The organism is Cellulomonas hominis (genome assembly GCF_014201095.1).
GTDB classification, from domain to species: Bacteria; Actinomycetota; Actinomycetes; order Actinomycetales; family Cellulomonadaceae; genus Cellulomonas; species Cellulomonas hominis.
In genome coordinates this window covers 910319-967989 of sequence record NZ_JACHDN010000001.1, presented here as the reverse complement: position 1 = coordinate 967989, position 57671 = coordinate 910319, and the positions used below count along the sequence as shown (strand labels likewise).

The 57671-nt window shown below is 73.6% G+C and carries 43 protein-coding genes, 1 tRNA gene and 1 pseudogene (2 of these 45 running past the window's edge); 28 read left to right on the top strand and 17 right to left on the bottom strand.

Annotated features, from left to right (window positions below):
- From HNR08_RS04445 to HNR08_RS04420, 6 genes are all read left to right on the top strand, one after another.
- Positions 1-1113, top strand: partial view of an ROK family transcriptional regulator gene (locus HNR08_RS04445; protein ID WP_221286312.1) — the 3' portion only. Its footprint begins 81 nt before the window's first position; only the last 1113 of its 1194 coding nucleotides appear in the window; its start codon lies beyond the left edge, outside the window; its stop codon occupies positions 1111-1113.
- A complete protein-coding gene (locus HNR08_RS21500; RefSeq protein WP_221286311.1) occupies positions 1110-2102 on the top strand; it encodes a carbohydrate ABC transporter permease in 993 nt (330 codons plus the stop codon). The genes HNR08_RS04445 and HNR08_RS21500 overlap by 4 nt, the downstream gene beginning before the upstream one ends.
- On the top strand, positions 2095-2943 hold the full coding sequence (locus HNR08_RS04435; RefSeq protein WP_146837529.1) for a carbohydrate ABC transporter permease: 849 nt from the start codon (positions 2095-2097) through the stop codon (positions 2941-2943). The genes HNR08_RS21500 and HNR08_RS04435 overlap by 8 nt, the downstream gene beginning before the upstream one ends.
- Positions 2944-2978: 35 nt before the next feature.
- Complete coding sequence (locus HNR08_RS04430) at positions 2979-4247, top strand: ABC transporter substrate-binding protein (protein WP_146837531.1); 1269 nt, start codon at positions 2979-2981, stop codon at positions 4245-4247.
- 71 nt (positions 4248-4318) lie between these two features.
- On the top strand, positions 4319-5494 hold the full coding sequence (locus HNR08_RS04425) for a glycoside hydrolase family 15 protein (protein ID WP_146837533.1): 1176 nt from the start codon (positions 4319-4321) through the stop codon (positions 5492-5494).
- A complete protein-coding gene (locus tag HNR08_RS04420; RefSeq protein WP_146837536.1) occupies positions 5491-7782 on the top strand; it encodes a glycoside hydrolase family 31 protein in 2292 nt (763 codons plus the stop codon). The genes HNR08_RS04425 and HNR08_RS04420 overlap by 4 nt, the downstream gene beginning before the upstream one ends.
- 10 nt (positions 7783-7792) lie before the next feature.
- Here the strand turns inward: HNR08_RS04420 and HNR08_RS04415 are convergent.
- From HNR08_RS04415 to HNR08_RS04400, 4 genes and pseudogenes are all read right to left on the bottom strand, one after another.
- Positions 7793-8758, bottom strand: a pseudogene (locus HNR08_RS04415) (RNA polymerase sigma factor); the annotation flags it as partial.
- 507 nt (positions 8759-9265) lie between these two features.
- Complete coding sequence (locus tag HNR08_RS04410) at positions 9266-10138, bottom strand: SHOCT domain-containing protein (RefSeq protein WP_146837542.1); 873 nt, start codon at positions 10136-10138, stop codon at positions 9266-9268.
- 185 nt (positions 10139-10323) lie between these two features.
- Positions 10324-12000, bottom strand: a complete 1677-nt coding sequence (locus tag HNR08_RS04405; protein ID WP_146837545.1) for an alpha/beta hydrolase — start codon at positions 11998-12000, stop codon at positions 10324-10326.
- 28 nt (positions 12001-12028) lie between these two features.
- Positions 12029-12424, bottom strand: coding sequence for a pyridoxamine 5'-phosphate oxidase family protein (locus HNR08_RS04400; protein WP_146837547.1), 396 nt, complete (start codon positions 12422-12424; stop codon positions 12029-12031).
- 156 nt (positions 12425-12580) lie between these two features.
- On the opposite strand from HNR08_RS04400, the gene HNR08_RS04395 reads away from it, so the two are divergent.
- Entirely contained in the window at positions 12581-15646 is a 3066-nt protein-coding gene (locus tag HNR08_RS04395) for an Ig-like domain-containing protein (RefSeq protein WP_146837550.1), read from the top strand.
- A gap of 79 nt (positions 15647-15725) precedes the next feature.
- On the opposite strand, the gene HNR08_RS04390 is transcribed toward HNR08_RS04395, so the two are convergent.
- Together HNR08_RS04390 and HNR08_RS04385 are read right to left on the bottom strand one after the other, a co-directional pair.
- Positions 15726-16793, bottom strand: coding sequence for a phosphotransferase family protein (locus HNR08_RS04390; protein ID WP_146837553.1), 1068 nt, complete (start codon positions 16791-16793; stop codon positions 15726-15728).
- On the bottom strand, positions 16777-18402 hold the full coding sequence (locus HNR08_RS04385) for a methyl-accepting chemotaxis protein (RefSeq protein ID WP_183834801.1): 1626 nt from the start codon (positions 18400-18402) through the stop codon (positions 16777-16779). The genes HNR08_RS04390 and HNR08_RS04385 overlap by 17 nt, the downstream gene beginning before the upstream one ends.
- Positions 18403-18556: 154 nt before the next feature.
- Between HNR08_RS04385 and HNR08_RS04380 the strand changes: the two genes are divergently transcribed.
- A complete protein-coding gene (locus tag HNR08_RS04380; RefSeq protein ID WP_338075772.1) occupies positions 18557-18859 on the top strand; it encodes a helix-turn-helix domain-containing protein in 303 nt (100 codons plus the stop codon).
- A gap of 17 nt (positions 18860-18876) precedes the next feature.
- Complete coding sequence (locus tag HNR08_RS04375) at positions 18877-19164, top strand: IS3 family transposase (RefSeq protein WP_146837555.1); 288 nt, start codon at positions 18877-18879, stop codon at positions 19162-19164.
- On the opposite strand, the gene HNR08_RS21495 is transcribed toward HNR08_RS04375, so the two are convergent.
- The 5 genes from HNR08_RS21495 to HNR08_RS04350 all read right to left on the bottom strand — a co-directional run bounded on the left by HNR08_RS21495 (position 19121) and on the right by HNR08_RS04350 (position 24499).
- A complete protein-coding gene (locus HNR08_RS21495; RefSeq protein ID WP_246803059.1) occupies positions 19121-19429 on the bottom strand; it encodes a F0F1 ATP synthase subunit delta/epsilon in 309 nt (102 codons plus the stop codon). The genes HNR08_RS04375 and HNR08_RS21495 overlap by 44 nt on opposite strands.
- Before the next feature lie 122 nt (positions 19430-19551).
- Positions 19552-20472 (bottom strand): cation diffusion facilitator family transporter, encoded by a 921-nt coding sequence (locus HNR08_RS04365; RefSeq protein WP_146837561.1) that lies wholly within the window; start codon positions 20470-20472, stop codon positions 19552-19554.
- Positions 20469-20849, bottom strand: coding sequence for an ArsR/SmtB family transcription factor (locus HNR08_RS04360; protein ID WP_221286310.1), 381 nt, complete (start codon positions 20847-20849; stop codon positions 20469-20471). Before HNR08_RS04360 ends, HNR08_RS04365 begins: the two co-directional genes overlap by 4 nt.
- An 88-nt stretch (positions 20850-20937) precedes the next feature.
- Positions 20938-22203 (bottom strand): MFS transporter, encoded by a 1266-nt coding sequence (locus tag HNR08_RS04355; protein ID WP_146837564.1) that lies wholly within the window; start codon positions 22201-22203, stop codon positions 20938-20940.
- 100 nt (positions 22204-22303) lie between these two features.
- Complete coding sequence (locus tag HNR08_RS04350) at positions 22304-24499, bottom strand: beta-glucosidase family protein (RefSeq protein WP_146837567.1); 2196 nt, start codon at positions 24497-24499, stop codon at positions 22304-22306.
- 137 nt (positions 24500-24636) lie between these two features.
- Here HNR08_RS04350 and HNR08_RS04345 point away from each other — a divergent pair, with 137 nt between their 5' ends.
- From HNR08_RS04345 to HNR08_RS04335, 3 genes are all read left to right on the top strand, one after another.
- Positions 24637-25260, top strand: a complete 624-nt coding sequence (locus tag HNR08_RS04345; RefSeq protein ID WP_221286309.1) for a TetR/AcrR family transcriptional regulator — start codon at positions 24637-24639, stop codon at positions 25258-25260.
- 166 nt (positions 25261-25426) lie between these two features.
- Positions 25427-25499: transfer RNA gene (locus tag HNR08_RS04340), tRNA-Arg, on the top strand.
- A gap of 246 nt (positions 25500-25745) precedes the next feature.
- Positions 25746-27896 (top strand): DEAD/DEAH box helicase, encoded by a 2151-nt coding sequence (locus tag HNR08_RS04335; RefSeq protein ID WP_146837571.1) that lies wholly within the window; start codon positions 25746-25748, stop codon positions 27894-27896.
- Between the two features lie 84 nt (positions 27897-27980).
- On the opposite strand, the gene HNR08_RS22215 is transcribed toward HNR08_RS04335, so the two are convergent.
- Entirely contained in the window at positions 27981-28235 is a 255-nt protein-coding gene (locus HNR08_RS22215) for an ANTAR domain-containing protein (RefSeq protein ID WP_168429992.1), read from the bottom strand.
- Positions 28232-28567 carry an STAS domain-containing protein gene (locus tag HNR08_RS04325; protein ID WP_168429991.1) on the bottom strand — a complete coding sequence of 112 codons (336 nt, stop codon included), beginning with the start codon at positions 28565-28567 and terminating at the stop codon, positions 28232-28234. Before HNR08_RS04325 ends, HNR08_RS22215 begins: the two co-directional genes overlap by 4 nt.
- Positions 28568-28765: 198 nt before the next feature.
- Here HNR08_RS04325 and HNR08_RS04320 point away from each other — a divergent pair, with 198 nt between their 5' ends.
- Together HNR08_RS04320 and HNR08_RS04315 are read left to right on the top strand one after the other, a co-directional pair.
- Complete coding sequence (locus HNR08_RS04320) at positions 28766-29185, top strand: YkvA family protein (RefSeq protein ID WP_246803060.1); 420 nt, start codon at positions 28766-28768, stop codon at positions 29183-29185.
- Between the two features lie 78 nt (positions 29186-29263).
- Positions 29264-29860, top strand: a complete 597-nt coding sequence (locus HNR08_RS04315) for a hypothetical protein (protein WP_146837582.1) — start codon at positions 29264-29266, stop codon at positions 29858-29860.
- Positions 29861-29935: 75 nt separating this feature from the next.
- Here HNR08_RS04315 and HNR08_RS04310 read toward each other — a convergent pair whose 3' ends face one another.
- The 3 genes from HNR08_RS04310 to HNR08_RS04300 all read right to left on the bottom strand — a co-directional run bounded on the left by HNR08_RS04310 (position 29936) and on the right by HNR08_RS04300 (position 34200).
- Positions 29936-31054, bottom strand: coding sequence for a substrate-binding domain-containing protein (locus HNR08_RS04310; RefSeq protein WP_146837585.1), 1119 nt, complete (start codon positions 31052-31054; stop codon positions 29936-29938).
- Positions 31055-31144: 90 nt separating this feature from the next.
- Positions 31145-32308 carry a substrate-binding domain-containing protein gene (locus HNR08_RS04305; RefSeq protein WP_146837588.1) on the bottom strand — a complete coding sequence of 388 codons (1164 nt, stop codon included), beginning with the start codon at positions 32306-32308 and terminating at the stop codon, positions 31145-31147.
- A complete protein-coding gene (locus HNR08_RS04300; RefSeq protein WP_183834797.1) occupies positions 32305-34200 on the bottom strand; it encodes a heparinase II/III domain-containing protein in 1896 nt (631 codons plus the stop codon). The genes HNR08_RS04305 and HNR08_RS04300 overlap by 4 nt, the downstream gene beginning before the upstream one ends.
- A gap of 188 nt (positions 34201-34388) precedes the next feature.
- Here HNR08_RS04300 and HNR08_RS04295 point away from each other — a divergent pair, with 188 nt between their 5' ends.
- The 12 genes from HNR08_RS04295 (at position 34389) to HNR08_RS04240 (ending at position 47511) form a co-directional block, all read left to right on the top strand.
- A complete protein-coding gene (locus HNR08_RS04295) occupies positions 34389-36350 on the top strand; it encodes a DUF2264 domain-containing protein (protein ID WP_246803094.1) in 1962 nt (653 codons plus the stop codon).
- An 86-nt stretch (positions 36351-36436) separates the two neighbouring features.
- Positions 36437-37756, top strand: a complete 1320-nt coding sequence (locus HNR08_RS04290) for an ABC transporter substrate-binding protein (RefSeq protein WP_146838637.1) — start codon at positions 36437-36439, stop codon at positions 37754-37756.
- Positions 37757-37833: 77 nt separating this feature from the next.
- On the top strand, positions 37834-38748 hold the full coding sequence (locus HNR08_RS04285; protein ID WP_146838639.1) for a carbohydrate ABC transporter permease: 915 nt from the start codon (positions 37834-37836) through the stop codon (positions 38746-38748).
- On the top strand, positions 38748-39647 hold the full coding sequence (locus HNR08_RS04280; RefSeq protein ID WP_146838641.1) for a carbohydrate ABC transporter permease: 900 nt from the start codon (positions 38748-38750) through the stop codon (positions 39645-39647). Before HNR08_RS04285 ends, HNR08_RS04280 begins: the two co-directional genes overlap by 1 nt.
- Positions 39648-39652: 5 nt before the next feature.
- Positions 39653-40324, top strand: coding sequence for a YesL family protein (locus HNR08_RS04275; protein ID WP_146838643.1), 672 nt, complete (start codon positions 39653-39655; stop codon positions 40322-40324).
- Between the two features lie 70 nt (positions 40325-40394).
- Entirely contained in the window at positions 40395-41618 is a 1224-nt protein-coding gene (locus HNR08_RS04270) for a glycoside hydrolase family 88 protein (RefSeq protein ID WP_146838645.1), read from the top strand.
- A 13-nt stretch (positions 41619-41631) separates the two neighbouring features.
- On the top strand, positions 41632-42510 hold the full coding sequence (locus HNR08_RS04265; RefSeq protein WP_146838647.1) for a fumarylacetoacetate hydrolase family protein: 879 nt from the start codon (positions 41632-41634) through the stop codon (positions 42508-42510).
- Positions 42501-43322, top strand: coding sequence for a 5-dehydro-4-deoxy-D-glucuronate isomerase (kduI, locus tag HNR08_RS04260; protein WP_146838649.1), 822 nt, complete (start codon positions 42501-42503; stop codon positions 43320-43322). Before HNR08_RS04265 ends, kduI begins: the two co-directional genes overlap by 10 nt.
- A 53-nt stretch (positions 43323-43375) precedes the next feature.
- The gene (gene kduD, locus HNR08_RS04255; RefSeq protein ID WP_146838651.1) at positions 43376-44143 is read left to right on the top strand and encodes a 2-dehydro-3-deoxy-D-gluconate 5-dehydrogenase KduD; all 768 of its coding nucleotides are present in this window, start codon (positions 43376-43378) and stop codon (positions 44141-44143) included.
- Between the two features lie 70 nt (positions 44144-44213).
- Positions 44214-44492: a membrane protein insertion efficiency factor YidD gene (yidD, locus tag HNR08_RS04250; RefSeq protein WP_146838653.1), complete on the top strand. Its 279-nt coding sequence runs from the start codon at positions 44214-44216 to the stop codon at positions 44490-44492.
- A gap of 291 nt (positions 44493-44783) precedes the next feature.
- The gene (locus HNR08_RS04245) at positions 44784-45998 is read left to right on the top strand and encodes an aldose epimerase family protein (protein ID WP_146838655.1); all 1215 of its coding nucleotides are present in this window, start codon (positions 44784-44786) and stop codon (positions 45996-45998) included.
- Positions 45999-46353: 355 nt separating this feature from the next.
- Positions 46354-47511, top strand: a complete 1158-nt coding sequence (locus HNR08_RS04240; RefSeq protein WP_221286308.1) for a DNA cytosine methyltransferase — start codon at positions 46354-46356, stop codon at positions 47509-47511.
- Positions 47512-47554: 43 nt separating this feature from the next.
- Here the strand turns inward: HNR08_RS04240 and HNR08_RS04235 are convergent, their stop codons facing one another.
- Entirely contained in the window at positions 47555-49642 is a 2088-nt protein-coding gene (locus tag HNR08_RS04235) for an ATP-binding protein (RefSeq protein WP_146838657.1), read from the bottom strand.
- A gap of 1045 nt (positions 49643-50687) precedes the next feature.
- Here HNR08_RS04235 and HNR08_RS04230 point away from each other — a divergent pair.
- Positions 50688-53702, top strand: coding sequence for a hypothetical protein (locus tag HNR08_RS04230; protein ID WP_146838659.1), 3015 nt, complete (start codon positions 50688-50690; stop codon positions 53700-53702).
- Between the two features lie 5 nt (positions 53703-53707).
- On the top strand, positions 53708-57671 hold the 5' portion of the coding sequence (locus HNR08_RS04225) for a DEAD/DEAH box helicase (RefSeq protein WP_146838661.1). 1340 nt of this gene lie beyond the right edge of the window; the window shows 3964 of its 5304 coding nt (coding positions 1-3964); it begins with the start codon at positions 53708-53710; its stop codon lies off the right edge, out of view.

Sequence of the window (57671 nt, the reverse complement as noted above, 5' to 3'; positions counted from 1 at the left end):
GAGATCGCCCGGCTGCTCGGCGTGAGCGCGGCGACCATCACCCAGGTCACCCGGGAGCTCGTCGAGCGCGGCCTGGTCGTCGAGCTCGACACGGCCCCGAGCCAGGGCGGGCGCCCCGCGCGGCTGCTCGGCCTGAGCGGCGTGCAGGCCCGCGCGATCGGCGCGAAGGTCACGAACGACCACGTCGCCGTCGTGTCCGTCGGGTTCGACGGCGAGGTCCGCGGGCAGGCGACGTACCCGTTCGACCCGGCCCGCCCCGACGCGCTGGACGCCCTCGGCCACGTGCTGCGCGAGGTCGTCGCCGCCGAGGACGGCCCGGTGCTCGGCGTCGGGATCGGGCTGCCCGGCTCGGTGGACGCGCAGGACTCCGGCGTCGTGACCGCCCCGACGCTCGGCTGGACGGCCGTCCCCGTGGGCGCCGCGCTGCGGCGCGCGCTCGGCGTCCCGGTGCTGGTCGAGAACGACGTGAACACGCTCGCCGTCGCCGAGCGGCTGTACGGCACCGGCCGCGGGCACCGGACGTTCCTCGTGCTGACGATCGGGCGCGGCATCGGCTGCGGGCTCGTGGTCGACGGCTCCATCTGCCGCGGGGCCGCCGGGGGCGCGGGGGAGATCGGGCACGTCCCGGTCGCCGAGGACGGGCCGGTCTGCGAGTGCGGGAACCGCGCCTGCCTGGAGGCCGTCATCGGCGACGCCGCGCTCCGGACCCGGGCCGTCGAGCGCGGGGTGATCGGCCCGGACGACGCCGTCGCCGCGCTGGCCGCCGCCGCCGACGCCGGGGACGCCACCGCGCAGGAGATCTACCGGGAGGCCGGCGCGCTGCTGGCCCGGACCCTCGCCGGCGTGGTGCACGTGCTGGACCCCGAGGTCGTCGTGCTGCTCGGCGAGGGCATCGGGGCGTGGCCGCACTGGGAGCGCGGGTTCGAGCCGGTGTTCCGCGCGCACCTGCTGCCGTCGCGCCGGTCGCTGCCGTTCGTCGTCGAGCCGTGGGCCGAGGACAAGTGGGCGCTCGGCGCCGCGACCCTCGTCCTGTCCACGCCGTTCGACGTCAACGGCGCCTCGGGCGACCAGGGCCGGCTGGTGCTGGCGCGGCTGCAGGAGACGTCCTCGTGACCACGACCGCCGGGCCCGCCGCCGGCCCCGCCACGGCCCCCGCCGCGACCCGGCCCGTCCGCGCCTCCGACGGCCGGTCCGCCCGCACCCGCCGGTGGCGCAACCGCGCGTGGGTGCTGTTCTTCCTGCTGCCGAGCGCCGTGCCGCTCGCGGTGTTCACCCTGGCGCCGATGGTGTCGTCGCTGTGGGTCAGCCTGCACTCCTGGAACCTCATCTCCCCGATGGAGTGGGTCGGGCTCGGCAACTACACCGACCTGCTGACCTCCGCGACGACCTGGCGGGTGCTGGCCCACACGCTCGGGTACATCGCCGGGTACCTGCCGCTGGTGTACGCCGGCGGGCTCGGGCTCGCGGTGCTGCTCAACCGCGCGATGCGCGGCCGGGCGTTCTTCCGGGCGGCGTACTTCCTGCCGGTCGTCACCTCCTGGGTCGTCGTGGCCCTGGTGTGGCAGTGGCTGCTCAACCCGTCGAACGGCCTGGTGAACCAGCTGATCGCCCCCGTGCTCGACGCGGTCAACGGGGTGTTCGGCACCGAGCTCACCCCGCCGGGCTGGTGGACCGACCCGCAGTGGGCGATGCCGTCGGTGGTCCTCGCCTCGGCGTGGAAGGACCTCGGCTTCGTCATGGTCATCCTGCTCGCGGGGCTGCAGTCGATCCCCGGCGACGTGCTGGAGGCCGCCCGGGTCGACGGCGCGAGTGCCTGGCAGCGGTTCTGGCGGATCACGTTCCCGCTGCTGTCGCCGTCCACGTTCTTCGTCGTCGTGATCTCGCTGATCAACGGGTTCCAGGTGTTCGACCAGGTGTTCGTCATGACCGGCGGCGGGCCGTCCGGCGCGAGCCAGGTGGTCGTCGGGCAGATCTACGACCTGACGTTCCGGTACGGCCGGGCCGGGGAGGCCTCCGCGCTGTCCTGGATCCTCTTCGCCCTGATCCTGCTCGTCACCGCCGTGCAGATGCGCGGCCAGCGGAAGTGGGTGACCCATGCCTGACACGCCGACCCGCCGCCGCCGCGACCCCCGGCACGTCGCGGGGCGCGCCGGCCTCTACCTCGCGGTCGCTCTCGGTGCGGGGATCATGCTGTTCCCGTTCCTGTGGACCGTGGTCACCTCGATCACCCCGAGCGGCTCGCTGTCCGGCGGCCCGTCGTTGGTCGTCCAGGACCCCACGCTCGACGCCTACCGGACGCTCGCGGACTCGATGCCGATCTGGCGGATCATCGCGAACTCGTTCCTCGTCGCGATCGTGTCCACCGTCCTGCAGCTGGTCACCGCGTCGATGGCGGCCTACGCGTTCGGCCGGCTGGAGTTCAAGGCCAAGCCGGTCGTCTTCGCCGCGTACCTGGCGACGCTGATGATCCCGCTGCAGGTGCTGGTCGTGCCGCTGTTCATCCAGATGACCCGGCTGCAGCTGAACGACACCTACTTCGCGCTGCTCGCCCCGACCATCGCGTCGGCGTTCGGCATCTTCCTGCTCCGCCAGGCGGTCGAGGGCGTGCCGCGCGAGCTCGACGAGGCCGCGACGCTGGACGGCGCCGGGCACCTGCGGATCTTCGGGACCGTGATCATGCCGCTGGTCCGGCCGGCCCTCGCGACGCTCGCGGTGTTCGCGTTCATGGGCTCGTGGAACTCGTTCCTCTGGCCGCTGGTGGTCATCCGGTCGCCCGAGCTCATGACGCTGCCGCTCGGCCTGGCCACCCTCCAGGGCCAGTTCACCACCCAGTGGGACGTCGTCATGGCCGGGTCGGTCGTCTCGATCCTGCCGATCGCGCTCGTCTACCTCGTGGCCCAGCGCCACATCATCGCCGGCATGTCCCACACCGGCCTCAAGTAGCACCACCCCACCCCCACATGGAAGGAGAGGCTCCCATGGCCTCCAGCATCTCCGGGCGCAAGGTCGCGCTCGTCCCGCTCGCCCTCGCCGGGGCGGTGGTGATGGCCGGGTGCGCGCAGGGGTCCGCGACCTCCGGCGACGGCGGCGAGGACGGCAAGACCGTCGTCCGCTACATGAACTTCACCTCGAACGACGGGCACGAGGAGGACCTCGACGCCATCGTCGCGGCCTACGAGGAGGAGAACCCGGACATCGACGTCCAGGTGGAGACGCTGCCGTACGCGGACTACTTCACCAAGCTGCAGACCGCGTTCGCGGGGCAGACCGTCGCCGACGTCGTCGACCTCAACTACGAGAACTTCGTGTCGTACGCCGAGGCCGGCAGCCTGGCCCCGCTCGAGGACGTCGACACCGCGCCGTACCAGGGCAACCTGCTCGAGGCGTTCCAGCACGACGGCACCCAGTACGGCCTGCCGTCGTCGTACTCGAACGTCGTCCTCTACTACAACAAGGCCCTGTTCGACGCCGCCGGGGTCGAGTACCCGACGGCCGACTGGACCTGGGCCGAGGAGCAGGCCGCTGCGACCGCGCTGACCGACACGGCGGCCGGGGTCTGGGGCGACTACCAGCCGGTGTCGTTCCACGAGTTCTACAAGGCGCTCGCCCAGGCCGGGGGCGAGTTCTTCACCGAGGACGGCTCCGCGACGGCGTTCAACAGCCCCGAGGGCATCCGCGCCGCGCAGTGGCTGGTCTCCAAGCCGGGCGCGGTCATGCCGACCGAGGCCGACGGCGCCGGCACGCCCGACTTCGACACCGACCTGTTCAAGGCCGGGAAGCTCGCGATGTGGCACTCGGGCATCTGGATGTTCGGCGGCCTCGCCGAGGTCGACGGGCTGGACTGGGACATCGTCGTCGAGCCGGGCGACGCCCAGCCCGCGTCGGCGCTGTTCACCAACGGCGTCGCGGTCGCCGCGTCGTCGAAGGTGCCGGACGAGGCGCAGGCGTTCGCGCAGTTCCTCACCGCGTCCAGCACGGCCGTCGACACCCGCGTCGCCTCCTCGTGGGAGCTGCCGCCCGTCGACGACGCCGACGCCCTCGCGCCGTACCTGGAGCAGACCCCGCCGGCGAACCGGCAGGCCGTGCTCGACGCGCTGGACTCCGTCGCCCTGCCGCCGGTGATCGCCGCGCAGCAGGAGATGCAGGACGCCGTGAACGAGGAGCTGTCCGACGCCGCCGCCGGGCGCAAGACCGTCGAGCAGGCGCTCGCGGACGCCGCGTCCCGCGTGGACGCGCTGCTCGGCTGACCGACCCCGCCGGCGGGGCGCCCCACGACGGGCGCCCCGCCGGCACCCACCACCACCCCGGGACCTGATCGATGACCCTCACCGCCCCGCCGTCCAGCCCGTCGACCGAGCGCCTGCGCGCGCTGGTCCGGACCTCCGCCGAGGTGATCGCCCGGTACCAGGACGCCGGCGGCGCGTACCCCGCGTCGCCGACGTTCAGCGCCTACCGCGGGTACGCGTGGCTGCGCGACGGCTCGTTCACCGCCGAGGGCATGTCGCGGTACGGGGACGTCGCGGGCGTCGACCGGTTCCACGCCTGGGCCGCCGGGGTGCTCACCGCCCGGCGCGCGCAGGTCGACCGCATCGCCGCGCGCGCCGCCGCCGGGGAGGACGTCCCGCTGACCGACCTGCTGCCGACCCGGTTCCTGCTGGACGGATCCGACGGGCAGGACCCGTGGTGGGACTTCCAGACCGACGGCTACGGCATGTGGCTGTGGCAGCTCGTCACCCACGCGGACCGGCACGACCGCCCGCTCGAGCCGTACCGGGAGGCCGCCGCGGTGGCGGTCGACTACCTGTGCGCGACGTGGGACCGCCCCTGCTACGACTGGTGGGAGGAGCACGTCGAGCAGCGGCACCCCTCGACGCTCGGCGCCGTGCGCGCGGGCCTGCTGGCCGCCGCGTCGGCGGGGCTGCTCGACGAGGCGCGGGCGGACCGGGCGCGGTCGGTCGCCGAGGCCGCCGCCGCTTTGGTCGCCGCGTCCGGGGTCACCGTGGGCCGGGCGTCCGACCCGGCCGCGCCGCACCTCGCGAAGTGGTGCGGCTCGGACACCGTGGACGCCTCGCTGGCGGCGTGCGTCGTGCCGTTCGGGCTCGCGCCGGTCGGCTCGCCGCTCGCCGAGGCCACCCTCGACGCCGTCGCCCGGGACCTCGACGTCGACGGCGGCGTGCACCGGTTCCGCGCCGACGTGTTCTACGGCGGCGGCCAGTGGCTGCTGCTGTCCGCGCTGCTCGGCTGGAACCACGCCGTCGCCGGGCGGACCGACGAGGCGTGGACGCAGCTGCGCTGGGTCGCCGCGCACGCCGACCCCGCGACCGGCGAGATGCCCGAGCAGGTGCCCGACCACCTGCTGCACCCCGCGTCCCGCGCCGAGTGGCTGGACCGCTGGGGGACCGTCGCCCGGCCGCTGCTGTGGTCGCACGGCATGTACCTGATCCTCGCCGACGAGCTCGGCCTGCTCGACCCCGCCCCGGAGGACGTCCGATGACCACCCCGACCGCCCCGACCACCCTGACCCACCGCCCGGCCGGCATCGGCCACCCCTACGCCGCGTCCGCCGACCAGCGGCTGCCCGTGCACCCCGGCGTCGGCGAGCGGGTGTCGCTCGGCGTCGTCGCCGCGGACCTGCCCGACGGGGCGACGGTCCTGTGCGAGTGGGCGTCCGGCTCCGAGGTCGTGACGCTGCCGTGCGAGCCCGGGTCGGTGTCACCCGCCGACGCCGCCGCGCTGGCCGGGGGCGACGGGCACCTCGCCGCCGCGCAGGCCGGGCAGCTCGCGGCCGACGGCGCGTGGCACACGACCAGCCCGGTGCTCGCGGCGGGGGAGCGGTACCGGTACCGGTTCGTGACGTCCGCCGGGGCGGCGGGCGACTGGTTCGAGGTCGCGGCCGGCGCCTGGACGGCCGAGCCCCCCGCGGGCGGCGCCGTCACCGTCGGCGGCGTCCCCGCCGCCGAGCACCCCCGCGTCGTCGCCGGCTCGGTCCGCTGGTGGACCGACCTCGACGGCGCCCGGCGCGTGCGGTTCGCGTTCCGGCTCGCCCCTGCCGAGCACGTCGTCGGCTTCGGCGAGCGGTTCGACGCCGTCGACCAGCGCGGCCGCCGCCTCGACGCCGTCGTGTTCGAGCAGTACAAGTCGCAGGGCGCGACCGGCCGGACCTACCTCCCGATGCCGTTCGCGCACGTCGTCGGCGGCGACGGCTGGGGCTTCCACGTCCGCACGTCCCGCCGCACCTGGTACGACGTCGGCGCCTCCACCCCCGACGAGCTCGTGGTCGAGGCCCTGGTCGGCCCGGACGCCGCGCTCGACGTCGCCGTGTACGACGGCACGCCGGCCGACGTGCTGCGCGCGTTCGGCGACGAGGTCGGCCGCGCCGAGGAGCTCCCCGACTGGGTGCTGCGGCTCTGGGCGTCCGGGAACGAGTGGAACACCCAGGCGATCGTCATGGACCGCATGGACGCCCACCGCGACCTCGACATCCCCGTCGGCGTCGTCGTCATCGAGGCGTGGTCCGACGAGGAGGGCATCACCATCTTCCGGGACGCCCGGTACGCCGTGAACGCCGACGGCGCCCCGCACCGCGCCGCCGACTTCACGTACCCGGCCGACGGCGCGTGGCCGGACCCGGCCGCGATGATCGCGGAGCTGCACGCCCGGGGGATCAAGGTCGTCCTCTGGCAGATCCCCCTGCTCAAGACCTCCCACGACCTCGGCCCCGGCGTCCCGCAGGACGCGCAGGTGCTCGTCGACGGCCGGGCCATGATCGAGGCCGGGCACGCGATCCGGGAGGCCGACGGCAGCCCGTACCACAACCGCGGCTGGTGGTTCCCGCAGGCGCTCATGGCCGACCTGTCGACCCCCGAGGGCCGGGCCTGGTGGACCGAGCGCCGCCGCTACCTGGTCGAGGACTACGACGTCGACGGCTTCAAGACCGACGGCGGCGAGCACGCCTGGGGCGACGACCTGCGGTACGCCGACGGCCGGCGCGGCGACGAGGGCAACAACCTCAACCCCGTCCACTACGCGCACGCGTTCGGCGACCTGCTGCGATCGGCCGGCAAGGCGCCCGTGACGTTCTCCCGCGCCGGGTTCACCGGTTCGCAGGCGCACGGCCTGCACTGGGCCGGCGACGAGAACTCCACGTGGGAGGCGTTCCGCTGGTCGATGACCGCCGGGATCACTGCGTCCTCGTCGGGGATCGTCTACTGGGGCTGGGACCTCGCCGGGTTCTCCGGCCCCGTGCCCGACGCCGAGCTGTACGTCCGGGCCGTCGCCGCCGCGACCTTCTGCCCGGTCATGCAGTACCACTCGGAGTTCAACCACCACCAGCGGCCCCTGCGGGACCGGACCCCGTGGTTCGTCGCCGAGGTGAACGACGACCCGACCGTGGTCGACGCCTTCCGGCGGTACGCGCTGCTGCGCGAGCGGCTGGTGCCGTACCTCGCGGACGGGGCGCGCGCGGCCATCGCGACCGGGGCGCCGCTCATGCGCGGGCTGTTCGTCGACTGGCCGCACGACGCCGCGGTGTGGGACTGGGCCGGGGAGTTCCTGCTCGGGGACGACCTGCTGGTGCACCCCGTGACCTCGCCGGGGGCCGCGACCTGGGACACGTACCTGCCCGCGGGGGACTGGGTGGACGTGTGGACCGGGGAGAAGGCCGTGGGCCAGCCGCTCGGGGAGGGCGTCGTGGTCACGCGCGAGGTGCCGCGGGACGTGGTGCCGGTGTACGCCCGGGCCTCGGCGTGGGGCGGGCTGGCGGAGGTGTTCGCGGGGGAGTGAGCCGCGATGCTCAGTCCAGGTAGTCCCGGAGCACCTCGGTCCGGGACGGGTGCCGGAGCTTCGACATCGTCTTGGCCTCGATCTGCCGGATCCGCTCGCGCGTCACGCCGTAGACCCGGCCGATCTCGTCGAGGGTAGCCGGCCGTGCGCCGGTCAGGCCGAACCGCATCGCGATGACCGTGCTCTCGCGCTCCGGCAGGGTCGCGAGGATCGCGTGGATCTGCTGCTGCATGATGCCGAACGTGACCGCCTCGGCGGGCTCGACCGCGTCGGCGTCCTGCAGCAGGTCCCCGAGCCGGGCATCGCCGTCGGACCCGAGCGGCGTCTCCAGCGCGACCGGGTCCCGGCCGTAGGCCTGCACCTCGAGGACCCGCTCGGGCGTCAGGTCGAGCAGCGCGGCCACCTCCTCAGGCGTCGGGTCCCGGCCCTGCTCCTGGAAGAACGTCCGGTGCGCGCGCGTCACCTTGTTGATGGACTCGACCATGTGCGAGGGGACGCGGACGGTCCGCGCCTGGTCGGCCATGCCTCGCGTGACCGCCTGCCGGATCCACCACGTCGCGTACGTCGAGAACTTGAAGCCCTTCGCGTGGTCGAACTTCTCCACCGCGCGGATCAGTCCCGAGTTGCCCTCCTGGATCAGGTCCAGGAACAGCACGCCCCGGCCGGTGTACTTCTTCGCGATCGAGACCACCAGGCGCAGGTTCGCCTCGATCAGGTGCCGCTTCGCGCGGTCGCCGTCCTCCGCGACGAGCTCGAGCTCGCGCCGCGTCGCGTCCTTGTATCCCCGGCCGTGCCGCAGGAGGTGGGTCGCGAGCTGGCCGGCCTCGATCCGCCGGGCGACCGCGACCTCCTGCTCGGCGGTGAGCAGCGGGACCCGCCCGATGGAGCGCAGGTAGTCCTTGACCGGGTCGGCCGTGCCGCCCGCCGTGGTGATGACCGCGACCGGGGCGTCGTCCTCGTCGGCGGACAGGACGTAGGGGTCCTCGTGCGGTGTGGACGCGGGTGCGGCGGTGCGAAGGGACATGGGTCCGGGTGCTCCTCGTGTCGGGCGCGTTCGGTGCGGGCCGTGCCGCACGCGCCTGCCGTCCCGGTGACCGGTGACGACCCGAGGGGTGCCGAGAGGGATCTCGGACGCGGGGAGCGGGCCAAGCGGGCCCGGGTCGCGTTGCTGCCGCCATGGTAGTCCCCGGTCCCGGCGGGGGCGCGGGGGCGCCCTGGCAGCCGCCGGCGACCAACCCCGTCCCGTCCCTGCCTCGCCCCGCGCGGCGCCCGGTCACCTTGGACCAGCGGGTGGGCGCGGGGGTCGCGGGAGGGGCGCGCGGGGTCACCATGGCCGAGCGCCCGGGCGCCGGCGACCCGGGGGCCGCAGCAGACCGCGCCGGCGGAGGGAGCCCCCCCATGACCACCCGGCGCCTGCCCCGTCCCCGCGAGCTGTGACTCCGGAGCACGTCCGGCTGCCGTGAGGTGCGGCCGCGTCCGGAGGTCAGTGCTTCACGACCGCCTCGGTGAAGGCCTGGCTCCCGCAGGTGGGGCACTGCCGGGCGGCCTGAGCCCGGGCGGTCTGCGCCTCGATCCGGCCGAGCTGAGTGGACGCCGTCGCGCCGTCGCCGGTGAGCAGCCCGGTGGCGGCGAACTCCTGCATCTTCAGCCCGCCGGTGAGCATCCGGCTGGGCGGCCGGTACCGCGCGACGTCCAGGGGGACGAACCACACCGTGCCGTCGCCGCGGCAGGTCCGCTGCATCTCCTTGACGGCCCTGCCGCGGCGCGGTGCCGCGACGGGCACCGGCGCGGGCGGCGCGGGCGGCGCGGCCGCGGCGGAGACGTGACCGAGCGCCGCCCGCTTCGCCGCCTCGAACTCCGCGTCGGACAGCGCGCCCCCGGCGTGCAGCGTCGCGAGCTGGGTCAGCTCCGCGGCGATCGAGGACGCGGGGACGGGAGCCCGGGGCGGTGCGGCGTCCGCGGGACCGGAAGAGGGAGGGGCGACCTCGGGGTCCGGCTCGCGCCGGCGCAGGCGCGGGCACGCCGATTCGAGCGCGGCGAGCAGGTCGTCCCACTCGGACGCGTGGGCGAGCGCGCCGACGGCGGTGTGCGCCTCGGGCGTGGTGAGCGTGACCACGAGGTTCCGGGCGTTGAGCTCGGCCCGGGTCACCTCGGCGGCCGGCACCGTGACGCGGATCCCTCCGCCGGCGTCGAGGCCCAGCACCCGTCGGTCGGTGACGAGGAGCAGGAGCTGCATCCGACGGAAGTAGGTGCCGTTGGCGCCGAGCACCGGGGTCTCGCCGGGCTGGAGCAGCCGGGGGAGGGCGGCCTCGATGGCGGTGCGACCGCCGCGGGCGAGCTTCGGGGTGAACTGCACGGTGTCCTGCCTCCGGGTCGAGGGCCGAGGTCTCTGCCTCGGAGCGGATCGTACGGCCGGCGGCGGCCTCGGTGGCCGACCCGTCACACGAACACCCGCACCTCCAGCGCCGGTGCCGGCGTGAGCCGGCTACCGGAGTCCAGCACCCGGAGATCACGCAGCACGGCGGGTGGCGACGTGTCCGGTCAGCCCGCCGCCAGCGCCTCGTGCAGCCGGGCCGTCGCGGTCTCGTCCCACCCGTCCGGCGCGGCGACCTCGACCCATGCCTCGGCGAGCTGCGTGTCGTAGTTGTGCCCGTACCCGTCCGGGACCTCCTTGGCGTAGACGAGGTCGCACGTCACCTGCCAGAACGACACCACCGGGTACCAGGTCATCGTCGGCCCGTCCCCGGCAGGCGCGGGTTCCGCGAGCCAGTCCGGCTGGTCCACGAGCAGCCCGGGCGCCCACCAGACGATCGGGTCGGACCGGTGCTGGAGATACAGCACCCGCGGGTCCTCCCAGGGCGTGTCCGGCACCTCGACATCCGCCACCGCGTCCGCGAACCGCACCACCAGCCCGTCGGCGTACACCGGCGCGACCTGCGGCGTCCCGGGGTCCCGGCGGTCGACCAGGGCCCGCCACAGCGCGTTCGAGTTCGGCGGCCCGACCCACAGCACGCCGTCGGTCCTCGCCCGGATGTCCGCGAGCGAGCCGAACACCGTCTCGGACCCGTACGACCCGAGGCTCTCGCCGTAGACGAGCAGCCGCGGCCGGTCGTCCGCCGGGAGGGCGTCGATCCGCGCCTCGACCGCCGCGAACAGCGCCTGCGCCTCGTCGGCGGCGCGGCCGCGGTCCACGAGGAAGGACAGCCAGCTCGGCAGGTACGAGTACTGCGAGGCCACGGTCGCGGTGTCCCCGCCGTACATCAGCTCGACCGGCTCGACGGCGGCCTCGTTGACCCAGCCGCTCCCGGTCGTGGTGACGACGAGCAGCACCTCGCGGTCGAACGCCCCGGTGCGCTCCAGCTCGGCGACGGCGACGTCGGCGCGCGCCTCGGGGCCGTCGGCGTTGTCCAGGCCGGTGTAGACCCGGATCGGCTCGGTGTCTGCGCCGGCGGCGGCCAGCGCCTCGGGGGACGGGCCGCGGGTGACGAACCGGCGGCCCTCGCGGCCGAGCCCGTCCCAGTCGACCAGGGACTCCGCCGACCCCGAGCGGGCCGCGGACTCCGGCTGGTCCGCCCCGTCGTCCTCCGTGTTCGCGACCTTGAACACCTGGTCCACGGCCGACAGCGCCTGCGCGAGCAGGAAGTCGTTGACGACGACGAGCACGCCCAGGCCCACGAGCACCGCAGCGACGCCCGCGGCCACCAGGCGCGGCAGCCGCAGCCGCCGGCGCAGCACCCGGGCGACGGCCCGCGCCAGCGCCCGGACGACCCGTGCGAGCAGCACCAGCACGACCGCCAGGAGGATCAGCACGGGCGCGGCCCGCAGCCAGCCGGAGGCGGTCGTCGGGGCGGCGCCCATGCTCTCCGCGAGCTCGCGCTGCCACCGGGCGCCGACCGCCAGCATGAGCAGGACGGCCCCCACCCCGGCCACGCACAGCGCCGGGACGACCCAGGGCCGGGCCCGGTCGGGGGTCCGCGCGTCGACCGCCGCGGTCAGGCGCCGCCACCGGCCCCAGCGCCGCAGCGCCCAGGCCGCGGTCACGCCCACGGCGTACCCGATCGCCGCCGAGATGCCGGACACCACGCCCTGGAACAGCCAGCCCCGGGGGAGCAGCGACGGGGTCATCGCGAGCATCGCGAACGCGACGCCGACCACGAGGCCGCCCGCGTGCGGGGCGCGCAGGACGATCCGCCGGCGGGTGTCCGGGGCGTCGGGCATGCAGGCAACGTACTCGGCGGCCGACCACTCAGGGCGCGGCGCGCAGGCCCCGCGAGCACATGAGGCGGTCCGGGGTGAGCAGCAGCACGATCCGGTCGGGGTTCGCGGCCCGCGGGCGGTACCGCTCGGCGTACCGGCGGACGGCCTCCGCGACCTCCGCCGGGTCCTCGCGGACCTCCACCGTCCCCTCGAGCGTCAGCCACCGGCGGCCGTCCACCTGGCAGAGCGCGGCCCGCGAACCGCGGCGGGCGTTCGCGACCTTCACGCTGCGCCGGTTCGTCGTGATCCGCACCAGGCCGGCGTCGCCGTCCCAGGTGAAGCCGACCGGGACCACGTGCGGGGAGCCGTCGGCGCGCAGGGTGGTCAGGGTGGCGAGGCGCGGCTCGGCCACGAAGGCGGCCTGGTCGGCGGTGAGGTGCAGCACGCGGGGATCGTACGGAGCGCGGCGGCCGGACGTCGCCCGATCGGGCGGACTTCGGCGGCGACGGGCCTCCCGCGTGCGACGATGCCGTGCCGCCGGCCCCCGCCGGCGTCGCTCCCAGCCGCCTCCTCGCGAAGGTCACGGTGCCCCATGCTCGGAATGCCCTCTCCCGCGCCGGCGCGACCTCGGCGTCGCGCGTCCGCGCTGGTCGTCGCCCTCGTGCTGGCCCTGCTCGCGCCGGTGCTCGGCGCCGGGCCGGCGCTCGCGGCGGACCCGCCGTCGGTGCTGGGCATCGTCCGCGCCGACGGTGCCCCGCAGCTGACCAACGGCACCGCCGTCGCCTACGACGTGACGTTCAGCGAGCCCGTGGTCGGGGTCGACTTCGGCGACCTCGTCCTCACCTCCACGGGGACCGCCGCGGGCACGGTCGCCTCGCTCACCACCGCCGACAGCGTCGTCTTCCGGGTCGCCGTCGTGGCCGTCTCGGGTGACGGGACCCTCCGGCTGGACCTGCGGGCCGGGGGCGTGGCCGCGGCGACCGGCGGGCTGCTCGTGCCCGGCTACACCCAGGGGCAGACGTACACGTTCGACCACACCCCGCCGGAGCCGCCCACGGCCACCCTGGACCCGGCCGTCGACACGGGCGACAGCAGCACCGACGGCGTCACGAACGTCGCGACGCCGACGGTGACCGGCCGGGCGGAGGGGTCGAGCAGCGTCGACCTGCTCGAGGGCACCACCGTCCTCGGGTCGACCACGGCCGATGTCTCCGGGGCCTGGGTGATCACCGGCACGGCGCTCGCGGACGGCCCGCACACGCTCACCGCGCGGGCCCACGACGCGGCGGGCAACGTCTCGCCCCGCAGCGCGGGACTCCAGGTCGTCGTCGACACCCGGGCTCCCGACCGGCCGGTGATCACCTCCCCGGCGTCCACCACCTCCACCCTGCCGACGCTCACCGGCACGGCGGAGCCGGACAGCACGGTCACGGTCACGGCCGGCGGCGCCACGTACGTCACGCGCGCCACCGGCGGCGCGTGGCGCGTCGACCTGGCGAGCGAGGTCCCCGCCTCCGGCACGCTCGCGCTGGACCCGGCGGGCGGCAACGCCGTCACCGCGTCCGCGCGCGACCTCGCCGGCAACGTCTCGGCACCCGCCGCGCAGACGCTGGTCATCGACACCGCGGTCCCGGTCGTGACCTCCGTCGCCGTGCCCGCCGCCGCGACCTACGCCGCCGGGTCCGCGCTGGACTTCTCCGTGACCTTCAGCGGCACGGTGGTGGTCGACACCGCCGACGGCACCCCGTACCTCGGGCTCCAGGTCGGGCCGACCCCCGCCCGCGCCTCCTACGTGAGCGGCAGCGGGTCGTCGGCGCTGGTGTTCCGCGCCGTCGTGGCCGCCGGGTGGTCCGACGCGGACGGCATCGCGCTCGGCGCGGCCGTCGAGACGGGCGGGGGCGCGCTGCGCTCGACCTCGGGCACCCCGGTGCCGACCGCGCTGGCGGGCGTCGCGTCGACCGCGGGCGTCCTGGTCGACGGCATCGCCCCCGGCGCGCCGACGCTCGCCCTGGCCGACGACACCGGCGCCCGGCCCGACGACGGCGTCACCAGCCGCGGCGAGGTCCGCGTCGGCGGCCTCGAGCCGGGCGCCACCTGGTCCCGCTCGACCGACGCGGGGCGGACGTGGACGCCCGGCAGCGGCAGCGCGTTCGAGCTCGCCGAGGGCGCCTACGCCGCCGGGGACGTGCGGGTCCGCCAGCGGGACGCCGCGGGCAACACCGGCCCGGAGGGCCTGGCCGGGGCGCTCGTCGTCGACCGCACGGCCCCGGCCGACCTCGCCCTGAGCGGCACGCGGGTGCGCGAGACCGCGGGGGCCCGCGCCGTCGTGGGCGCGCTCGGGGCGACCGACGCCGTGGGCACCCCGTGGTTCTCCGTGGCGGGCGGCGCGGACGCCGCGCTGTTCGCGGTCGAGGACGGCCGGCTCGTGCTGCTGGACCCGGGCGCCGCGGGCGTCGGACCGCGCACCGTCCGCGTCGCCGCCGAGGACCTGGCGGGGAACGTCGCCGAGCGGGCCTTCACCGTCGAGGTCGTCGCGAACCACGCCCCGACCGTGGCGGGCGTGCCGGCCGCCGCGGCGCGCGTCACCGTCGGCGAGTCCGCCGCGCTCGCCGCCCCCGTGCTCGCCGATGCGGACGGCGACGCGCTGACCGTCGTGCTGACGCCGGCCGGCGGGCGGCTGTCCGGGCTGACCGCCGGGACCGCGGACGGCGTGACGGGCGCGGCCGCCGCCGGTGTCTGGACGCTCACGGGTCCGGCCGACCGCCTGGGCGCCGCCCTCGCCGGGTGGGCCTTCACGGCGGACGCCGCCGGGCCGGCCTCCGTCACCCTGACCGTCGACGACGGCCACGTCGCCGCGCCGGTGACCGCGGTGTACGCGCTGCTGGCCGCGCCGGCGCTGCGGATCACGGCCCAGCCGGCCGACCGCCTCGGCGTCGTCCCCGGCGGGACGGCGACGTTCGAGGTCCGGGTCGCCGACCGGGCCGCGGTCGCGTCGGTCGCCTGGCAGGTCGCGGCGACCGCGCCCGGCCCCGGCACCGCCTGGCGCGCCGCCGGCGACGGCTACGCCCTGACCGTCACGCCAGAGGCGGGTGCCTGGTACCGCGCGGTGCTGGTGGCCGCGGACGGCACCACGAGCGTGAGCGACACCGCGCGCCTGACGCTGTGGGACGTCGCGACCGAGGTGGGCGCCGGCCACGACGCCCTGGCCGCGCGGTTCCCGGGCGCGGCGGACCTGTCGACCGTCGTGCCCGGGCTGCGGCTCGCCGACCTGCCGGGGACCGTGACGCTCACGCTGCCCTGGGCGGGGGCCGACTCCGCGGTCACGGTGTACGCGTACTCGTCGCCGCGGTACCTCGGGACGTTCGCGGTGTCGGCCGGGAGCGCGACGCTCGCGGACCTGGCGCTGGAGGCGGGGGAGCACTACCTCGTCGTCGTGGGGGTCGACAGCCGGGAGGTGACCGTCCTGCGGTACGACACCGCGGTGGCGGCCGCGACCGGGACCCCGGTCGCGGCCCCGGTCGCGGTCCCGGGTCCGACCACGCTGCCGGTGACGGGCGCGGCGACGTCGGCCCTCGGCATCGCCGCGGGGCTCGCGCTGGCCGCGGGCGCGGCGCTGCTGGCCGCGACCGGCGTGCTGCGCCGGACCCTGGGCCGCCGGGTCGGCTGACGAGAGGGCAGCAGTCGGGCGTCGGGCGGCGTCCGGACCCCCGACTGCTGCTGCCCTCTCGTGCCCGGGGAGGGAGGGCTCAGCGACCGCGGTGACGCCGGGGCCGCGGACCCGGCCGCCGCGCGCGCCCCGCCCTGCGCGGCCGCGCTGCCCGCCCCGCCCGGCGCGCCGGCGCCGGGTCCAGCCGGTCGAGCGCCGCTGCCACCAGCGCCCGGACCACCCGCCGGTGCCCGGCGAGGTCCCCGCACCCGCACGCGTCGGCCTCGGTCGCCAGGACGAGCGAGCGGTACAGGCGGTAGAGCGCGAACCGGGTCGGCCCGGTGGCGGACGCCAGCTCGACCGCGAGGACCCCGCCGGCGGCGGTGTTGCCCCGGAGCAGCTCGCGGTCCACGTCCCACAGGCCGAACTGGTCCGCGCCGACCAGGTCGAGCAGCGGGTCGCCCCACACGGCCCGCCCGGCTCCGACGACGCCCCGGAGCGTCCCGTCGTCGTCGAGGAGCACGTTCGCGGGCCACAGGTCCTGGTGCACGACGGCGGGTGCCGCGACGGCGTCGAGCGCCGGTCCGTGCGCGGCGAGCACCGACCGGACCCGCCGCGCGGGCAGCTCGACGCCCCGGTCCGCGCCGTCCCGCAGGACGGCGTCGACCATGGCGGTGAACGCCGCGCGCCAGCGGGTCACCGGCTCCTCGCCCCCCGGCGCCCCGACGGCGGGGGAGCCGAACCCGGGGGCCCCGACGCCGTGCAGCCGCGCCATGAGCCCGCCGAGCTCCCGCCGGGCGCGCACGCTGCCGGCGGGGTCGAGGTCGAGCTCGCTCCACGGCACCCCGGGCACCTGCGTCGTGACCACGACGTCGGCGTCCACGACGGCGCGGCTGAAGTCCGCGAGCAGGACGGTCGGCACCGGCAGCCCGCGCCCGGCGAGGGAGGTGTACACCTCGGCGGCGGTCCGGACGGTCGCGCAGCCGTGCCGGTACGGCTCCGCCCCGGCGCGCGACGCCTTCACGACGAGCCGCGTGCCGTCGGTCAGCGTGACCCCGGAGGCGGCCGTCCCGCTCGTCACCGGCCGGACCGCCGCCGGCACCCCCAGGGGGCGCAGGACGGAGGCCAGCTCGAGGGCGGTCAGGCCCCGCTCAGTAGACGAAGGCACCGACGCGCTCCCGCAGGCCCACAGACATCCGGGCGAGGTCCGTGACGGACAGCTCCATCTGCTCGAGCACGTCGGTCGAGGTCCGCGCGGCGGTGGCGACGCCCACGATGCTGCCGGCGATCTCGCTCGACCCGGTGGCCGCCTCCGTCACCGACCGGGACATCTCCGTGGTGGTCGCCGTCTGCTCCTCGACCGCCGAGGCGATGGTCAGCTGGTAGTCGTTGATGCTCGCGATGATCGTCGCGATCTCGCCGATCGCCCCGACGGCGCCCGAGGTCTCCGCCTGGATCGCCTCGACCCGGCGGGCGATGTCCTCGGTGGCCTTGGCGGTCTCCTGGGCGAGCTCCTTGACCTCCCCCGCGACGACCGCGAAGCCCTTGCCCGCCTCGCCCGCGCGGGCCGCCTCGATGGTCGCGTTGAGCGCGAGCAGGTTCGTCTGCTCGGCGATGCTCGTGATGACCTTGACGACGTTCCCGATCTCCTGGGAGGACGCCCCCAGCCGGGCGACCTGCTCGTTCGTCGCCTCCGCCACCGCTGTGGCCTGGCCGGCGACCTTGGCCGCCTGCGACGAGTTCTGCGCGATCTCCCGGATGCTGGCGCCCATCTGCTCGGCCCCGGCCGCCACGGTCTGCACGTTCCGGGACACCTGCTCGGACGCCGCGGCGACGACCCCCGCCTGCGCGGACGTCTCCTCCGACCCGGCCGCCACCTGGCTGGTCGCGGCGGAGAGCTCCTCGGCGGCCGACGCGAGCGTGTTCGCGGACTCCACCACGTCGGACAGCGTCGAGCGGACCGCGGCCTGGCTGTCGATCAGGGCCGCGGCCATCTGCCCGATCTCGTCGCGCTGCCGCACGTCCGGGCGGCGCGTGAAGTCGCCCGCGGCCATCGCCTGCACCGCGCCCTGCACCGCGGTGACGGCGCGCTTGATCGAGCGGGACAGCACCAGCGCGAGCGCGCCCGCGACCAGCACCCCGATGCCGACCGCGACGGCGAGCAGCACCGCCGCGCGCCCGGCCGAGGCCACGGCCTCCGCGCCCGCCTCCTCCATCGTGTCGACGATCTCCTGCGTGAAGACGTCCAGGTCGGTCACGTAGGCGTCGATCAGCGGCTGGCTGACCTGGTCGAGGACCTCCCCGTACGCCTCCGGGTCGTCCCCGAGCGCGACGGGCAGGACCTCGGTGTCCCGCGCGTCGCGCCACTGCGCGAAGCCCTCGACGAACCCCGCCCACGCGTCCGAGGAGGCCGCGTAGTCCGTCGCCGACAGCGCGGCGATCTCCTCGTCGAGCACCGCGTCGTTCTCCGCCTGCTGCGCGACCCAGGCGTCCTGGGCCTCGCCAGAGACCGCCGCGATCTGCGCCACGATCAGGCGCGCCTTGAGCTGGTCGGCGTGCACCTGGCCGCGCACCGTGGCGACGTCGCGCTCCAGGTCCGCGAGCGCCTGGGTGCCCGCGGCCTCCTCTCGCAGCTGGAAAATGGCGAAGCCCGCGCTGCCCGCCGCGGCCAATGCCATGACCCCCACGGCGGCGAGGATCTTTGTCTGGACCGACAGGTCCGAGAAGCGCCTCCTGCGGGTCGCCTCCGCGCCGGTCGAGGCCGTGAGCAGGGACATCGGTCATCTCCTTCGAATGGGCGAACATCCCAGCCATCGGTCCGAAATAGGGTTGGCTGAGCGTTTCGTCGCCCTTGTTGAAACGCGTCAGGAAATGTGGCAGAGGTGTTGTGTCGTCCTGGAAGGAAGGGGTGCAGGCGTGGGAAGACCCCCGGTGATACCGGCGGAGAAGAAGCAGCGGGCCGTGCTGGCGGTGCTGGCGCGCGAGGCCACGATCGTCGAGGCGGCGCGCCGGGAGCAGGTCTCCGAGCAGTCCGTCGGACGCTGGAAGGCCGCGTTCCTGGAGGCCGGCGCGGCGGCCCTGGCCGACGGCGCCGCGACGGCGGCCGGGCGGGAGAAGCAGCTCGAGGCCGAGCTGGCCGAGCTCCGGCGGACCCTGCGGGAGGCGGAGGTCGAGATCGAGGTGTGGAAGCGGAGCGCGGGGGGCCGGCTGGGCCCTTCGACGACCTCGAGGTGATCCGGGAGTCGGCTGGGATGTCGACGTCGAGGTGGTGCGCCAAGTTCGGCATCCCAGAACGGACCTGGCGGCGCTGGCAGGCCAGGGCGCGCGCGGGCGCGAGCGCGAAGGGGCCGTGGCCCGCGCCGGTGCGCCGGGACGCCGAGGTGGTGGCCGCGGTGCAGGCGCTGGCGGCGGCGCACCCCGGCTGGGGTCACCGCCGCGTGCGGGCGCGGCTCCGGGAGCGCGGCGTCGAGGTGTCCGAGGCGAGCGTGCTGCGGATCATGCGGGAGCTGGGGGAGCGAGGGCGTCGACCAGCACGGTGACCTCGTCGTCGTCCGTCACGACGAACCCGCCGGTGATCGCGAGCTCGAGCACGTCGCCCGCGAGCGGCCGCACGCGGACGGGCCCGGCGACCAGCGCCGCCGCGACCGGCTCGTGCCGGGCCATGATCCCCAGCGACCCCGAGGCCGACGGGACCGAGACGATCGCGGCGTCGCCGGACCACAGCACCCCGTCGGGGGCGACGACGTGCACCGACAGCGCCGGGCCGTCGGGCGCGGGGGCGGGGTTCGGGCGGGCGGACGGCACGGCGGGGCTCCCGGGGGTGGAGGGGCGGAGGGGAACGTCCATCCTCCCGGCCCGCTGCGCGTGCGCTCAGACCTTCGTCCCTGGTGGGGCCGGTTCGGGACGCGGTTCGGCGGCCCGGCGGCTCACGCGTGCCCGAGGTGCTCGTGCGCGCGGTGCGACGCGGGCTCGATCTGGAACGTCGAGTGCTCGACCGAGATCGGGAAGTGCGTGGACAGGCAGTCCTGGAGCTGGTCGAGGATCCGGGCGGTGTGCCCGTCCGAGAAGCACTCGTCGTCCACCGTGATGTGCGCGGTGACCACGGGCAGCCCCGTGGCCACGAGGGTCGCGTGCAGGTCGTGCACGGCGCGCACGTGCTCCACGCCGAGCAGGTGCTCGCGGACGGCGTCCAGGTCGAGCCCCGGCGGGGTGGACTCCAGCAGCACGGCGCCGGTCTCCCGCAGCAGCGTGATGGCGCGCGGGACGATCAGGACCCCGATGAGCAGGCCGGCGACCGCGTCGGCCTGCTGCCAGCCGGTCGTGGCGATGACGACGGCCGCGACGATGACGCCCACGGAGCCGAGCGCGTCGTTCAGCACCTCCAGGAACGCCGCCCGCAGGTTGAGGTTCGCGTTCCGCCCGCCGGCGAGCACGGCGATGGCCGCCACGTTCGCGACCAGCCCGATGACGCCGAACACGATCAGCTCGGTCGACGGCACCTCGGGCGGCGCGAACAGCCGGCGCACCCCCTCGACCAGCACGTACCCGCCGACCGCCAGCAGCACCGCGGCCTGCGCCAGCGCACCCAGGACCTCGGCCCGGCGGTAGCCCCAGGTCCGGCGCGACGTCGCGGGCTTGAGGGACAGGTGCGCGGCGACGAGCGCCATCGCCAGACCGGCCGCGTCGGTCAGCATGTGCGCCGTGTCGACCAGCAGCGCGAGGGAACCGGTCAGCAGGGCGCCGACGGCCTGGGCGACCAGCACCGTCGAGGTCAGGCCGAACGCGACCGCGAGCCGGCGCCGGTGGTCGCCGCCGCCGGTCGGTGCGTGGTCGTGCCCGTGGCTCATCGCCCGTCCCCCGCGAGGTGCCCGCAGGCGGCGGGGTCCGACCCGCCGCGCAGCAGGTCCTCCGCCGCGCCGACGAGGGTCGCCAGCCGGCCGGGGTCGGCGATCGAGTAGATCGAGGACCGCCCCCGCTGCCGCACCGTGACCAGCCCGCAGTCCCGCAGGCACGCGAGGTGCGCGCTCACCGTGCTCTGCGCCAGGCCGAGGTGGTCGGTGAGCTCCCGCACCGCGTGCTCGCCGGTGAAGAGGTGCCGGAGCATCGTCAGCCGTCCCGGGTCGCCCAGCGCCCGGAAGAGCGCGGCGGTCGGCGCGGTGAGCGCGGCGTCGTCCGGGGAGCGGGCGTCGTCCTCGTGATCGACGTCCGGGGATATCATCGCCATACGGCGATGATAGGACGCCGGGGCGGCCTCCCGCCAGACCCCGGCTCGCCCGGCGGCCGGGCCGATCGGCCCGGCCGCCGGTCCCGGGTCACCGCACCCGGCGGATCGCGAGGATCAGGCCCGCCCCGACGAGCGCGAGGCCCGCGGCGAACGGGAACATCGCCTGGTAGCCCACGGCCGAGATCGCCGCCGCGGCGACGAGCGGGCCGACGATCTGGCCGCCGGTGTTGGCGAGGTTGAGCACGCCGAGGTCCTTGGCGGCGTTCTCCTGGCTGGGGAGCACCTCGACGTTCAGCGCCTGGTCGACGGCGTTGAACGCGCCCATGCCGATGCCGGCGACGACCGCGTACGCGAGCATCGTCCACGGGCTCGCGCTGAACGCCGGCACGAGCACGCCGACCGCCACGAGCACGCCCGCCACGACGACCGGCAGCTTGCGCCGGCCCAGCCGGTCGGAGACCGGCCCGGACACCGCGGACATGACGAGCGCGGTGAGCATGAGGATCGTGGCGATCGTCGAGATGTACCCGGCGGTCGAGCCCTCACCGAGGCGCATGTAGTCGGTGAGGATGTACAGCTGGTACCCGGAGATCGCGAACGTCGCCGAGATGATCGCGAACTTGCCGAACAGGGCGAGGTAGTAGTCGCGGCAGTCCTTGCGGGGCAGGCTGAACGAGTCGAGCAGCATGCCGCGGCTCAGCGACCGGCGGGGCAGGTCCCGGCTCGACGGCTCCCGCAGCAGGACGGCCGCGACCGGCCCGGACAGCAGCGTGAGGGCGGCCATGATGACGAAACCGGTCCAGAGGTCGCCGAGGAACTGGGCGCCGATGATCTGCCCGCCGTAGAGACCGGCGGAGTAGCCGAAGGCGTACACCGACGAGATCGTCCCGCGGTGCCGGGGCGCGATCCGGTCGGAGATGACCGCGATGAGCGGCGCGACGATCGCGTTGAGGAACACCTGGTACACGGCCCACAGGGCGAGCAGCTGGCCGACGCCGGAGGCCCGGCCGACCAGGAGCAGCATCGCGGCGGAGCCGACGGAGCCCACGAGCAGCCACGGGGTGCGGCGGCCCCAGCGGGAGCGGGTGAGGTCGGAGAACGCGCCGATCACGATGTTCGCGATCGTGGCGACGATCATCGCGACCGTCGCGAGCAGGGCGACGACCGACGTCTTGTCGTCCGGGGCGATCTCGGCGATGCGGGCGGGCAGCAGCACGGCGTTCACGCCGAGGTACGGGCCGAGCCAGAGGAAGCAGCCGAGCGCGAGGGCGACGCCGATGCGCAGGGGCACGCGCGGCTGCTGGTCGTCGGTGGGGGAGGCGGCGGGTTCGGCCACCTGGAGGGGTGCGGACATGGGTCTCTCTCGTCGTTGAGCGTGATGGGGTGGGGCCCGCGCGGGGCCGGGACGCAGGAGCGTCCCGGCCCCGCGCGGGGTCAGGCGGGCGGGGCCGCCGTCAGAGCGCGATCTTCTCGACGGCCGCGTCGGGGTCGCCCCAGCGGGAGCCGGCCTCGAGGACGACGCCGCCGGCGGGCAGCGTCGTCCGGGCGGTGGCGGCGTCCCAGCGGGTGAGCGCGGTCAGCGGGAGGTCCAGGTCGACCTCGGCGGCCCCGCCTGCGGTCACCCGGACCGCGGCGAACCCGAGCAGCTCGCGCTCGCCGGCCCGGTCGCCGTCGGTCCGCGTGCCGTACACCTGCACGACGTGGCGGCCGTCCCGGTCCCCGGTGTTGCGGACCGTGACGGTCGCGCGCACCCGGGCCGCGACGGTGTCGACCTCCGCGACCCGCAGGTCCTCGACGGACCAGGTCGTGTACGCGAGGCCGTGCCCGAGCGGGTAGAGCGCCTCGACGCCCTCGCGCTGCAGCCGGCGCTGGCCGTACCAGCGGTCGTAGGTCGCGGCGGTGGCGTCGATGTCGAGCTCCGGCAGGTGCGCGGCGCTCGCGGGGATCGCGTACGGCAGCCGGCCCGACGGGTTGTGGGCGCCGGTCAGCACGTCCGCCAGGGCGCGGCCGCCCTCCATCCCGCAGTACCAGGACACCAGCACGCCGGGCACCCGGTCGTGCCACTCCTCCATGAGGACCGCCCCGGCGGTGACCACGACCACGACCGTGCGCGGGTTGGCCGCCGCGACCGCCTGCACCAGGGTGACGTCCTCGGCCCGCAGGTGCAGGTCCCGCCGGTCGCCGCCGGCCGCGCCCGCGCCCACCACGCTGAGGCCGGACCCCATCGCGGACATGACGTGGTCGCGCCACGCGGTCTGCTGCTCGCCCTCGGGCTCGGGGTACAGCGCGACCAGCTCGCCGCGCGTCGCCAGCGACCCGTCGACGAACTCGCCCTCGTCCTCGGCGGTGAACCCGACGACGACCACCGCGACGTCGGCGTCCGCCGCGGTGCGCGCCGCGGCCTGCGGGTCGGCGCCGGCGTCGTGCCGGACGTCGACGCCCGGCAGGGCCTCGGTGATCCCGGCGAGCGCGGACACCACGCGCGGCGCGCGCACGTCCGACGAGCCGTGGTCGCCGGTGTTCGCCCCGTCGGCGAGCCGGCCGAGCACCGCGACGGACCGCAGCGCCGCCGGGTCGAGCGGCAGGACCGGGGCCCCGTCGACGTCCTCGTTGCGCAGCAGCACCATCGCGCGGCGGGCGGCGTCGCGGGCCAGGTCGGTGTGCGCCGGGGAGGCGACGACGTCGGCGCCCGGCTCCTCCGCCGTCCGCTCGGCGTAGTGCCGCAGCTGGGTGGCGAGGATGCGGTGCCCGGCGCGCCGGACGTCCGCCCAGTCGGCGGCGCCGCTGTCGAGGTCGGCGCGCAGGTGCGCACCGCGCTGCTGGCGGAACGGCGCCTCGACGTCGAGCCCGGCCCGCAGCGCGGCGGTGCCGTCGCGCATGCCCCAGATGAAGTCCGTGATCACGGTGCCGTCGAAGCCCCACTCGTCGCGGAGCACGGTCGACAGCAGGTGCGCGTTCTGGCCGGCCCACTCGCCGTTCACCGAGTTGTACGAGCTCATGACGGCGTGCGCGCCCTCGTCGACCACCCGGCGGAAGTGCGGCAGGAAGTCCTCGTGCAGCGTCGCGTCGTCGATGGTGACGTCCACCGAGAACCGGGCGTTCTCCATGGAGTTCAGCGCGTAGTGCTTCACGCAGGCCATCGCGTGGCGCTGGATGCCGCGGGTCAGGGCCGCGCCCATCTCGCCGAGGAGCGGCGGCTGGTCGGAGTACGTCTCCTGCGCGCGGCCCCAGGCCGGGTGCCGCGGCAGGTTGATGCACACACCGCCGAAGAAGTTCCCGCCGAGCGCGCGCAGCTCGGCGCCGATCGCCTCGCCGATCTGCTCCTCGAGCTCGACGTCCCAGGTCGCGCCGCGGGCCATCGACACCGGGAACGCGGTGGCCTGCCCGACGACGCAGCCGCGCGGCCCGTCGACGAACCGGATGCCGGGGACCCCCAGGCGGGGGACCGCGCCCATGACGTAGGGCTCCACGTTGTAGCCGTCGGTGACGAACGAGTACATGCCCTGCCAGAACGGGGTGTCCCCGTCGAGCAGGTCGAGGCGCTCGTCGTCCGTCAGCGCCTCGTACAGGTGCGCCGCCTCGGTGCGGGCCGGTGAGCCTGCGGCGACTGCCGCCACGGCACGCTGGAAGGGGGTGGTGATGCGGGTCATGCGTCCTCCGCTCGTCGTCGAGGGCAGCACCCGGCATCCGCATCCCTGCGACTACTGAGTGCTGAGTCAGTGATCAGTAACGTAGCGTGGCGGACGGCTCTGCCACAATGGGGCAGGTCAGACGTGGAGGAGAACAGGTGCCGCAGCCCACCCCAGCGACCGCGTACTCGCCCCGGACCACCCGGACCCGGATGAGCGCGTCCCAGCGCCTGACCCAGATCCTCACCGTGTCCGCCGGCCTCATCGCCGAGCGCGGGTTCCGCGGCCTCACGCTGCGCGACGTCGCGCTGGAGTGCGGCATCACCGAGGGCGGGGTGCTCCACCACGTCGGCTCGAAGGAGCAGCTGCTCGTCGCCGTCCTCGAGTACCGCGACGCGCTCGACCTCGCCCAGCTCGCCGACCTGCTCGGCGTCGAGGCGGACGTGTTCGACAGCGGGCGCGAGGCCCCCGTCGGGCTCCGCGAGCTCTGCGCCGCGCTCGTGCGCCGGAACGCCCGGCAGCCGGAGATCGTCCGGCTCTACACCGTCCTCAACGGGGAGTCGCTCGACCCGGCGCACCCCGCGCACGAGTACTTCCTGACCCGGGAGCGCTGGGCGCTCGACCTCTTCGCGTCGGCCGCGCGGGGGCCGGAGGGCGAGCAGCAGGCGCTGCAGGTCCTCGCGGCGATGGACGGGCTGCAGCTGCGGTGGCTGCGGGACCTCGAGGGGATCGACCTCGTCGCGGAGTGGGACGCGATCGCCGGCCGGCTCATCGCGGACTGAGGCCGCCGCGGACCAGCCGTCCGCGGCGCCGTGCACCCGGTAGGCTGCACTCGACCGCCCGGGATCCCATCCCCACCGACCCGGACGACCCACGGGACCAGCCAGACCCCGACGAACCCGCCGCCAGTACCGGCAGGTGTCCGACCGGAAGGCTGTCGAGTCCCGCGCGCCTGTAGCTCAGGGGATAGAGCACCGCTCTCCTAAAGCGGGTGTCGGCAGTTCGAATCTGCCCAGGCGCACGGCCTGCTCGCGCGGGTTCGAGGTGCCGGTCCCGGCTCCTCCCGCGCGGGCGGCAGCGGCGCCGTCGCGACCCGTCCGGGTCGCCCCCGCCGCGGAGGACCGTCGGGGTCGCGGCGGACGCCCGTCGGCGCCCGTCGCCGTCGGGCGGGCACGGGGTCCACGGGTCCCGCCGTCCGGGGGCCCCGGGGCGTGGGTGCGCGGTCGTGCGCCCCGGTCCGCGATGAGCACGTCGAGAAGGAGAAGAAGTGGCACGAGCAGCCCAGGGCCGGTCCGGTCGCACGCAGACCGGCTCGCGCGGTGGGGGCGGCCGTCGCGGCGCGCGTCCCGCCGAGGCGGGGATCATCCCGGTCCTCGCGAGGGCTGCCCGCGAGGTCGACAGCGCCGTCCGGCGACCCCCGACCCGCCCGGCGGTGCGCACGAAGTTCCAGGTCGTCGCGCTGCTCATGCGCGAGGAGCGGGCCCGCGTGCAGGCGGACACCGAGGTCGGGGCGTCGAAGCGCGCCAAGCAGCTCAAGGACCTCGACGCCGTCGCGACGCTGCTCGCCCGGATCGCCGCCCGCGACACGTCCCTGCTGGCGCTGCTCGGCGACGACGCCCGGGTGTCCGACGCCGCCCGCACCCTCAAGGCGACGATGCTGCGCTCCGCCGGGCTGGAGGCCCCGGAGGAGCCGGAGCCCACGCCGCCGCCCGCCCCGGCCCCGGGGGCCGAGAAGCAGGTCGTCCCGCAGTCGGTGATCTCCCGCAGGCTCGCGAACCCCTTCCTCGCCCCGGACTTCGAGGCCGCCGCGCAGCGCGTCGCCGCGAAGCCCCGCCGGCTCGCCGGCTGGGAGCTGCTGGAGCCGCTGTTCCGGTCGTTCGAGGTCGCCGGCCCCGGCGCCCCGGCGTGCATGCCGCTGCCCGACCCGCGCCCGGTGCCCGTGCCCGGCGGGCGGGAGCTGATGCCGCACCAGGCCCGCGTCGTCGCCGCGGCGGCCGCTGGGCACCGCACCTTCCTGCTGGCCGACGAGCCGGGCCTCGGCAAGACCGCGCAGACGCTGCTCGCCGCCCAGGCCGCTGACGCGTTCCCGCTGCTCGTCGTGGTCCCGAACGTCGTGAAGACCAACTGGGCGCACGAGGTCGGCATGTGGACGCCCTTCCGCAGCGCGACCGTCGTGCACGGCGACGGCGACAAGGTCGACGCGTTCGCGGACGTCGTCATCGTGAACTACGAGATCCTCGACCGGCACGTCGGCTGGCTCGGCGACTTCGGGTTCCGGGGGATGGTCGTCGACGAGGCGCACTTCATCAAGAACAAGTCCTCGCAGCGCTCGCAGCACGTGCTGTCCCTGTCGCGGCGGATCCAGGACCGCACCGCCCGGCCGCTGCTCATGGCCCTGACCGGCACCCCGCTGATCAACGACATCGAGGACTTCCGGGCGATCTGGCAGTTCCTCGGCTGGATCGACGACGAGAAGCCGCTCGGCCGGCTGATGGCCGCCCTCGAGGACACCGGGCTGACCCCCGCGGACCGCGGGTTCTCCGCCGTCGCCCGGGCCGCCGTCGTCGACATGGGCATCGTGCGCCGCCGCAAGGTCGACGTCGTCGCCGACATCCCGGCCCGCCGGGTCGCGGACCTGCCGGTCGAGCTCGACGGGGCGGTCGGCCGCTCGATCCGCGCCGCCGAGGCCGCGCTCGCCCAGCGTCTGGTCGAGCGCTACCGCTCGGCCCTCGCCGCGCGGTCCGAGCACACCACCGGCGACGGCCTCGACCTGGTGCTCGCGCGCCGGGTGGCCGCCGCGGAGCTCAAGGACGCCAGCTCGAAGGCCGGCGGCGAGAACGTGTTCACCATGGTCCGCCGGATCGGGCAGGCCAAGGCCGGGCTCGCGGCCGACTACGCCGCGCAGCTCGCGCGGAACGTCGGCAAGGTGGTGTTCTTCGCGAAGCACGTGGACGTGATGGACGCCGCGGAGCAGGCGTTCGCGGACCGGGGCATCCGGTACGCCTCGATCCGCGGCGACCAGACGCCGAAGGTGCGCGAGCGGAACATCGCCGCGTTCACCGACGAGCCGGACGTGCAGATCGCCGTGTGCTCGCTGATGGCCGCCGGCGTCGGGCTGAACCTCCAGGTCGCGTCGAACCTCGTGCTCGCCGAGCTGTCCTGGACCGACGCCGAGCAGACCCAGGCCATCGACCGGATCCACCGCATCGGCCAGTCCGAGCCGGTCACGGCGTGGCGGATCATCGCGGCGCAGACCATCGACTCGCGGATCGCGGCGCTGATCGACAGCAAGTCGGGGCTGGCGGCGCGGGCGCTGGACGGGGCGGCGGAGGACGAGGGGAACGCGTCGACCGACGTGCAGCTCGACGCGCTGGTGGGGCTGCTGACCGACGCGCTCGCGGCGGAGGGCGTGGGCTGACGCCGACGACGCCCGTCGTGCGCGCTCGTGCTCCCCGCTGGCCGGGCTGCCCGGCGGGCGCTCGACGGCCCGCCGGCAACCGCCTCAGGACCAGCGCACGGGCCGGTCGTCGAGCCTCGCGATCACGCGGCGCGCGGCCTCGGGGACGGTGACGTCGAGGTCGGTCGCGTCGTCCACCAGCCGCCGCAGCGCCTTGCGCGGCCCGCACCCGTCCTGCTCCATGAGCACGCCGACGGCCTGCTCGACCAGCGCGTGCCGTGCGAGCCGCGCCCGCACGACCTCCCACGCGGCGGCGGGGTCGTCGCCCTCCGGCCCGGTGCTCCCGGGCCCGGCGCTCACCGGCCGGCCGAGGCGTGGTCGCGCACGACGGGCAGCACGTCCCGCAGCCCGAGCACGGTGAGGACGACCTCGGCCTGCCGGGGCACGTCGCGGAGCCGGCAGTCCAGGCCCGCGGACGTGCAGGCGCGGTGGCACTGCAGGAGGAACGCCACGCCCGACGAGTCGATGAACTCGACCTCGCGGAGGTCGAGGACGACCGGGAGCCCGCCGGCCGCGGCGGCCGCGACGGCCCGGCGTCCCGCGTCCCGGGTGGTCACGTCGATCTCGCCGGAGAGCCGGACCGTCGTGACGGTCCCGTCGTCCTGGACGGTGATGCTGGTGGTGCGGTGCATGGATCTCGCCCCCGAGACGTCTCGCTGCCGACGCGCCGATGCTGGGCGCGGTCCGTGCACGTCATGGGTGGTCGTGGATCCGTCGTGCGGCGACGCCCCGCACCTGCTCCACGGTCTCACCGTTTCGAGAGAAGGGACAGCACTGCAGGTCAGGCACGCGGCCGGGCCTGCGCGACCGCCGGCGGGCAGACTCGACCCGTGGACATCGTGCTGCAGTGGCTGCTGCCGGTCGTCGGCGGCGTCCTCCTGCTGTGGGTCGCGCTCGTGGCGGCCCTGTGGCTGGCGAAGCCGGACGAGGGGTCGGTGCGGGAGGCGCTGCGCCTGCTGCCCGACGTCGTCCGGCTGATCCGCCGGCTCGCCGTGGACCGTGAGGTGCCGCGGGGCGTCCGGGTGCGGCTGTGGCTGCTGCTCGGGTACCTGGCGCTGCCGATCGACCTGGTGCCGGACGTCCTGCCCGTCATCGGGTACGCGGACGACGCGGTGGTCGTGGCGCTGGTGCTGCGGTCGGTGGCGCGGCGGGCCGGGGTCGGGGCGCTCGCCCGGAACTGGCCCGGGACGGCCGACGGGCTCGCGGCGGTGTGCCGGCTCGCGCGGCTGCCGGCGCCGACGTCGGCCTGACGGGCCGGGCGCCCACCGGACGGGTGAACCGGCGGCCCCGAGGCTCTGCCGGGGGCCCGGATCCGGGATGCTCGCCGGGTGACGGTGACCGGGTCCGCGGGGTGGTCGCCGGTCCAGCCGCGTCCGAGCCGGGTGCGGCGCGCCCGGGCGCCGGTGCTGCTCGGGCTGGTGGGCGCCGTCGTCGGGCTGGTCGCCGGGCTCGCCCTGCACTGGTCCGTCGTCCAGCCGTCGGACGACGACCTGCGCGCCGCCGCCCGGACCCTCACGCCGGCGGAGTTCACCCCGGCGCACGAGCCGGTGGTGACCGGTGCCTGGGCGCCCTCGCTCGACCGGGGCGTCGTGCGGTGGGACGCGACCAGCCTCGGGTTCGCGACGCTCGGCACCCTCGCGGACGGGCTCCGGGACGCCGGCTGGGCGGTCGACGAGGACGCGGTGGACGCCTCCGCGCTGGAGGGCGAGGTGGACGCGGTGCGCGGGGACCTCGTCGTGTCGGTGTCGCTGTCGCCGATGCTGCCGGACCGGCCCACCACCGTGGTCGTCACCGTCGGGCGGGGGCCGCAGGGGACGGCGCTCCGGGTGCTGGTGGCCGGCGGGGTGGTGGCGGGCGCGTCACTCGGCGCGGGCGGGGTGCTGGCCGCGCGGCGGTGGCGCGGGGCCCTCGGCTCCGGACGCTGACGACCACCGTCGTCGCGGCCGAGTGCCGGTGGAGGCCGTGGGCGCCGAGCGGGCGTCCAGCCGGTCGACGGCTCGCTACCCGGCCGGGGCCGCCGTCGAGTCCCGCAGCACGAGGCTCGGGCTGACGACGACCCGGTGCACCGGCCGCGCCGGGTCGGCGAGGCGCGCGACGGCCAGGTCCACGGCCGCCCGGCCGACCCAGGCGCGCGGGGGGCGCACGGCGGTCAGCGCGGGGCTGAACAGCCCGGCGACCTCGTCGTCGTACGCCACCACGGACAGCGCGTCGGGGACCGGGACGCCCCGCTCCTCGCAGTGCTGGACGACGCCCATGGCCTCGGGGTCGGAGTGCACGAGCAGCGCGGTGGTCCCGGTGCGCAGGGCCGCCTCCACGACGGCCTCGACGTGCTGCTGCCAGTCGGCGGCGCGGCGGTCGGGGATGTCGAGGTCGACCGCGCCGTCCGGGTCGAGGCCGCAGGCGGCGAGGGCGCGGGACCAGCCGGCGCGCAGCTCCGGGGTGTGCGGGCTCTGGGCGCTGAGGGCGATGCCGATGCGCCGGTGGCCGAGCGCGGTGAGGTGCCGGACGGCGGTCTCGGCACCGAGGGCGTGGTCGGTGACGACGGACTCCATCGCGGCGTGCGTGCTGCCGGTGCGGGCGGTGCGCTCGACGAGGACGACCGGGACGTCGACGTCGCCGAGCCAGGCGAGCACGTCCTCGGTGTGGGGGCTGTCGAGCGACGGCGCGACGAGCAGGGCGTCGGCACCCCCGCGCATGAGGCGCTCGAGCTGCGGGCGCTCGTCCTCGATCTCGTAGGAGGAGCCGCGCAGGCGGAGCCGCAGGCCGCCGGCCGCCGCGCGCTCCTCGGCGCCGCGGGCCACGCCGGGCCAGTAGTAGTCGAGGGAGGGGACGAGCATGCCGATGGTCCCGGTCGACCCGGGGGCGGGGCCGGCCGGCGCGGCGGGCGGCACCGGCGCGCCGGGCGCCGGGTCCGCGGCCGGGTTCAGCGTGGCCCCGCCGTGCACGCGGAGCGCGAGGCCCTCGTCGACGAGCTGGGTGATGTCGCGGCGCACCGTCACGGTGGTGACGCCGAGCTCGGCGGCGAGGTCGGAGACGCGCACGGTGCCGTGGGCGTGCAGGGCCTCGAGCACCTGCGCGCGCCGGCTCACGGCGAGGTGCCTGCTGGTCCCGTCGCTCACTGCGTCTCCCGTCCGGGGCCGCCCCGGCCCGGACCGACCATACTGCCGAGCGCGCTCCCGGGAGCGCACGCGAGGGCAGCTCCCGGGACGTCAGGGCCGGCGCGGGGGCGCCGTGGACTCCCGGACGCGCAGCGACGGCGTGATGAGCACCCGGTGCGTCGGCCGCCCCGGGTCGGCCAGCCGCGCGGTCAGCAGCTCCACGGCCGCGCGCCCCAGGGCGTGCCGGTGCGGCCGGACGGCGGTGAGCGGCGGGCTGAACAGCCCGGCGACCTCGTCGTCGTACGCGATCAGCGACAGGTCCCGGGGGACGTCGACGCCGTGCTGCTCGAACGCCTGCACCAGGGCGACGGCGGTGGCGTCGGCGTGCACGAGCAGGGCGGTCGTGCCGGTCTCGCGGCACTGCGCGACGACGGCCGCGACGGCCTCCTCCCAGCCGGCCCGGCCGGGGTCGGGGGAGGCGATGTCGAGGGTCCGCGTGACGCCGGTGGTGGCGGCGAGCCAGCCGCGGCGCAGGCTCGGCCCGGTGGGGCTGTGCGCGCTGACGACGATGCCGAGGCGCTGGTGGCCGAGCCCGACGAGGTGCCGCACCGCGGCCTCGGCCCCCTCGGCGTGGTCGCTGTGCACGGAGTCGAACGCGGCGTGCTGCGGGCCGTCGACGGTGCGTTCCGCGAGGACGGTGGGGACGCCGGTGCCCGCGAGCCACGCGAGGGTGTCCGCGGCGGTCGCGGTGTCGGTGCGCGGGGCGACGACCAGCCCGCCGTCGCCGACCTGCTCGATCAGGCGCTCGAGGTGCGGGCGGTCGTCGTCGGACTCGTAGCTGCTGCCGCGCAGCACGACGCCGAGGCCGTGCGCCCGGGCGGCCCCCTCGACGCCGCGGGCGACGCGCGGCCAGTAGTAGTCGAGCGACGGCACGAGCATGCCGACGGTCGCGGGCCGCCCCCGGCCGGCAGGCCGCGCCGGGGCGTCGGGCGCGGGAGCGGGTGCGGGAGCGGGCACGGGCGGGACCGCCGCGGCGCCCGGCGCGGCGACGCCCCCCTCGCCCTCCTCCGGCGCCCGCAGCAGCGTCACCCCGCCGTGCACCCGCTGCACCAGCCCCTCCTCGGCGAGCCGCGCGATGTCGCGGCGCACGGTGACGGCGGTGACGCCGAGCTCCTCGGTCAGCTCCGACACCCGCGCGGAGCCGCGCCGGTGCAGGACGTCGAGCACCTGCGCGCGGCGGTCGACGGCGAGCGGCCCGAGGGCGTCGGTGGTCATGGGCACTCCTCCAGCGTGACCTCGACCGTCCCGCCCGGGGTGTCGAGGAGGGTCAGGGTGAGGCGGGTCAGCGCCCCGCCCCAGACGTCGGTGAGCATCGGGTCGTCCAGCGCCCGCCGTTCGACGGCGGCGGCCGCGACGTCCCCGGACCAGCGCAGCCGCACGGTCCCGGCGCCGTCGAGCGCCCGGACGAGCAGGCCGTCCGCCTCGCGCGCGACCTCGCCGGCGAGCAGCACCCGCACGCACGAGACCCCGCCGCCGGGGACCGCCCACGCGTCCCGCACGGTCACCCGCCCGGACTCCCGGTCGAGCCGCGCCGTCCGGCGCCACGACGTGGCACCCGACCCCGGGTAGGCGTCCGTGAGATCCAGGTCGAGCGACGTCGCCGAGCCACCCACCTCGGCCCGGACGTCCCGCGCGGCGGCGGCCCGCGACGCCGGCTGGTCCACCCCGGCGACCGACGGCACGTTGTGCCACGCCGACTGCATCGTCCAGATGGCGTACCGGTCGGGGGAGAACGTCTGCCGGGTGTAGGTGGGCCGCCCGGCGTCGACCGCCACGGGCACGCCGCGCAGGGCGACGACGAACGAGCCGACGTCGTTGTGGTTGTGGTGCTCGTCGTCGTGCCCGCCCTTGGCGGCGAGCGTCAGCCCGTCGGCGGACCCGGCCGACCCGCGCGCGAGCAGGACCTGGACGGAGGGCAGCCAGACGTCCCGGGGCAGCGGCGACGTCGCGGGCTCCGCGCCGGCCCACGCGGGGTCGGTGAGCGCGCGCAGCAGCCGGCCGAGGCCGCCGGACTCGTCGGCGACGGGGGCGCCGGGCACGCGGTGGGCGGCGGCGTGCCGGGCGGCGTCCGCGTCGCCGCAGGCCCGGGCGGCGCGGTGCAGGGCGTGCCACGGCTGGTTCGCGGGCGGGCGGGCCTGGCCGTCCGCGACGTTGAGGTACCAGGCGCCGCCGAGGTGCATGCGGTGCGGGAACGCCACGGTCTGCGTGAGCGCCGGGACGCCGGTGGCGTCGAGCGCCCCGCCGGTGGCCGACGCGAGCAGGTCGAGCGCCTCCAGCGCCCGGCACGCGCCGTTCCACCAGTAGGAGTAGCCCTCGTCGATCGCCCCGTCGGCGGGCAGCACGGCGACGTACCGGTCCAGCCCCTCGACGACCCGCGCGACCAGCCGGGACCGGCGGCCGGCGTCGTCCACCAGCGCGAGCGCGGCGACGAGGACGTTCCCGTGGATCCACGGGTTCCAGTTGTGCACGTCGCCGTCGAGGCCGATCCAGTGCCAGTCGCCCCGGTCCTCGAAGGGGCGGAGCACGCGGGCGTCGACCTCCTGCCGGAGGCGCGCGCGCAGCCCGGGCCACCGGGCGTCGAGCTCCGGGCCGAGCAGGTGGTCGATCCAGGCGAGCTGCGCGGCGACCTCGCCGGCCCCGAGGTCGAGGAACGGCGCGGCGACGTCGGGCAGCACGTTCCCGCGCGCGGCGGCGAACCGGTCGTGCGCGGGCCAGCACCAGGACGTCTGCTCGCAGAGCAGCAGCACGCCGTCCGCGACCTCGTCCAGCCGGTCGTCCGAGGGGAGCGCGGCGGCGAGCACCGCGGCGCGGGTGAGGCGGTGCTGGCGGGCGAGCACGCGCTGCTCGTGCGCGTCCCGGTCGCCGTCGCGGAACACCCGCGCGACGGTGCGGGCGGTCGTCGCGGGCCACGGCGTGTCGGCCTCGGCCGTCGCGCGGGCGAGCAGGGCGTCGACGGTGGGCCGGTCGACGGCGTCCCACGTGCTGCGGTCGGACGCCGGGGGGACGGGGAGCGCGCGGCCCGGGAGCAGCGGCGGCGTCAGTGCGGCAGCGCCCCACCGGGCGGCCAGCGGCCCCGCGAACGGGGCGCCGTGCGGGATGGGCTCCATGTCTCCTCGTCGAGCCGTCGGATCTGATCGATTCGAGGGCGTCCTCGATTCGGTTGTGATCATAGCAGTTCGGTTACGGTCTTGACATGTTCGATTCTGAACGATTCACTCGTCTCTGCCCGGCCGGTTCGGACCGTTCGTGATCGAACCCGGCGCGGGCGACCAGCGCCCTTCGACGGAGAAGACCAGTGACCGCACCCGCAGCACTCCACGCCGGCCTCGACCGCGTGCGCTCGCCGCTCACCGGGTGGACGCGCGGGACGTGGCTGGCGCTCGCGGACACCCTCCTCGACGGCGCGCGGCCGTTCGCCTCGCCGGGCCACGCCCGCATCACGCCGCCCGGCGCCGCCGGCGGGTACGGCCGGGACGTCGACGGGCTCGAGGGCTTCGCCCGCACGTTCCTGCTCGCGGGCTTCCGGCTGGCAGGCGAGCGGGGCGCCGACCCGACGCACCTGGCCGAGTGGTACGCCCGGGGCATCGCGACCGGCACCGACCCGCACGCGCCGGACCGCTGGGTCCGCCTCGACGAGCACGCGCAGGCGAAGGTCGAGGCCGCGTCGATCGCGCTCGTGCTGGACCTGACCCGCCCGTGGATCTGGGACCGCCTCGCGCCCCGCGTGCAGGAGCAGGTGGTCGACTACCTCGCGCCGGCGGTCGGCGACCCGACCTACCCGCGGATCAACTGGGTGTGGTTCCGCCTGGTCGTGCAGACGTTCCTGCGCTCGGTCGGCGGGCCGTGGTCCCCGGACGACGTCGCGGAGGACCTGGCGACGCACGACACGTTCACCCGCCCGGACGGCTGGTTGTCCGACGGCGCCGAGCGCTCCTACGACCACTACGTCGGCTGGGCGCTGCACCTGTACCCGACCCTGTGGGCCCGCATGGCCGGGGCCGCCGCGCTGCGCGCGCCCGAGGCCCGCCGCGCCGACGCCGCCGCACTCGACCGGTACCTGACCGACGCCGTGCACCTGGTGGGTGCCGACGGCTCCCCGCTCCTCCAGGGCCGCAGCCTCGTCTACCGGTTCGCGGCCGCCGCCCCGTTCTGGGTCGGGGCGATGGCCGAGGTGCCGTCGCTCGCGCCCGGCCTGCTGCGCCGCGCGGCCTCGGGCGTCGTCGAGCACTTCGTCGCGGCGGGCGCCCCGGACGAGCGCGGGCTGCTGTCGCTCGGCTGGCACGGCTCCTGGCCGCGGCTCGCGCAGTCCTACTCCGGCCCGGGCTCGCCGTACTGGGCGAGCAAGGGGCTGCTCGGCCTGGCGCTGCCGGCCGACCACCCGGTGTGGACCGCCACCGAGGAGCCGCTGCCCGTCGAGCAGGGCGACACGCTGCGCGCGGTGCGGGCCCCCGGCTGGGTCGTCGCCGGCACGGCCGCCGACGGCGTCGTGCGGGTCGCCAACCACGGCACCGACCACGCCGCCGAGGGCGCGACCGGCGGGGACTCCCCGCTCTACGCCCGGATCGGCTACTCGACCGCCACCGCCCCGCTGCTGGACGACGCCGCCTGGACCGACCCGCTCGACGGGTCCGTCACCCTCGTGGACGGCGCGGGCCGGGCGACCCACCGGACCGGCTTCCGCCTGCTCGCCACCCGCGTCGACGACGGCGAGGTGCCCGTCGGCGTCGCCGTGTCCCGCGCCGCCGCGCACCGCCTCGTCCCCGACGAGCACCAGGTGCAGCACGGCTCCGGGCTCGCGGGCGTCGCGGAGCCGGCGGGCACGCTGCTGGTCGCCTCGCTGGTGCGCGGCCCGTGGGAGGTGCGAGCCGTGCGCGTCGAGGACGTCGTGGACGGCGATGCGCAGGGGCTGCGGCTCCGGGTCGGCGGCTGGCCCGTCGGCACCGACGACCGGCTGACCTCGAGCGTCACGGTCCTGCTCGGCGGGGACGCCCGCACCGGCGTCGTCGAGCGGTCCGGCGCGAGCCCCCTGGCGGATCGGGTGCGGGTGCCCTGGGCCGACCTGCCCGCCCGCCCCGGCACCTGGGCCGCCGTGCTCGTCACGCTCGACGGGCGCCCTCAGCCGCCGGCGCCGCGCGGTGCCCAGGTCGTCCTCGAGGGCGAGACCCCCACGCACGCGACGCTGCGGGTCACCTGGCCCGACGGCGCCGCCACCCGCACGCGCGTCCCGCTGCACGACGCCGAGCCCCCGACCGACTAGCCCTCCGAGCCCGGCCGGCCACGTCGACCTGCCGGAACCCCACCCGGTCCCAGCGTTGGGGCCCGGAACCCCCTGAAGGAGCAACGATGAAGCGTTCGACGATGACCGCTGTCGGGCTGGCCGCGGCTGCGGCCCTCACCCTGACCGCCTGCGGCGGCGGGGACGACGGCGGCGGTGCGAGCGAGGACCCGGCGTCCTCCGGGCCCGTCACCCTCAGGATCTCCGGGTGGGCGCTCAACAGCACCCCCGAGTTCCAGGCCCTGGCCGACGGCTACCACGCGGAGAACCCGGACGTCACCGTCGAGGTCGTCGAGTACCGCGACGGCAACGACTACGACACCCAGATCATCTCCGACCTGGCCGCCGGGACCGCCCCGGACCTGTACGTCCTGAAGAACCTCAACAAGCTGTGGACCTTCCAGTCGGGCGGCCAGCTGCTCGACGTCTCCGACGTCGCCGAGGGCCTCGACGCCGCGGTGAGCGGCGTGAGCAGCTACGAGATCGACGGCGCGACCTGGGCGATCCCGTACCGGCAGGACTCGTGGGTCCTCTACTACAACCAGGACCTGTTCGACGCGGCCGGGGTCGAGTACCCCGACGGCTCCTGGACCTGGGACGACTACGCGGACGCGGCCGAGCAGCTCACCGAGGGCCTCGCCGACCAGGGCGCCAAGGGCACCTACCAGCACTCCTGGCAGTCGCTCGTCCAGGGCTTCGCGCTGGCGCAGACCCCGGACGCCGACCTGCTCAGCGGGGACTACTCCTACCTCGAGCCGTACTACCAGCGGGCGGTCGACCTGCAGGACGCCGGCGCGCAGCAGACCTACGGCACGGTGACGACCAGCTCGCTGACGTACCAGGCGGAGTTCGGCACGCAGAAGGCCGCCATGCTCCCGATGGGCTCCTGGTACATCGGCACCCTGCTGGCCCAGCAGGCGAACGGCGAGGCCGAGGACTTCAGCTGGGGCATCGCGCCGGCGCCGCAGTTCGACGACAGCACCGCCGGGACCGACAACACCCCGGTGACGTTCGGCGACCCGACGGCGTTCGGCATCAACCCCGCCATCGACGACGCGAAGCTCGACGCGGCGAAGGACTTCCTGGCCTGGGTCGCCGGTGAGGGCGGCGCCACCGTCCTGAGCGGGCTCGGCGTGACGCCGGCGCTGAGCAACGACGCGGTGACCGAGACGTTCTTCGGCCTGGACGGCATGCCGACGGACGACCTGTCGAAGTTCGCGTTCTCGACGCACGACACCCGCCCGGAGAACCCGGTGGCGGAGCAGACCGCCTCGATCCAGGCGATCCTCAACGACGCCCACTCGGCGATCATGTCCGGCAGCTCGTCGGTGGCCGACGGCATCTCCGAGGCGGAGGGCCGGGTCTCCTCCGAGGTCGGGATCGGCTGACACCCCCCGGCCGGTGCGTCGCCCGCGGCGCACCGGCCGGGACCGGCCCGGACCCGCACCCGAGAGAAGACGACACCATGGCACCTCAGACCCTCGCCCCGCCGGAGCCGGCGCACCGGGGCCGGCTCCGCCGCCGCAACGCGCTGGTGGGCTGGAGCTTCATCCTCCCGAACTTCGTCGGCTTCGCCGTCCTGACGCTCGTCCCGGTGATCGCGCTGTTCTACCTCGCGTTCACCAGCTGGAACGCGTTCGGCACGGCGCCCTGGGTCGGGCTGGACAACTTCACGCGGCTGGTCCGCGACGCCTCGTTCCACACCGCGCTGTTCAACACCGTGTACTACACGGTCTTCCACATCCCGCTGACGCTCGCCGCCTCCCTCGGGCTGGCGCTGCTGCTGAACCGCAAGCTGCGCGGCGTGGCGTTCTTCCGCACCGCGGCGTTCTTCCCGTACATCACGTCGATCGTCGCGATCGCGGTGGTCTGGAACATGCTGTTCAGCCCCGAGTTCGGGCCGGTCAACCAGTTCCTGTCGTTCCTGGGCGTCGAGAACCCGCCCGGGTGGACGACGTCGGCGGACTGGTCGATGCCGGCCGTCATCATCGTCGCCACGTGGCGCGAGATGGGTTACTACATGCTGCTGTTCCTCGCGGGGCTGCAGACCATCCCGCCGGAGCTGTACGAGGCAGCGCGGATGGACGGCGCCGGCCCGTGGCAGCGGTTCCGGAACGTCACCATCCCGTCGCTGCGGCCCACCACCTTCCTCGTGACGGTGCTGCTCACCATCGGGTCGTTCAAGATCTTCGACCTGATCCTCGTGATGACGAACGGCGGCCCGGGCCAGTCCACCCTCGTGCTGTCCCAGTTCATCTACCAGAAGGGCTTCGTCGAGAACCAGTTCGGCTACGCCTCGGCCAGCTCGATCGTCCTGTTCGCGATCTGCATCGCCATCACGATCATCCAGTTCGTCGTGAACAAGCGGAGGGACCGCTGATGTCCACCTCGACCCTGCGGCCGGCCCCGCTGCCCCGGCTCGCCGGCGCCCCGGCCCGCCGTCCCCAGCCGCGCCGGCCCCTGTCCGTCGCCGGCAGGATCCTCGGCTACCTCGTGCTGGTCGTGGCCTCCGCGGCGGTGCTGCCGCCGTTCTACTGGATGGTGATGTCGTCCCTGAAGACGAACAACACCGTCTTCACCGTGCCGATCCAGTGGGTGCCCGAGGTCGCCCAGTGGCACAACTACGTCGACATCTTCACGCGGTCGGACATGACGACCTGGCTGAAGAACACGCTGATCCTGTCCGTGGTGGTCACGTTCCTGCAGGTGCTCACCGGCTCGTTCGCCGCCTACGGGTTCGCGAAGACCCGGTTCCCCGGCCGCGACGCGCTGTTCCTCACGTACATCGGCACCATCGCCGTGCCGTGGCAGGCGTACATGATCCCGCAGTTCATCCTGTTCTCGAAGCTGAACCTCGCGAACTCGCTGTGGTCGATCATCGCCCTGCAGGCGTTCGGGGCGTTCGGCGTCTTCCTGATGAAGCAGTTCTACGAGACGGTCCCGGAGGAGCTCTCGGAGGCGGCCCGGCTCGACGGCCTGTCGGAGTACGGCATCTGGCGCCGCATCATGCTGCCGCTGTCCCGCCCGGCGCTCGCCTCGCTGACGCTGCTGACGTTCGTCAACACCTGGAACGACTACCTCGGCCCGCTGGTGTACCTGCGCGACCGGGACCTGTGGACGATCCAGCTCGGCCTGCGGACGTTCATCTCGCAGTACAACGCCGAGTACGCGCTGATCATGACCGGCTCGGTGCTCTCGGTGCTGCCGATCGCGGTCATCTTCCTGCTCGGCCAGCGGTACTTCGTCGAGGGCATCGCGACCTCCGGGATGAAGGGCTGACCGCCGTGCGCCGCTGGATCTCCCACGACACCCTCGGCACCGCCATGGACACGGTGTACCGGGCCCTGCTGGCAAACCTGCTCCTGGTGCTCGGGAACCTCCCCTTCACCGTCGTGCTCGTCGCGACGGACCTGGGGCGGACCTGGCCGCTGCTCGTCGCCCTCGCGCCGCTGTCGTTCCCCACGCTCGTCGGGGTGTGCGCGGTGTTCGCCGAGAAGGACGAGGGGCTGCTGCGCACCTTCGCGGCCGCGTGGCGGCGGAGCCTGGGCAAGGCGCTCGTCCTCGGCGCCCTGCTGACCGGCCTGGCGACCGTGCTGGTCGTCGACGTGCGGGTGCTGTTCGGCACGACGGCGGGCGCGGTCGCCATCCCGGTGCTCGCCGTCGGCCTGGCGCTCGTGGCGGTGACCGGCCCGCACGCCGTGGTCGCCCTCGCGCAGGCCCCGGACGCCCGGCTGCGGGACCTGCTGCTCTGGTCGGCGTACCTGGGCCTGCGCCGGTGGTACCTCACGGCGGTCTCGCTGGTCGTCCTGGCCCTGCTCGCCGGGTTCGTCGCGAGCCGGCCGGCCCTCGGCCTGGGGCTCGCCGCCGCGCCGCTGCTCTACGCGGTGTGGGCGAACTGCCGGTTCGCCCTGCGCCCCGCACTCGTCCCGCCCGGCGGCGAGCCCGCCCCCGCCTGACGTCCGGCCCCGGCCACCGCCGGACCCTCGCGCCCGCGCCCGCAACCCCCTCAGCTTGGAGACACACCCCATGACGACGACCGACGCCCTGGCGCCGGCGACGCGCGACGCCCTCGCCGCCGCCCTGCGCACCCTGGACGCGAACATCGCCGAGTTCGGCGACCGCTACCCGGACGACACGACGTCCGGCGGCCGCTACCCGCTGCGCCCCGCGACGGCAGACCTGCCCGAGGGCGCCAACCGGGGCTGGACCACCAGCTTCTGGCCCGGCCAGCTCTGGCTCGCCCACGAGCTCACCGGGGAGCAGCGCTACCTCGACGCCGCGTCGGCGCACGTCGCCTCGTTCGCGGACCGGATCGCGCGCGAGGTCGACATCGACACCCACGACCTCGGCTTCCTCTACACGCTGTCCTGCGTGACCGCGTGGCGTCGCACGGGGGACACCGGCGCGCGGGCCGCGGCGCTCGGGGCGGCCGACGCGCTCATGCGCCGGTTCCTCGAGCCCGCGGGGATCGTGCAGGCGTGGGGCGACCTGAGCGACCCGGCGCAGCGCGGGCGGACCATCATCGACAGCCTGATGAACATGCCGCTGCTGCGGTGGGCGTCCGCGGAGTCCGGCGACCCGCGGTTCGCCGCGGCGGCCGACCGGCACACCGCGCAGCTGCGCGACCACATCCTGCGGCCGGACGACACCACGTTCCACACCTTCTTCTGGGACGCCGAGACCGGTGCGCCGCTGCGCGGGGGCACCGAGCAGGGACTGTCCGACGGGTCCTGCTGGGCGCGCGGGCAGGCCTGGGGCATCTTCGGGTTCGCGCTCGCCTACCGGGAGACCGGCGACGCGTCCTTCCTCGACGCGGCCCGGCGGTGCGCGGACTACTTCCTCGCGCACCTGCCCGAGGACCACGTCGCGTTCTGGGACCTCGTCCTCACCGACGGGACGCTGGCCGAGCGCGACTCGTCGTCGGCCGCGATCGCCGCGTGCGGGCTGGACGAGCTGGCCCGGCTGCTGCCGGGCGACGCCGAGGGCGCCGCCGCGGCCGGCCGCTACCGGCGCGCGGGGGAAGCGGTGCTCGACTCGCTCGCGGCGTCGTTCACCTCCGGCCCCGACGCCGGTCCCGGGGCGCCGCACCTGCTGCACGGCGTCTACGACATGCCGAAGTCCGTGGGCGTCGACGAGGGCAACCTCTGGGGCGACTACTACTACCTGGAGGCCCTGACCCGCCGGCTCCTGCCCGGCTGGGACTCCGTGTGGTGGGTCCGTCCCGCCGCCGCGGCCGCGGCCGGGGCCTGAGGGGCGGGCGGCGATGCGTCTGGTCCGGTTCGCGACCGGGGCCCGCACCGGGGTCGGCGCCCTGGTGCCCGGCGGGGTCCTCGACCTGGCCGCGGCCGTGCCGGCGGCACCGGACTCGGTGGTCGGCGTCCTCGGCGCGGCCGGCCCGGTGCGCGACGCGGTCGCGCGAGCGGTCGGCGCGCCCGACCCCGCGCACGTCCTCCCGCTCGACGCCGTCCGGCTGCTCGCCCCCGTCCCGCGCCCCGGCGCGATCTGGTGCGTGGGCTACAACTACCGCGGCCACACCGCGCAGGACGACCCCGCACACCCGGACGTGTTCACCAAGCCCGCCTCGGCGGTCGCCGGCCCGCAGGACCCGGTCGTGCTGCCGCCGGCGAGCGCGGAGGTCGACTACGAGGCGGAGCTCGCGGTCGTCATCGGCCGCCGGGCGCACCGGGTGCCCGAGGCGGAGGCCCTCGACCACGTCGGCGGGTACACGGTCCTGGACGACGTCAGCGCCCGGGACTGGCAGCGGCATGGCAGCCAGTGGGCGCTCGGCAAGGCGTTCCGCACCTTCGCGCCGCTCGGCCCGGCCGTCGTCACGCCCGACGAGATCCCCGACCTCGCGGACCTGACCGTCGAGGCCCGCGTCAACGGCGAGGTCACGCTGCGCGGCTCGACCCGGGACATGGTCTTCCCGGTCGCCCGCATCGTGTCCTACCTCAGCCAGGTCGTCGTCCTCGAACCCGGGGACGTCATCGCGACCGGCACCCCGCAGAAGCTCGCGCACGTCCTCGACCGCGGCCCCCGCTGGCTGCGCCCCGGGGACGTCGTCGAGGTCACCGTCAGCCACGTCGGGACCCTGCGGTCCGTCGTGGTGGCACCCGAGCAAGGAGGAACCCCATGTCCGTGACCCGCCTGTGGAGCACCCACCCCGACGACGCCCGCCGGCTGACCGGCGACGAGCTGCGCGAGCGGTTCGTGCTGCCCGGCCTGTTCACCGAGGGGGCGCCGTCGTGGGGGTACGCGCACGACGACCGGCTGCTGGTCGGCGGCCTGACCGTGGCCGGTGGCGACCCGGTCGCCCTGACCGCGCCCGAGGAGATCGCCGCCGGGTACCTGCTGGAGCGCCGCGAGCTCGCGGTCGTGGGCCTGGCCGGTGCCGTGACCGTCGTGGCGGACGGCGAGACGTTCGGCGTCGGCCCGCAGGACGTGCTGTACCTGCCGCTGGGCACCCGGAACGTCGCGGTGTCGGGCACCGGCACCGTCTACCTGGTCTCCGCGCCGGCGCACCGCCGGACCGCCGCGGCCCTGGCCTCCCGCGACGACGTCGAGGCGCTCGTGCTGGGGTCGGCGGAGCAGTCGAACCACCGCACGATCCGCAAGTACGTGCACGCCGACGGCATCGAGTCCAACCAGCTCGTGCTGGGCATCACGACCCTGGAGCCCGGCAGCGTCTGGAACACGATGCCCCCGCACACCCACTCCCGGCGGACCGAGGTCTACCTGTACGACGGCCTGGGGACGGACGTCGCCGTGCACCTCATGGGCGAGCCGGAGGCCACCCGCCAGCTGCTGCTGCACGACCGGGACGTCGTGGTGGCGCCGCCGTGGTCGATCCACTGCGCCTCGGCGACCAGCGCCTACTCGTTCGTCTGGGCGATGGCCGGGGAGAACCTCGACTACGGCGACGTCGTCGCGGTCGACCCCGCGACGCTGCGCTGACCCGCCCCGCCCGCACCGCCCGCACCGCTCGCCACCCTCGAAAGGACTCCCGCATGATCCTCGACCAGTTCCGCCTCGACGGGAAGGTCGCCCTCGTCACCGGCGGCGGGCGCGGCCTGGGCCTCGGGTTCAGCACCGCGCTCGCCCAGGCCGGCGCCGACGTCGTCATCGTCGACCGCAGCCCGGCGCCCGAGGCCCTCGACGCGATCCGGGCGACCGGCCGCCGCGCGCACGAGATCACCACCGACCTGCTCGCCGCCACCCCCGCGGACCTCACCGCCCTGGTGGCCGACGCCGTGGCCCTCGCGGGCCGCGTCGACGTCCTGGTGAACAACGCCGGCATCATCCGCCGCCAGCCCGCGATCGAGTTCTCCCCGCAGAACTGGGACGAGGTCATCGACCTCAACCTCTCGACCGTGTTCTACCTGTCCCAGGCCGTCGCGCGGGTCCTGGTCGAGCAGGGCGAGGGCGGCAAGATCATCAACATCGCCTCGATGCTGTCCTTCCAGGGCGGGAAGATCGTCCCGTCCTACACCGCGTCCAAGAGCGCCGTCGCCGGACTGACCCGCGCGCTGGCCAGCGAGTGGTCCGCGCTCGGCATCAACGTCAACGCCATCGCCCCCGGGTACTTCGCGACGGACAACACCGCCCAGCTGCGCGCCGACGACACCCGCTCCGCGGAGATCCTCGCCCGGATCCCCGCCGGCCGGTGGGGCACCCCCGACGACCTGCAGGGCGCCGCGGTGTTCCTCGCCTCCGCCGCGTCCGCCTACGTGCACGGGTCCGTCCTCGCCGTCGACGGGGGGTGGCTGACCCGCTGACCATCCCGGGGGGCGGGTGCGCCGCGGCAGCCGGCGCGCGGGTTCGGGCGCGGGCTCCTACCGTGGGTCGATGAGCCTCGCCGCCGTCGCCGTCGACCGACTGATCCGTGGGTACCAGCGGCGCATCTCGCCGCGGAAGGGGTGGAGCTGCGCCTACCGGGTCGCGGGAGGCGGGGTGTCGTGCTCCGAGGCGGTGCGGCGGGTCGTCGCGGAGCGCGGGGTGCTGCGGGGGGTGCGGCCGGGCGTGGTGCAGCTCGTGGCGTGCTACCGGGCGGCGGGGATGCTGGCGCAGAGCGACGTGCGGGGGGTGTGCTGCTGCGGGCCGGTGCCGATCCCGTTCCGGTTCTAGGCGGGCGGCGACCGGCGCCGGGCGGACGTGCGCGGTCGTGCCTGCCCGGGGCCGGACCTCCGCCGGTGACGTCCCGAGCGCGGAGCCGGGGGGAGGGGCTCGAAGCGGATCTTGGCAGTGTCGGTGACGCGGCCATTGACCCTCCGCCCGACCCGACCTAGCGTCGAACCCGACCGCCCCGCTCCCTCCGGACGACCGGCCCCACCCACGTCACCACGGGCCGCCCGCCGCGGGACACCGAGGTCCCAGGGGACGCCGGCGGCCGACGTGGAGGGGGATCCAGTCATGCGCATGCGTTCACTTCGGCGTGGCCTGACGGCAGCAGCAGTCCCGGCGGCGCTCGCGCTCCTGCTCACCTCGGGGGCGTCCGTCCCCGCCGCGGGAGACAGCACCGACCGCTGGGGCGGCGACAAGGGCGGCGGTCACCACGACGCCGCGACGATCACGTCCGAGCCCTGGGGCACCACGGGCGGCGGTGAGGCGGTCGAGCGGTACACCCTGAGCAACAAGGGCATGACCGTCCGCATCCTCACGTACGGCGGCATCATCCAGACGCTCGAGGTCCCCGACCGCCGGAACGACCCGGTGAACGTGGTCCTCGGCTTCAGCGACCTGGACGGCTACATCGAGAGCGGCAACAGCCCGTACTTCGGGGCGCTCATCGGCCGGTACGGCAACCGGATCGCCGAGGGGCGGTTCACGCTCGACGGCGTCACGTACCAGCTGCCGATCAACAACCCGCCGAACAGCCTGCACGGCGGCGACGTCGGGTTCGACAAGCTGGTGTGGGACGCGACCCCGATCCAGGGCGACGGCACGGTCGCCCTCCAGCTGAACCTGACCAGCCCCGCGGGCGACCAGGGCTACCCGGGCACGCTCGACGTCCAAGTGACCTACACGTTGACCCGCGACCAGAAGCTCGAGATCCACTACACGGCGACGACGGACGCGCCGACGGTCGTGAACCTGACGAACCACACGTACTGGAACCTGCAGGGCGAGGGCACGTCGTCGATCCTCGACCACGAGCTGACGCTGCCGGCGAGCCACTACACGCCGGTGGACGCGACCCTCATCCCGACGGGCGAGATCGCCGACGTCACGGGCACGCCGATGGACTTCCGGTCGGCGACGGCGATCGGGGAGCGGATCCGTGAGCCGTTCGAGCAGCTGCTGTTCGGGCAGGGCTACGACCACAACTGGGTGCTCGACCGGCCGGACGACGGCAGCCTGCAGCTCGCCGCCAAGCTCCGGGATCCGGACTCCGGGCGGACGTTGCGGATGTGGACGACCGAGCCGGGGATCCAGTTCTACTCGGGCAACTTCCTGGACGCGACGCTGGTGGGCACCGGCGGGCGCGTGTACCGGCAGTCCGACGGGCTGGCGCTGGAGACGCAGCACTTCCCGGACTCGCCGAACCAGCCGCAGTTCCCGAGCACGACGCTGCGGCCCGGGGAGACGTACGACACGACGACGGTGTTCGACCTGTCGCGCGGGCGGCGGTGAGGGCCACGCGCAGCGAGGGGCGGACCCGAGACCGGGCCCGCCCCTGGTCGTCGACCGCCCTACCGGCGGACGCTCAACCCTGGGTCAGCGGGAAGAGGGTCGCGTCGTCCTTGTAGACCTCGGCCGAGTTCTCCTGGGTGACGATCATCGGCGTGAGCAGGAACGGCGGGAATCGCGAACAGCCGAGAGCCGCCGAGCACGAGGGAGCCCGCCGCGACCGCGGTGCAGCCATCGCACCGCACTGTTGGTCGGGCCCGCCTGTGTTGGCCGACCCGCCGCACTGGGAGCGCCGAGCCGCGTCTCCTCCGCGCTACCATCCCATCTGGCAGGATGCTGGGTCGGTTTGAGGAGTGTTGTGGCGGATCGGACCGAACCTGAACTTCGCGTTGCGGAGTACTTCGCCGGGATCGGGCTCGCAAAGATGGGGCTGGAAGCAGCAGGACTTCGGGTGACCTGGTCCAATGACATTTCGCCAAAAAAAGAGGCGATGTTCCGCGCGCACTTTGGCGACCAGGGGCTCGCGCACCAGTTCCATTTGGGAGACCTGGGCACTCTTACGCAGTCGCAGATGCCCGAGCGCGTCGACCTAGCCTGGGCATCATTCCCATGCACCGATCTCTCGCTAGCCGGAGGGCGTGCCGGGCTCCACAAGGGCTCAAGTGCCGCCTTCTGGCACTTCGTAAAAAGCCTCGCGACCATGGGTGGCGACCGCCCGGCCGCCGTCGCTCTGGAAAACGTCACCGGTTTTGTATCTAGCCGGGCGGGCCAAGACATCAGGTCTGCGATCCGAGCAATGAATGGTCTTGGATATTCCATCGACGTCGTCAGTATCGACGCCCGGCGATTCGTCCCGCAATCTCGGCCACGGCTGTTCCTCCTCGGCTTGAGAGGCGAAGACGTGTTGGACGATCCCGCGCAATCTGAACTTCGGCCTGCTTGGCTGGACCCCATCTTCGCCGATCGATCGCTGCGCACTCATCGCAACCCGCTGCCCTCGGTACCGCCGATTTTGTCGTCGGGCCTATCGGACCTTGCTCAACGGCTAGGTCCGGACGATGCCAGGTGGTGGGACGACGCGCGCACTAGCGCGTTTCTCGACTCGCTTTCGCCAATGCAAAGCGCCCGGCTCGACTCGCTCCGATCGACGCCGAAGCGCATCTATCGCTCAGCATATCGAAGGATGCGGGCGGGCGTGCCCAGGTGGGAGATCCGTTCTGACGACATTGCCGGGTGTCTTCGAACGGCCCGCGGGGGGTCGTCCCGGCAAGCTATCGTTGAGACCGGTCTCGGCGTTCTTCGCCTGCGATGGATGACGCCGCTAGAATACGCCAAACTGATGGGAGCTGGCGATTACTCGATCGCAGGGGTTAGTGACTATGACGCATTCTCGGGTTTCGGTGATGCCGTCTGCGTGCCCGTGGTCAAGTGGCTCGCGGAGAGCCTTCTTCGCCCGGCGCTCCTCGCACGCCGCACCGATTCGCTTCCAGAGCAGCCGCTCGAAATCGCTTCCTGAGGCCGGGTCGACAAGCAAACAGCGGTTCGCTTCCGCGACAATCCTACGGCTTCTGGTAGCCGGCCAGGTATGCAGCGACATTCTCATCGACAAGGACTTGCCAATAGTGCTCAATAACACTATTGAAGTACTTCCGGGGCGACTCGCCTCGGTCGGCCAGTTCGACCGGAGACGGCATCGTGGGGTAATCCAGGGTGTCGATGAGCTTATCTCCGAGCACCAAGCGCCCTTGATTGAGATGATCGATCATGGGGTTGAGCACGCAGTCGATCAGATAGTTGTGCACATCCGGACGAAGCTCGATCAAGTTGGTAGATGAGATTAGTGTGAGTTCCGAATTGCCGTTAGTGAGAAATTTAGGAATAGATTCGTAGTCGAGGTTGAGCTTTAGGTAGTCACTAACGGCGCGTGTCGCCCAACCAGCACCTCCCTCAAATAGGCAGTACTCGCTTCCAAGAAAGTGGCGGCTGGTAAGGTAGAAGATGAGCGTGTTCGCGTCAACGATACTCTCCTTGATTACGGCACTCAGGGCGCGCGTGTCCTTGTACTGCTCTACGCTCCCGGTCTTGGATGTGTAGAACACCTCATCCGAACGTGCGCCGCATCGAAGCAGGGTCTCGTAAATGAAGTCGGCGAACGGCTTGTCGGCGCTCGAATGAGATATGAACACCTTGAACGATGTCTTAGTCGTTACATCGCCCTGGATCTTGTTGACGATGACCGATTGGAGGTCGTCCTTTACGGCGTCTGGAATTTCTTCGTAGAAGTCGAGGTCGCGACGGACCTGGCGTGAGAACTCCTGTTTTCCCGCGGCCTGCTGTTCCGACTTACGTCGGTCAACCTCATTCTTGATCGCATCGGCGAGTTTGGTGCGCTGCTGCATAAGGTCTCGAATGATGGGGCGAATCAGCGCTCGAAGTAGGGTTACGCGGTTGTCTGTTTCGTCGAAGTCCTGACGATTTGAAGTAGAGATATCGCGCAGGCGATCATCGTCAAGTAGGTCAAAAGAGATCTCGCCCTCGATGTAGTTAGCGTATGTCCCGGTCAGGCCCAGCTGAGAAAGCAGGCGGTCGCTCGCCAACTTACCTCTGACATAAAGCCGGATCTGCGCGGGGTTGTAGTACTTGTTCTTAACGAAGCGATCATCGTTTTCTTGTGCGGCATTCGATTCGATGGTCGCGTGTACAGCCAGCCAGCCGGTGAGCTCGAACTTGATCCCCTGGTACGTCCGCTCGATGAGATTGGTGTCGGCCTCGACTAGGCTCCAGGCTTCATCTTGTGCCGGATTTATGCTGAAGCGACGATAGTCTGGACTGTGCACGAAGGCGTCGCCTGGCAGCCCCCTCGCGCGCAGACGGACCTCGGTCGTAGGCGCAGCCACCTCGGCCGGCATTGTTTGGTCGGTTGTGTAGGCGTAGCGCAGTTCGGCAAAGTTCCCGAATGCGATCTTCTTCTCGACTGGGGCAAAACTTGGTTCGACCTTAGTGGCGTCCGTTCGGACCCACATCAGAATCTTCGGGCCTGCGGGGTCGTCGAGGAGGAATTGATTCGCGAGCCTGGAGTCGAGGGCCTCGATCGCCTTCGGGCCGTACCCGGTCAGGTCGACGTCGAGAAGGGTGAGCCTGGTGCCGTGTGCGAGCTTCTCCCAGAGAGAGTCGTTCGGCGTCGACTCAGGGCTCGTTACCGCGCGGAGTTTTGGATTGTCGCTGTCCGCAACGCGACCCTCGCGCGCGTCGAGCTCCCACGTGGAGGACTCCACTCCTCTGCGGGTCTGCAGGTAGAAGTGTGGCGAAAGGAACAGGGCGGCGAGCTTGCCAATCCCTTTTCTTCCCATAAAGCGCGTGTTGTTCCCAGGGTCGCTGATCATGGCCGACTGCCGTTTATTGTGACCGACCTTGACATACGTGTCTATGTCTCGGCGATCCATACCGCTGCCATCGTCGATGACCTCGATTATCGCGCGCGACTTCGAGGTTGCGTCAACGTAGACATAGACCGTTTTGGCGCCTGCGTCGATGCCGTTCGCGACCAACTCGGAAAGGGCGCTCCACGGGTTCGAGTACAAGCCTTTTCCTAGGAGCTTTAGTGCGAGCCAGTTGAAAGTGAATGCTGCCTCATCGTCGGTTGCCATGCTGCCCCCTCGCCGTCCATACCCGTGTAGCGCTTCTCGTGCGGAAAACCTAGCGGTTGGGAGATGGGCTAGTCGAGTCGCAAGGGGCTTCGCGCCTTGACTGCCGCCGACAACGTAGGCTCAACGTCGCCGGAGGGGGCGTCGAACGCCCGACTTATCCCGTATGTGCCCCTCGGCGGCAGGTCGGTGCCTCCGTCATCGACTGGCGCGTCGACGATCTGCTTCGCGCGCCCGCGACCACAAGCGTGCCCGAAATAGGACGAGTCGGGATGGGCTGGTCCTCGAGAGCTCGGCGGGGCCGGCTTACCGTGACCGGGCACGCATTGACGCTCCCGCGGCGTCGGCGTAGCGACGACCCCGACTGCACCGCCGCTCGGGGCCCTCGACCGCACCACGCCACGCGCCAGGGTCGCCGCGTCGCGGGACACCGACGTCCCAAGCGGCGGCACCGGTCGACGTGGACAGAGGGAGTAATGTGCGGATGCGCCAACTCCGTCGCGGTCTCGTGGGCGTCGTAGCTCCGCTCGGGGTCGCCGCACTACTCGTCTTGGGTGGTCCCGCCGCCGTGGGGGTCGACGACATCACCGACCGCTGGGGTGGTGACAAGGCGGCGGCCACCACGACACCGCCACCATCACCTCCGAGCCCTGGGGCGCCACCGAGACGGCACCGCCGTCGAGCGGTGCACGCTGTGCAACCGCGGCATGACCGTCCGGGTCCTCACCTACGGCGGCATCATCCAGTCGCTCGACGTCGAACAGCCGCAACGATCCGGGACGACGACGGTGTTCGACCTGTGATGTGGGCGTCGCTAGGGGCGGAAGACTGGGAGCTGGCCGCGATCTCGACCGCGGCCAGCCTTCAGTCGCCTACGCGCCTCTGTGCGCTGCCGCCGTACTCGGCAACCCCAAGGCAGGCCGTGGCTCGGGCATGGGTGGGAGCACCCCGGCGTCGACTGGCGGAAGGGTGAAAATCGGACGACCTTCTGCGGCGACGTCAGTTTTCGCTCCGATAATGGCGCCGCAACCAAGGGGGGTGACGTCAGGTGCGAGCGAGCAGCGCCGACTGGCAGGAGTACGTCCGCTGGAACAACGTTCTGGCCGACGTCCTCTTCCCGGAGCGTGACGAGGCGACTCCCGCGTACCTCGACGTCGAGGAGGCGCAGATCGCCGAGGTCGGGGAGCGCCTGAACCTCGACGCAGACCGGGTCGTCGACGGCCTCGTCGCAGTCGTCAGGCGAACGATCGACCTCGAGTCGCCGGATGGCTTTGCGCAGCACCTCGAACGAGTCCGGGCGTGGCGTGAGCACGAGCGTGCCGAGACCTACCCGGCGATCGCCGTTCTCGCGGTCTTCTCCCTCGCTGCCGAGAGGATGGCGGCCGGCAGCGGCATGGCGTCCACGAACTACTACGGCCGACTCGCGGATCTGCTCGACGGTGACAAGGACCGGCTCAGCCGCAGTTACATGCGTGTCGCGGAACCGTTGTGGGGCGGCCTCAATCTCTGGCTCTCTACTCTCGTCGGCTTGCGAGGAACGCCGACGGCGTTCGCACTCGGCAAGCGGTTCGTCGGTCTGCCTCTGTCTCAGGCGCTCGTCCGCGAGGCGGATCGTCGAAGGCTCGAGCGCTTCTTCGCAGAGTTCGACTTCTCGCCCCGTTCGGAGGTGCCTGCATCCGAGCTGGAGCCCATTCTCGGATCCTGGCTCTCCGACGAGCAGCGCGGCGGATCCCACCTCGGCAGGCTCTGGACGAAGGCGGACCTCCGAGAGCGGATCGCGGGCGTGGCGTCCGTCGAACTGCAGTCGTGGAACGGGACCGACGACTCGGACGAGTCTGGCGTCGGGCCGCGGGGGCGGGCGCTGCTCGGGCTCCAGTTCCGCGGTTTCCCGAGGCGCAAGCTGCTGGTCCACCCCTACTTCTTCCTGCCGGAGGCCGGGAAGGCCCGTGAAGCGGTGCTCGCGGCGCGCGATGGAGACCAGCGAGTGGGTCTGGTCCCGTCGCAGGACCTTCAGGGAGCGATGTCTCTAGACGACCCCGAGCAGGTCGGGTCGGCGCACTTCCTCCAGGGAGTCCTCCAAATCACGGACGACTTCACCGGTACCGTCATCCACCCGCCGCGCGCGGTCCTCGTGTTTCGGAGAGACGAGCTCTCGGGCATCTGGCTGGAGACACGCCAGGTGCTGATGGGCGACGACGTCGTGGTGCTCGCCGTCGACCGCGCGGCCGACAAGGTGCGAACGCTGCTGGGTGAGATCGCGCGGCCGGGCTGGACCCATGACACCGCACGTTCGGGCCTTCCCGAGGGCTGGACCTTGTTCGAGAAGGTCGAGGTGTTCGGTCGACCCGCAGCCGCGACAACGGAGCTCAATCAGGACTTTCACGCCCTCGTTCCTCTGACGAGCAGCCAGCTCAAGCTCGCGGGTGGGTTCGCTCTCCCTGGCGCCTCACGCAGCCGCTGGCACTCGCGGCGCGCGCCGGAGGCCCGGGCGATGCACGACGGAGGTTCGTTCGAGGTCCGGCTGCTCGACCTCGACGTCGAGACGATCGATGTTGAAGGACACGTGCTCGACGCGTGGTCCGACAACGGCACCGGGTCTGTCCTCGTCGACCTCGCTGCGCAGGAGCTGGAGGACGGGCACTACGCGCTCGAGATGCACGACGGCATGACCGTCCGCGCCCGCAAGGAGTTCACGCTCCACTCCGCTGAAGACCACGATGCGGCTCAGTGGCTGAGGCACGAGTCGATCGTGCACGCCCTCGTTGAACCGCTGGCCGCCCTCGGTGCCGGCACGCGGGAAGACGGCCCGTGCGTCGTGCAGGGCATCGTCATCGCGGCCGAGGAGACCCCCGAAGTAGACCTCGCGTCGCCTAGTACTCAGCCGTGGTGGGCCCGGACCCGCGACCAGCTGCGTTCGCCCTCGGTCGCGCTGCACCGGCCTGACCCGAAGTCGTGCTTCTACACCGGCGCGCACCGGCTGGAGATCGCCGAGGTCGCATACAACGACCGGTCGACGACGCCCGTGATCGGGACGTGCTCCTACTGCGGCACGAAGAAGCGCTACTCGGCGAACTACTACCGGAACAGGGCGACGTTCCAGCGCAAGGTCAGTACCGACATCCCCAGTCGGAGGCTGCTCGACGTCTCCGGCCTGCCGCCCGTCGTGTCCGACCCGCAACCTGGATCGGATGACTGGGACGTAGCCCTGGACGCGCTGCGGTTCCTCGGCGGCGGTCCTGTGTCGTCCCTCGAGCGGGTCGCTCGCCAGCTCGATCCAAGCAGCCTCTCCGTGTGGGACTTCATCTCGACCCTCGAGGCGCTGGGGCACGTCGAGGTCCGTCGTTCCCCGGAGACGCTGCAGCCCGAAGCCTGGGAGATCGCGCCGACCGCGATCGTCGACATCGGCGACGCCCGGGTCCTGACCGGATTCTGGACCGACTCGCTCGTCGCGGCGGCAAGGCGGTCATGCCGACGGCACGGCCGCGACATCACCCTCAGAAAGTACGAGGGCGGCCTTAACCGGTACTCGACAGACGCGACCTCCGAGGAGTTGGCTGACTGGCTCGACGTCGACGGCGTGCTCCTCCCAGGTCGGGCAGGCGCGACCATCGCCGCGTTCCTCCCGCGCCTCAGCGAGGTGGTGGCCGCGCTCCCGCGAACTCAGGCGCCGACGATGACCAGCGTGCAGTGGTTCAACCCGGGCACAGCATCGTGGGCCGATGCGGTCGACGCTAACTCGGCTGGCGCGTACCGGGTCGGTCGGTACGCACCGCGGTACTTCGTCCGGACTGAGCGCGACCTCGAGAACGGAACTCTCGCGCACGCACCGGCATATCTGGCCAAGCACCACGCGGCATCCAGCCTCGCGGGGCGAGCACTCATGGCCTACTCCAGCGCCACACGGTCGCTCGTCGTGCCGCTCGGGGCGCGGCTCCCCGGCATGTACGAGCGTGCAGTCGTGCTGAGCTCCGCGGCTCCGCCGCGAAAACTCCGTGACATGCACGTCTACGGCGGTGTCGACGAGGACACGGCCGCCCGACTCACCTTCCTGTTGGAGAACTGAGCGTCATGGCCACGTCAGCGAATCCCTTGAGCGTCGGGCGGTCCATCAACGAGACCCTCTTGCGCTATATCGACACCGCGTTCTACCTCCGTGACGACGGTCTGCGGACGGAGCGTCGCAGGCGGCTGCTCGAAGATGTCCGTCTCCTGCCCGAGCCTCTTCTCGAGCCGGTGCTGCCCTACGACGGCGTCGTCGACGCGATCGAGGCCTGTCGCGAGGTGGGCCTGGCGCAAGACGAAGCGTCGTGGCTGGTTCACGGCCTGTTCGGCACGTCCCCCGGCGACGACGTGCGCCTCCGTCGCCACCAAGCCGAGGCTCTTGCCGTCGCGTTCGCCGCCGCCGGCCCCTCGAACCCCGTGGTCACGTCCGGCACCGGGTCGGGGAAGACCGAGTCGTTCCTGCTGCCTGTGCTCGCGCGCCTTCTGGTGGAGGCACGAAGCTGGGCGCCCGCGCAGGGCGTCAACGCGTGGTGGGAGACCAGCCACTGGTCACCTGCGCGCAAGGACGAAGCGCGCGCCGCCGCAGTTCGCACCATGGTGCTCTACCCGACGAACGCGCTCGTCGAGGACCAGATGTCGCGACTCCGTCGCACGGCACGCCGGATCCAGGACCTCGGCGGACCCGCGCTCTGGTTCGGCCGCTACACCTCGGGTGCTCCCGGAGGCACTCGCCTGCCTTCGACCACGAGGAAGGACGAGAAGGTCGCGACGGTCGGACATGACCTCAGGCTGCTCGTGCAGGAGTACGAGGCGCTCGCGAGCGATCCGGAGGTTCGCGACTTCCTGCCCGACCCCCGTCGGGCAGAGCTACTCACGCGGTGGGACATGATCTGCGACCCGCCGGACGTCCTGGTCACCAACTACTCGATGCTCAACGTGATGCTGATGCGGCGGCTGGAAGACCCGATCTTCGAGCAGACGCGGGCCTGGTTGGAGTTCGATCCCGCGAACGTGTTCACTCTCGTGGTCGACGAGCTGCACCTGTACCGAGGCACCCAGGGTTCAGAGGTCGCGCTGATCGTCCGCAACCTCTTGATGCGTCTCGGGCTCGCGCCCGACTCGCCGCAGCTGCGGGTCATCGGCACGAGCGCGTCGCTGGAAGGCGACCGCTCGGACTACCTCGAACGCTTTTTCGGAGTCCCTCGCTCGACTTTCAAGCAGATCTCCGGCGAGACGCGTCCGGTCATGGCCAGTCTTCCGTTCCCCGCACCCGATCTCGGAAGCACGGACGCGCCGATGATGACCCACGTGCTCGCCGAGGCGTGCCGGGACGAGGACGGCGCTGTCCGAGCGACCGACCTGCCGACCATCGCCACGCGCGCGTTCGGGCCGGACGGTTCGGTCGAGGACGTGGAGAAGGCCCTCGAGATCATCGCGGGTTCGTCCGACGAGGGCCGGATCCCGTTTCGTGCGCACTACTTCATGCGCACGATGCGCGGGATGTGGGCGTGTTCGAACCCTGCGTGCACGCAGGTCGAGGCGAGCGAGCCACGTGAACGGGCCGGCATCGGGCGTCTGTTCGCACGGCCCGTGCACCAGTGCCCGTGCGGCGGGCGGGTCCTGGAGCTGATCTACTGCGGCAAGTGCGGCGAGGGCAGCCTCGGCGGGCACGTCGTAGCAACAGGGAGCGGTGGCCAGTTCCTCGGGATCGACCCGTCGGACAGCGAGCTCGACCGCCCGAAGTTCCTGTTCGAGCGACGCGAGCACGAGTACCGCTGGTACTCGCCCTTCTCTGACGGCGTCGGAGCCACGTGGAACCACGGTGGGCCGAAGAAGGATGTCGAGTTCCGGTTCGCCCGGGCTCGGTTCGACCCGGTGACCGGCTTCATCGAGACCGCCGCGGCCGATGACGCGACCGGCGTCATCGTCACCGCCAAGAACCCGGACGACGAGTTCCGGCCTCCCGCGCTCCCATCTCGCTGTCCTCGGTGCCTGCACACCCGGCACCAGACGGAGTTCAGGTCAGGACGGGTGGCCTCCGCTCTCCGCGCTCACACGCAGGGCGCCACCCAGGCGGCCCAGCTCCTGGTCGCCGAGATCTTTCGCGAGCTGGGAGACGAGCAGGGCATCAGCCGCACGATCGTGTTCACCGACTCGCGCGACGACGCCGCGCGCATGTCCGTCGGCCTCTCGATGAACCACTACAACGACCTGGTCCGACAGGAGATCGACCAAGCGCTCGTCGCCCCCGTCGAGGACATCGCGATGATCCTCCGCGAGGGGTTGGCGGGACGTCTCGGACCGAGTCAGGCCGCGCGTCTCGGTGAGCTGGTCCAGGAGCACCCTCAGATGGTCGCGGCCTACGTCGCGATCAGCAGCGGCAACGCCACGGCCGATCAGATCGCCGCCGTCAACGAGTTCGAGCGCCGGATCGCAGCTGATCGCTCGCGACCGTGGAGCGGACTTGTGCGACACCTGAGCCGACAGCTCGTCTCTCTGGGCGTCCCGCCGGGAGGGCCACGGGCGTCCCGGCTGACGCTCGGCGACTCGAGAACTCCGTGGTTCCGCGCTTTCGAGCCACCCACGGCCGGTCTGTGGACCCCGTTGCCCGATGCGACCGAGCGGTATCGGCACCAGAAGCAGTTCGATGCCTACATGGCGACTTCGGTCGCCGAGGCGCTCATCGGCACGTCGCGTGCGGCTCGAGATGCCGAGGACAACCTTGTCGCCTACGTGGTCCCGCGCGTCCTCTCCGACTCGCTCGATGATCTCCGAACCACGGCGCTGTGCTCCGCCCTCCGCATCTTCCTGTCGAGCGGACGCTGGGCGCCTCAGGACTCTGGCAGCGCGTCCAAGGCGGCACTCCTGCCCCGCGACGTCGTGGACTACCTCCGGCGTGCCGCCGAGGTGGTCGGTGTCAGTCCCGAGGAACTCGAAGCCGACTTCGAGCAGGCGCTCGAGCCGATGCTGGCCGGGCTGGTCATCGATCTCGCCGGGGCAGACGTCCCTCTGCTCGTCGTACCCGGGGCCGACGTCGTCTGGATATGCACCACGTGCGGTCAGCGACACCTCCACGCGTCAGCGCGCACATGCATCCGCAGCGGCTGCTCCGGGGCGCTCGTCGAGCGCGCGCGGGTCGAGCTCCTCGAAGAGGACTACTACGCCTGGCTCGCGACGCAGCGGCCGCAACGCCTCGCTGTCGCAGAGCTGACCGGTCAGACGCGCCCGCCCGAGGAGCAGCGCCGCCGTCAACGGGTCTTCCGGGGGGCTCTCAAGCCTGCGCCCGCAGAGAACCCCCTCACGTCGCCGCTCGACGTGCTGTCGGTGACGACGACGATGGAGGTCGGCGTCGACATCGGTTCTCTGCGCTCGACGGTGATGGGCAACATGCCGCCAAAGCGCTTCAACTACCAGCAGCGCGTTGGTCGTGCTGGCCGCAAGGGTCAGGCGTTCTCCTTCGCGGCCACGCTCTGCCGGGACCGTTCGCATGACGACTACTACTTCGCGAACTCGGGCCGGATCACCGGGGACCCCCCGCCGCAGCCGTTCCTCGACACCAACCGCCCGAAGATTCTCAAGCGTGTTGTGGCGGCTGAGCTCTTGCGGCGTGCCTGCCGCGCGTTGCCGACCCCTCCTCAGCTGCTCCGGGAGAGCGTCCACGGCGCCTTCGGACGAGCCGACGAGTGGAAGGAGAGCGGGCAGGAGGACGCTCCGCCCATGCGCTCCATCATCGAGGCGTGGCTCAAGCGCGCGCCCGACGTCGACGATGTCGTCCGACGCCTCGCGGCGCACACCGGCATCGAGGCGAGCATGGTTGATGAGATCGTGGAGTGGGCCCGCGAGGGCCTCGTCCAGGATATCGACGGGGTCGTCGGCTCGCCCGTCTTCACACAGCCTGCGCTCAGCGAGCGGCTCGCCAATGCCGGGGTGCTGCCGATGTTCGGCTTCCCGACACGGGTGCGGACGCTGTACCGGACGGGTATCGACAACCGGCTCACGCTCGACGAGATCAGCGACCGTCCGCTCGACC

What these genes read in the sequence shown, in the direction of transcription:
- HNR08_RS04435 (WP_146837529.1), top strand. Translation starts at nt 2,095, where the DNA reads ATGCCTGACACGCCGACCCGCCGCCGCCGCGACCCCCGGCACGTCGCG.
- HNR08_RS04430 (WP_146837531.1), top strand. Translation starts at nt 2,979, where the DNA reads ATGGCCTCCAGCATCTCCGGGCGCAAGGTCGCGCTCGTCCCGCTCGCC.
- HNR08_RS04425 (WP_146837533.1), top strand. Translation starts at nt 4,319, where the DNA reads ATGACCCTCACCGCCCCGCCGTCCAGCCCGTCGACCGAGCGCCTGCGC.
- HNR08_RS04420 (WP_146837536.1), top strand. Translation starts at nt 5,491, where the DNA reads ATGACCACCCCGACCGCCCCGACCACCCTGACCCACCGCCCGGCCGGC.
- HNR08_RS04405 (WP_146837545.1), bottom strand. Translation starts at nt 12,000, where the DNA reads ATGCCCGACGCCCCGGACACCCGCCGGCGGATCGTCCTGCGCGCCCCG.
- HNR08_RS04395 (WP_146837550.1), top strand. Translation starts at nt 12,581, where the DNA reads ATGCCCTCTCCCGCGCCGGCGCGACCTCGGCGTCGCGCGTCCGCGCTG.
- HNR08_RS04385 (WP_183834801.1), bottom strand. Translation starts at nt 18,402, where the DNA reads ATGTCCCTGCTCACGGCCTCGACCGGCGCGGAGGCGACCCGCAGGAGG.
- HNR08_RS04375 (WP_146837555.1), top strand. Translation starts at nt 18,877, where the DNA reads ATGTCGACGTCGAGGTGGTGCGCCAAGTTCGGCATCCCAGAACGGACC.
- HNR08_RS04365 (WP_146837561.1), bottom strand. Translation starts at nt 20,472, where the DNA reads ATGAGCCACGGGCACGACCACGCACCGACCGGCGGCGGCGACCACCGG.
- HNR08_RS04360 (WP_221286310.1), bottom strand. Translation starts at nt 20,849, where the DNA reads ATGGCGATGATATCCCCGGACGTCGATCACGAGGACGACGCCCGCTCC.
- HNR08_RS04355 (WP_146837564.1), bottom strand. Translation starts at nt 22,203, where the DNA reads ATGTCCGCACCCCTCCAGGTGGCCGAACCCGCCGCCTCCCCCACCGAC.
- HNR08_RS04350 (WP_146837567.1), bottom strand. Translation starts at nt 24,499, where the DNA reads ATGACCCGCATCACCACCCCCTTCCAGCGTGCCGTGGCGGCAGTCGCC.
- HNR08_RS04325 (WP_168429991.1), bottom strand. Translation starts at nt 28,567, where the DNA reads ATGCACCGCACCACCAGCATCACCGTCCAGGACGACGGGACCGTCACG.
- HNR08_RS04305 (WP_146837588.1), bottom strand. Translation starts at nt 32,308, where the DNA reads ATGACCACCGACGCCCTCGGGCCGCTCGCCGTCGACCGCCGCGCGCAG.
- HNR08_RS04300 (WP_183834797.1), bottom strand. Translation starts at nt 34,200, where the DNA reads ATGGAGCCCATCCCGCACGGCGCCCCGTTCGCGGGGCCGCTGGCCGCC.
- HNR08_RS04290 (WP_146838637.1), top strand. Translation starts at nt 36,437, where the DNA reads ATGAAGCGTTCGACGATGACCGCTGTCGGGCTGGCCGCGGCTGCGGCC.
- HNR08_RS04285 (WP_146838639.1), top strand. Translation starts at nt 37,834, where the DNA reads ATGGCACCTCAGACCCTCGCCCCGCCGGAGCCGGCGCACCGGGGCCGG.
- HNR08_RS04280 (WP_146838641.1), top strand. Translation starts at nt 38,748, where the DNA reads ATGTCCACCTCGACCCTGCGGCCGGCCCCGCTGCCCCGGCTCGCCGGC.
- HNR08_RS04270 (WP_146838645.1), top strand. Translation starts at nt 40,395, where the DNA reads ATGACGACGACCGACGCCCTGGCGCCGGCGACGCGCGACGCCCTCGCC.
- HNR08_RS04265 (WP_146838647.1), top strand. Translation starts at nt 41,632, where the DNA reads ATGCGTCTGGTCCGGTTCGCGACCGGGGCCCGCACCGGGGTCGGCGCC.
- kduI (WP_146838649.1), top strand. Translation starts at nt 42,501, where the DNA reads ATGTCCGTGACCCGCCTGTGGAGCACCCACCCCGACGACGCCCGCCGG.
- kduD (WP_146838651.1), top strand. Translation starts at nt 43,376, where the DNA reads ATGATCCTCGACCAGTTCCGCCTCGACGGGAAGGTCGCCCTCGTCACC.
- yidD (WP_146838653.1), top strand. Translation starts at nt 44,214, where the DNA reads ATGAGCCTCGCCGCCGTCGCCGTCGACCGACTGATCCGTGGGTACCAG.
- HNR08_RS04245 (WP_146838655.1), top strand. Translation starts at nt 44,784, where the DNA reads ATGCGTTCACTTCGGCGTGGCCTGACGGCAGCAGCAGTCCCGGCGGCG.
- HNR08_RS04235 (WP_146838657.1), bottom strand. Translation starts at nt 49,642, where the DNA reads ATGGCAACCGACGATGAGGCAGCATTCACTTTCAACTGGCTCGCACTA.